This is a genomic window from Vibrio sp. Vb1018, assembly GCF_033338775.1.
Classification (GTDB): domain Bacteria; phylum Pseudomonadota; class Gammaproteobacteria; order Enterobacterales; family Vibrionaceae; genus Vibrio; species Vibrio alginolyticus.
Genome location: NZ_JAWOTI010000008.1, coordinates 1 through 57671 on the forward strand (window position 1 = coordinate 1; position 57671 = coordinate 57671).

At 43.2% G+C, this 57671-nt stretch carries 48 protein-coding genes (1 of these 48 running past the window's edge); 25 read left to right on the forward strand and 23 right to left on the reverse strand.

Annotation, left to right across the window (positions count from 1 at the left end; translation table 11 throughout):
- Nucleotides 1-2411 (reverse strand): tandem-95 repeat protein (locus tag R7Z10_RS10305; RefSeq protein ID WP_318104804.1); only part of this gene is annotated, 2411 nt, incomplete at its 3' end.
- Nucleotides 2412-2811: 400 nt separating this feature from the next.
- On the opposite strand from R7Z10_RS10305, the gene R7Z10_RS10310 reads away from it, so the two are divergent.
- The 6 genes from R7Z10_RS10310 to R7Z10_RS10335 all read left to right on the forward strand — a co-directional run bounded on the left by R7Z10_RS10310 (nucleotide 2812) and on the right by R7Z10_RS10335 (nucleotide 9010).
- Nucleotides 2812-4122, forward strand: a complete 1311-nt coding sequence (locus R7Z10_RS10310; protein ID WP_017635971.1) for a TolC family outer membrane protein — start codon at nucleotides 2812-2814, stop codon at nucleotides 4120-4122.
- A 2-nt stretch (nucleotides 4123-4124) separates the two neighbouring features.
- The gene (locus R7Z10_RS10315; protein WP_005377354.1) at nucleotides 4125-4739 is read left to right on the forward strand and encodes an OmpA family protein; all 615 of its coding nucleotides are present in this window, start codon (nucleotides 4125-4127) and stop codon (nucleotides 4737-4739) included.
- 175 nt (nucleotides 4740-4914) lie between these two features.
- Nucleotides 4915-5268 (forward strand): DUF2750 domain-containing protein, encoded by a 354-nt coding sequence (locus R7Z10_RS10320; protein WP_005377352.1) that lies wholly within the window; start codon nucleotides 4915-4917, stop codon nucleotides 5266-5268.
- A 186-nt stretch (nucleotides 5269-5454) separates the two neighbouring features.
- The gene (locus R7Z10_RS10325; RefSeq protein ID WP_318104805.1) at nucleotides 5455-7425 is read left to right on the forward strand and encodes a tetratricopeptide repeat-containing diguanylate cyclase; all 1971 of its coding nucleotides are present in this window, start codon (nucleotides 5455-5457) and stop codon (nucleotides 7423-7425) included.
- Nucleotides 7426-7512: 87 nt separating this feature from the next.
- Nucleotides 7513-8211 carry an IclR family transcriptional regulator gene (locus R7Z10_RS10330; protein ID WP_017635969.1) on the forward strand — a complete coding sequence of 233 codons (699 nt, stop codon included), beginning with the start codon at nucleotides 7513-7515 and terminating at the stop codon, nucleotides 8209-8211.
- A 106-nt stretch (nucleotides 8212-8317) separates the two neighbouring features.
- On the forward strand, nucleotides 8318-9010 hold the full coding sequence (locus tag R7Z10_RS10335) for an SDR family oxidoreductase (protein ID WP_047102672.1): 693 nt from the start codon (nucleotides 8318-8320) through the stop codon (nucleotides 9008-9010).
- A 198-nt stretch (nucleotides 9011-9208) separates the two neighbouring features.
- On the opposite strand, the gene dkgB is transcribed toward R7Z10_RS10335, so the two are convergent.
- A complete protein-coding gene (gene dkgB, locus R7Z10_RS10340; RefSeq protein ID WP_047102673.1) occupies nucleotides 9209-10009 on the reverse strand; it encodes a 2,5-didehydrogluconate reductase DkgB in 801 nt (266 codons plus the stop codon).
- Between the two features lie 112 nt (nucleotides 10010-10121).
- On the opposite strand from dkgB, the gene R7Z10_RS10345 reads away from it, so the two are divergent.
- Both R7Z10_RS10345 and R7Z10_RS10350 read left to right on the forward strand, forming a co-directional pair.
- Nucleotides 10122-11027 (forward strand): LysR family transcriptional regulator, encoded by a 906-nt coding sequence (locus R7Z10_RS10345; RefSeq protein ID WP_005377343.1) that lies wholly within the window; start codon nucleotides 10122-10124, stop codon nucleotides 11025-11027.
- Between the two features lie 132 nt (nucleotides 11028-11159).
- A complete protein-coding gene (locus R7Z10_RS10350) occupies nucleotides 11160-12065 on the forward strand; it encodes a TIGR03571 family LLM class oxidoreductase (RefSeq protein ID WP_047102674.1) in 906 nt (301 codons plus the stop codon).
- Nucleotides 12066-12180: 115 nt separating this feature from the next.
- Here the strand turns inward: R7Z10_RS10350 and R7Z10_RS10355 are convergent, their stop codons facing one another.
- Entirely contained in the window at nucleotides 12181-13065 is an 885-nt protein-coding gene (locus R7Z10_RS10355; RefSeq protein ID WP_005377338.1) for a LysR family transcriptional regulator, read from the reverse strand.
- Nucleotides 13066-13224: 159 nt separating this feature from the next.
- Here R7Z10_RS10355 and R7Z10_RS10360 point away from each other — a divergent pair, with 159 nt between their 5' ends.
- The 3 genes from R7Z10_RS10360 to R7Z10_RS10370 all read left to right on the forward strand — a co-directional run bounded on the left by R7Z10_RS10360 (nucleotide 13225) and on the right by R7Z10_RS10370 (nucleotide 16117).
- Nucleotides 13225-14406 (forward strand): MFS transporter, encoded by a 1182-nt coding sequence (locus tag R7Z10_RS10360; RefSeq protein ID WP_017635963.1) that lies wholly within the window; start codon nucleotides 13225-13227, stop codon nucleotides 14404-14406.
- Nucleotides 14407-14549: 143 nt separating this feature from the next.
- Entirely contained in the window at nucleotides 14550-15071 is a 522-nt protein-coding gene (locus tag R7Z10_RS10365; protein ID WP_115386009.1) for a TetR/AcrR family transcriptional regulator, read from the forward strand.
- The gene (locus R7Z10_RS10370) at nucleotides 15068-16117 is read left to right on the forward strand and encodes an alcohol dehydrogenase family protein (protein ID WP_054577007.1); all 1050 of its coding nucleotides are present in this window, start codon (nucleotides 15068-15070) and stop codon (nucleotides 16115-16117) included. The genes R7Z10_RS10365 and R7Z10_RS10370 overlap by 4 nt, the downstream gene beginning before the upstream one ends.
- A gap of 205 nt (nucleotides 16118-16322) precedes the next feature.
- Here R7Z10_RS10370 and R7Z10_RS10375 read toward each other — a convergent pair whose 3' ends face one another.
- The gene (locus R7Z10_RS10375) at nucleotides 16323-17234 is read right to left on the reverse strand and encodes a GlxA family transcriptional regulator (RefSeq protein WP_054577006.1); all 912 of its coding nucleotides are present in this window, start codon (nucleotides 17232-17234) and stop codon (nucleotides 16323-16325) included.
- Nucleotides 17235-17354: 120 nt separating this feature from the next.
- Here R7Z10_RS10375 and R7Z10_RS10380 point away from each other — a divergent pair, with 120 nt between their 5' ends.
- Together R7Z10_RS10380 and R7Z10_RS10385 are read left to right on the forward strand one after the other, a co-directional pair.
- Nucleotides 17355-17873, forward strand: coding sequence for a cysteine hydrolase family protein (locus tag R7Z10_RS10380; protein ID WP_318104808.1), 519 nt, complete (start codon nucleotides 17355-17357; stop codon nucleotides 17871-17873).
- Nucleotides 17874-17993: 120 nt separating this feature from the next.
- Nucleotides 17994-18755: a transporter substrate-binding domain-containing protein gene (locus R7Z10_RS10385; protein ID WP_005388903.1), complete on the forward strand. Its 762-nt coding sequence runs from the start codon at nucleotides 17994-17996 to the stop codon at nucleotides 18753-18755.
- Between the two features lie 98 nt (nucleotides 18756-18853).
- Here R7Z10_RS10385 and R7Z10_RS10390 read toward each other — a convergent pair whose 3' ends face one another.
- Nucleotides 18854-19948, reverse strand: a complete 1095-nt coding sequence (locus R7Z10_RS10390; RefSeq protein ID WP_213901680.1) for a permease — start codon at nucleotides 19946-19948, stop codon at nucleotides 18854-18856.
- Nucleotides 19949-20273: 325 nt separating this feature from the next.
- Between R7Z10_RS10390 and R7Z10_RS10395 the strand changes: the two genes are divergently transcribed.
- Nucleotides 20274-21266, forward strand: coding sequence for a zinc-binding dehydrogenase (locus tag R7Z10_RS10395; RefSeq protein WP_065274558.1), 993 nt, complete (start codon nucleotides 20274-20276; stop codon nucleotides 21264-21266).
- Between the two features lie 147 nt (nucleotides 21267-21413).
- On the opposite strand, the gene R7Z10_RS10400 is transcribed toward R7Z10_RS10395, so the two are convergent.
- The 4 genes from R7Z10_RS10400 to R7Z10_RS10415 form a co-directional block, all read right to left on the reverse strand.
- Nucleotides 21414-22316 (reverse strand): homocysteine S-methyltransferase family protein, encoded by a 903-nt coding sequence (locus R7Z10_RS10400; RefSeq protein ID WP_005377327.1) that lies wholly within the window; start codon nucleotides 22314-22316, stop codon nucleotides 21414-21416.
- A 276-nt stretch (nucleotides 22317-22592) separates the two neighbouring features.
- The gene (locus R7Z10_RS10405) at nucleotides 22593-23327 is read right to left on the reverse strand and encodes an amino acid ABC transporter ATP-binding protein (protein ID WP_170893395.1); all 735 of its coding nucleotides are present in this window, start codon (nucleotides 23325-23327) and stop codon (nucleotides 22593-22595) included.
- A 14-nt stretch (nucleotides 23328-23341) separates the two neighbouring features.
- Nucleotides 23342-24289, reverse strand: a complete 948-nt coding sequence (locus R7Z10_RS10410; protein WP_005377325.1) for an amino acid ABC transporter permease — start codon at nucleotides 24287-24289, stop codon at nucleotides 23342-23344.
- A 135-nt stretch (nucleotides 24290-24424) separates the two neighbouring features.
- Nucleotides 24425-25213 (reverse strand): transporter substrate-binding domain-containing protein, encoded by a 789-nt coding sequence (locus tag R7Z10_RS10415; RefSeq protein WP_005377324.1) that lies wholly within the window; start codon nucleotides 25211-25213, stop codon nucleotides 24425-24427.
- Between the two features lie 461 nt (nucleotides 25214-25674).
- On the opposite strand from R7Z10_RS10415, the gene R7Z10_RS10420 reads away from it, so the two are divergent.
- Complete coding sequence (locus R7Z10_RS10420) at nucleotides 25675-26019, forward strand: DUF3316 domain-containing protein (RefSeq protein WP_005377323.1); 345 nt, start codon at nucleotides 25675-25677, stop codon at nucleotides 26017-26019.
- Nucleotides 26020-26624: 605 nt separating this feature from the next.
- Here the strand turns inward: R7Z10_RS10420 and R7Z10_RS10425 are convergent.
- Nucleotides 26625-27599: a porin gene (locus R7Z10_RS10425; RefSeq protein ID WP_005377322.1), complete on the reverse strand. Its 975-nt coding sequence runs from the start codon at nucleotides 27597-27599 to the stop codon at nucleotides 26625-26627.
- 140 nt (nucleotides 27600-27739) lie between these two features.
- Nucleotides 27740-28663: a LysR family transcriptional regulator gene (locus R7Z10_RS10430; protein ID WP_005377321.1), complete on the reverse strand. Its 924-nt coding sequence runs from the start codon at nucleotides 28661-28663 to the stop codon at nucleotides 27740-27742.
- A gap of 378 nt (nucleotides 28664-29041) precedes the next feature.
- On the opposite strand from R7Z10_RS10430, the gene R7Z10_RS10435 reads away from it, so the two are divergent.
- From R7Z10_RS10435 to R7Z10_RS10445, 3 genes are all read left to right on the forward strand, one after another.
- A complete protein-coding gene (locus R7Z10_RS10435; RefSeq protein WP_318104811.1) occupies nucleotides 29042-30211 on the forward strand; it encodes an efflux RND transporter periplasmic adaptor subunit in 1170 nt (389 codons plus the stop codon).
- A gap of 12 nt (nucleotides 30212-30223) precedes the next feature.
- Nucleotides 30224-33364, forward strand: coding sequence for a multidrug efflux RND transporter permease subunit (locus R7Z10_RS10440; protein ID WP_318104814.1), 3141 nt, complete (start codon nucleotides 30224-30226; stop codon nucleotides 33362-33364).
- Nucleotides 33365-33509: 145 nt separating this feature from the next.
- Complete coding sequence (locus R7Z10_RS10445; protein WP_025768139.1) at nucleotides 33510-34439, forward strand: LysR family transcriptional regulator; 930 nt, start codon at nucleotides 33510-33512, stop codon at nucleotides 34437-34439.
- A gap of 1240 nt (nucleotides 34440-35679) precedes the next feature.
- Here the strand turns inward: R7Z10_RS10445 and R7Z10_RS10450 are convergent.
- Nucleotides 35680-36570 (reverse strand): LysR family transcriptional regulator, encoded by an 891-nt coding sequence (locus R7Z10_RS10450; protein ID WP_176310990.1) that lies wholly within the window; start codon nucleotides 36568-36570, stop codon nucleotides 35680-35682.
- Nucleotides 36571-36682: 112 nt separating this feature from the next.
- Between R7Z10_RS10450 and eamB the strand changes: the two genes are divergently transcribed.
- The 3 genes from eamB (at nucleotide 36683) to queC (ending at nucleotide 38641) form a co-directional block, all read left to right on the forward strand.
- Nucleotides 36683-37267: a cysteine/O-acetylserine transporter gene (gene eamB, locus R7Z10_RS10455; RefSeq protein ID WP_025768137.1), complete on the forward strand. Its 585-nt coding sequence runs from the start codon at nucleotides 36683-36685 to the stop codon at nucleotides 37265-37267.
- A 308-nt stretch (nucleotides 37268-37575) separates the two neighbouring features.
- Nucleotides 37576-37917: a helix-turn-helix domain-containing protein gene (locus R7Z10_RS10460; RefSeq protein WP_025768136.1), complete on the forward strand. Its 342-nt coding sequence runs from the start codon at nucleotides 37576-37578 to the stop codon at nucleotides 37915-37917.
- Nucleotides 37918-37984: 67 nt separating this feature from the next.
- Complete coding sequence (gene queC, locus R7Z10_RS10465) at nucleotides 37985-38641, forward strand: 7-cyano-7-deazaguanine synthase QueC (protein WP_005377298.1); 657 nt, start codon at nucleotides 37985-37987, stop codon at nucleotides 38639-38641.
- Nucleotides 38642-38952: 311 nt separating this feature from the next.
- Here queC and queE read toward each other — a convergent pair whose 3' ends face one another.
- On the reverse strand, nucleotides 38953-39603 hold the full coding sequence (gene queE, locus R7Z10_RS10470) for a 7-carboxy-7-deazaguanine synthase QueE (RefSeq protein WP_005377296.1): 651 nt from the start codon (nucleotides 39601-39603) through the stop codon (nucleotides 38953-38955).
- A gap of 216 nt (nucleotides 39604-39819) precedes the next feature.
- Between queE and R7Z10_RS10475 the strand changes: the two genes are divergently transcribed.
- Nucleotides 39820-40629, forward strand: a complete 810-nt coding sequence (locus R7Z10_RS10475) for a Cof-type HAD-IIB family hydrolase (protein ID WP_017821691.1) — start codon at nucleotides 39820-39822, stop codon at nucleotides 40627-40629.
- 160 nt (nucleotides 40630-40789) lie between these two features.
- Here R7Z10_RS10475 and R7Z10_RS10480 read toward each other — a convergent pair whose 3' ends face one another.
- From R7Z10_RS10480 to R7Z10_RS10525, 10 genes are all read right to left on the reverse strand, one after another.
- On the reverse strand, nucleotides 40790-42235 hold the full coding sequence (locus R7Z10_RS10480) for a bifunctional NUDIX hydrolase/phosphatase PAP2 family protein (protein WP_318104819.1): 1446 nt from the start codon (nucleotides 42233-42235) through the stop codon (nucleotides 40790-40792).
- Between the two features lie 385 nt (nucleotides 42236-42620).
- The gene (locus tag R7Z10_RS10485) at nucleotides 42621-43952 is read right to left on the reverse strand and encodes a trypsin-like serine protease (protein WP_213871870.1); all 1332 of its coding nucleotides are present in this window, start codon (nucleotides 43950-43952) and stop codon (nucleotides 42621-42623) included.
- Nucleotides 43953-44143: 191 nt separating this feature from the next.
- Complete coding sequence (locus R7Z10_RS10490) at nucleotides 44144-44623, reverse strand: GNAT family N-acetyltransferase (protein ID WP_005377290.1); 480 nt, start codon at nucleotides 44621-44623, stop codon at nucleotides 44144-44146.
- Between the two features lie 189 nt (nucleotides 44624-44812).
- Entirely contained in the window at nucleotides 44813-46690 is a 1878-nt protein-coding gene (locus R7Z10_RS10495) for a propionyl-CoA synthetase (RefSeq protein WP_318104821.1), read from the reverse strand.
- Between the two features lie 77 nt (nucleotides 46691-46767).
- On the reverse strand, nucleotides 46768-47964 hold the full coding sequence (gene prpF / locus R7Z10_RS10500) for a 2-methylaconitate cis-trans isomerase PrpF (protein WP_318104824.1): 1197 nt from the start codon (nucleotides 47962-47964) through the stop codon (nucleotides 46768-46770).
- Between the two features lie 9 nt (nucleotides 47965-47973).
- The gene (gene acnD, locus R7Z10_RS10505; RefSeq protein WP_017633775.1) at nucleotides 47974-50565 is read right to left on the reverse strand and encodes a Fe/S-dependent 2-methylisocitrate dehydratase AcnD; all 2592 of its coding nucleotides are present in this window, start codon (nucleotides 50563-50565) and stop codon (nucleotides 47974-47976) included.
- Nucleotides 50566-50721: 156 nt separating this feature from the next.
- Nucleotides 50722-51864 (reverse strand): 2-methylcitrate synthase, encoded by a 1143-nt coding sequence (prpC, locus tag R7Z10_RS10510; RefSeq protein ID WP_033906152.1) that lies wholly within the window; start codon nucleotides 51862-51864, stop codon nucleotides 50722-50724.
- 132 nt (nucleotides 51865-51996) lie between these two features.
- Nucleotides 51997-52893, reverse strand: coding sequence for a methylisocitrate lyase (gene prpB, locus R7Z10_RS10515; RefSeq protein WP_042523753.1), 897 nt, complete (start codon nucleotides 52891-52893; stop codon nucleotides 51997-51999).
- 12 nt (nucleotides 52894-52905) lie between these two features.
- Nucleotides 52906-53619 (reverse strand): GntR family transcriptional regulator, encoded by a 714-nt coding sequence (locus R7Z10_RS10520; protein WP_005377279.1) that lies wholly within the window; start codon nucleotides 53617-53619, stop codon nucleotides 52906-52908.
- 264 nt (nucleotides 53620-53883) lie between these two features.
- Nucleotides 53884-54282, reverse strand: a complete 399-nt coding sequence (locus R7Z10_RS10525; protein WP_206970885.1) for a GFA family protein — start codon at nucleotides 54280-54282, stop codon at nucleotides 53884-53886.
- Between the two features lie 266 nt (nucleotides 54283-54548).
- Between R7Z10_RS10525 and R7Z10_RS10530 the strand changes: the two genes are divergently transcribed.
- The 3 genes from R7Z10_RS10530 to R7Z10_RS10540 all read left to right on the forward strand — a co-directional run.
- Nucleotides 54549-55520 carry a tripartite tricarboxylate transporter substrate binding protein gene (locus R7Z10_RS10530; RefSeq protein ID WP_206970886.1) on the forward strand — a complete coding sequence of 324 codons (972 nt, stop codon included), beginning with the start codon at nucleotides 54549-54551 and terminating at the stop codon, nucleotides 55518-55520.
- Between the two features lie 238 nt (nucleotides 55521-55758).
- Entirely contained in the window at nucleotides 55759-56253 is a 495-nt protein-coding gene (locus R7Z10_RS10535; protein WP_005388179.1) for a tripartite tricarboxylate transporter TctB family protein, read from the forward strand.
- Between the two features lie 19 nt (nucleotides 56254-56272).
- Nucleotides 56273-57671, forward strand: the 5' portion of a protein-coding gene (locus tag R7Z10_RS10540) for a tripartite tricarboxylate transporter permease (protein ID WP_005388177.1). 128 nt of this gene lie beyond the right edge of the window; the window shows 1399 of its 1527 coding nt (coding positions 1-1399); its start codon is at nucleotides 56273-56275; the stop codon falls past the right edge of the window.

Consider the following 57671-nt stretch of genomic DNA (forward strand, 5'->3'; position numbering starts at 1 on the left):
GCCACTGTGAAGTTCACCGTTTGGCTAACGCTTTCACCGCTTGGATCGGTGGCGGTAAAGGTTAGGGTTTCTGAGCCATTCCAGTCTGCGGTTGGAGTGAACGTAGCAATCCCATTGACGATTGCCACTTGAATGTTGCTGTTGCCAGAAACACTGAAGCTCAGCTCGCCATCCATATTATCCACATCACTGAAAGCGGTATTTAGATCGATGCTGTATGGCGTAAAATCTTCCGCCAAGGTTTGGTCTGCAATGTTGCTTTCAACCACAGGCGTGTCGTTCACCGCATTCACGGTGACGTTGACCGTCGCTTGGTCGGTCAGTGCACCATCGGTCACGGTGTAAGTGATTTCGGCGTCACCATTGAAGTTCTCAGCCGGTGTGAACACCAGTTTGCCGTCAACAATCTCGACTGTCCCTTGCTCACTCGGCACAGATGCCGAGTCAATCGACAGCTTATCGCCATCGATGTCAGTATCGTTTGGCAGAACATCAATCGTCACTGGCGTGTCTTCGTCAGTGACAGCGGTATCATCTTTTGCCACTGGCGCGTCATTCACTGGCGTCACATCGACGTTCACCGTGGTGAATTCCGATACCCCACCGGAGGTAACGATATAAGTGAAGCTGTCTGTCCCGTGGAAGTTGTCGTTTGGTGTATAAGTGACGCTGCCGTCCGGGTTGACCGAGACCGTGCCGTTGGCTGGACCGTTATTGGTATCCAGCGACACCACTTTGTCGTCGCCTTCGAACGTGTCGTTATCTAAGACCTTGATGATGGTTGGCGTGTCTTCCACGACCGTCGCGTTGTCTGCCACGATGTCCGCCACAGGGACTACTGTGAAGTTCACCGTTTGGCTAACGCTCTCGCCGCTTGGATCGGTCGCCGTAAACGTTAGGATTTCTGAGCCGTTCCAGTCTGCGGTTGGAGTGAACGTAGCAATACCGTTGACGATCGCCACTTGAATGTTGCTGTTGCCAGAGACGCTAAACGTTAACTCGCCATCCACGTTATCCACATCACTGAAGGCCGTATTTAGATTGATGGTGTATGGCGTAAAGTCTTCCGCCAAGGTTTGGTCTGCAATGCTGCTTTCAACCACAGGCGCGTCGTTCACCGCATTCACCGTGACGTTAACCGTCGCTTGGTCGGTCAGTGCACCATCGGTCACGGTGTAAGTAATTTCAGCATCGCCATGGAAGTTCTCAGCCGGTGTGAAGACCAGTTTGCCATCAACAATCTCGACTGTGCCTTGCGCTTCAGGTACGGACGCCGATTCAATCGACAGCGTATCGCCATCAATATCGGTGTCGTTTGGCAGGACATCAATCGTTACTGAGCTATCTTCCTCTGTAATTGTTGTATCATTAGAGGCAATAGGCGCATCGTTAACTGAGTTTACTGTTACCGAAACTTGAGCTTCATCCTCTAACTCACCATCTGAGATGGTGTAGCTAATCGTTGCATTACCGTTGAAATTTTCAGCCGGAGTGAAAACAAGCTTACCATCGATAATCTCAACGATACCTTGCTCTTCTGGTACAGAAGCAGAGGTAATGATTAAATCATCACCTTCAATATCACTGTCGTTAGCGAGCACATCAATTACAACCTGGGAATCCTCGTCAGTTTGAATCGCATCATTAGTTGCTATTGGCGCGTCATTAACAGGCGTAATATCTAAGTTAGCAGTGCCATTAATAACACCGCCATCGTTATCAATAATGTCATAGGAGAATGACACTTCAGTGTCATCGTCAGCCTCTGGAATGTAAGTCCAAGATCCATCGCTGTTATCAATTAAGGTGCCATTCCCACTCTCAATAGTGACGTTTGTAATGACAAGAGTATCGGCATCATCAATATTGACATTAGATAGTAATTCTTCAGTAGTTATCGTGATTGGATCGCTATCTTCCTCAACAGCGCTTAATGTCACTGGAGAATTAGTAAGTGGCTTACTTGAGCCATCCCCACTTGTCTCGATACCTGTTGTGAAGAAGTCATTTAAGGTCAACGCTTGTGTTTCAGATAAGCCGAGGGATTCTAGGCCAATAGTTTCAAAGTTTGTTGAGGCTAGCACTTCAGTACCATCTCGTACAATCGTGGCACTATTTTGCAAACTGGAGCCACTATTTTCACCCGCTGCAGGTGCGAGTTCTTCATCAATAGCAGAAGGGTCTTGACCTTGCTCAATAGCACTAATAATCTGTGCTACATCGTCTGAAATATCTTTTAAACCTTGCTCTTGAGCAAGCTGAATTTTCAGGTCTTGAGGCGCAGCATCTGTCATTGCCACTATCACTTCACCTGGTAGAGGCTGCTGTCCTTCTGCAAGGACTCTCAGCTGCCCATCCAAACCTATTACGACGACTTGATTACCGAGTGGCACTAATGCTGTACGATCCATATAAACCTTAACCCTAAATAACTGTCAAGTTTTTGACTAACAATACTAATTTGCTATATATTGCCCGAATATATAGTGCAATAACAGCAATTTGATGCTCAATAAAGTAATTATGTGTCATACATCAATGAGAATCCAGATGCATAAGTGTTTTATTTTATTAAAATCTGGACACTCGTTTCTAGCCATTACCTCCATCTTTAATTTGAGACCTTAATTCAAGTTTTAGGCAGATTTAGTAGGTTGATTTATCAAAATTGAAACAAATGAACAGCGAATCAACAGGTTACTTCATCGCATATTAATGTTATTGTGCGCTAAATTATTGACGCCCTTATAAGTATTCCACTTATAAGCCCTATCACCTCGAGAATTTTTACCATTATCTAGGAGAATCACAGTGAAGTGGACTCGTGCCAACGCCTTTTGTATTGGTATGTTCACCGCTAGTCATGCTTTTGGGCAAACGCTAGAGCAAGCGGTTGAAAACACATTAAAAACCAATCCTGACATCAAAAGTGCGTTCAATGAATTCGTTAGCAAGCAGTATGTGAATGAAGCATCTGGTGGTGCTTACCTCCCATCCGTAGACTTAGATGCCGGTATCGGTTACGAAGGAATCAAACCTGCAGAGTCAGGGCGAGATTCAACCGATCTGACAAGAAAAGAAGCCACCGTGACACTAACCCAGCTAATATGGGATGGTTCAGCGACACTTAATGATATGGATCGAACAGCAGCTGATGCTGAATCGGTCCGTTATCAACTTCTAGCTGATGCCCAAGACACCGCTCTAGAGGTCGCGAAAGTTTATTTAGACTCAGTAAAAGCTTATGAAATTCTTACACTTTCCGAGAATAACTTGAAAGTGCATAAGAAGATCTATGAAGACATTAAAAAGCGAGTTAACTCAGGTATCGGTTCTACAGCAGACCTAACCCAGGTAGAGGCTCGTTTAGCAAAGGCTCACGGTAACTTGGTGGCAGCTCAGAACAACTTATATGACAGCCACACCACCTTTACACGCCTTGTCGGACAGTCACCACAAGGATTGATTTTCCCAAGAGCGGACCAAAACTTTATTCCCTACACCATCGATGAAGCGATTGACTTGGCATTCGAGTCACATCCAGTAATCAAAATTTCGGTAGCTGATGTGGACTCTGCAAAGTTCCAATACAAGCAATCTAAGGGAACTTACTACCCAACGATATCGGTAGAAGCTGCTCAAACATGGCGTGATGATGCAAGCGGTATCGAAGGAAGCAGCGAAGAGACAACAGCAATGTTACGTATGCGTTACAACCTCTTTAACGGTGGTAGTGACGTAGCCAACGCTGAAAGTTTTGCCTACCAACTAAATAAAGCAAAAGACCTAAGAGAACGTGCATACCGCCAAGTAGAAGAAGGTCTTCGTCTATCTTGGAGTGCGTTAGATTTAACACTTCAACAAAAAGAGTTCCTAGCGGATCACGTAGATTCGGCCTCTGAAACTGTCATCGCCTACGAAAAGCAGTATCGCATTGGAAAACGCACTCTGCTGGACTTGTTAAATACTGAAAACGAACTTTTCGAAGCGAGAAAGAACTACTTGGATGCTCGATACTCAGAGCAGTACGCCAAGTACCGCGTTATGAACGCGACTGGCCAATTGTTAAATGCCTTGCGTGTCGATGTACCTACAGAATGGAATGAAAAGGTGGAGTACTGATCATGAAACCAGTGAAGATTCTATTTGCATTGGGTATGCTCGCCATCACTCAACACGTTGTTGCTGAAGACGAATATGAGTATCGCCCTGTACCAAATGCAGAACAAATAGCAGATTTGCAAGATGACGATAACGATGGTGTCATCAATGCTCGAGATATGTGCCCAGGTACACCTGAAGGCTCAGAGGTCGACAACGACGGCTGTGGAGAATACATTAAAGCATCAGATAACATGCAAGTGCGGATACTTTTTGCTAACGACTCTGATGAGATCAATCCAGTCTTCAGAAGACAAGTCCGAGAGCTTTCCGACTTTTTAAAAGAGTACCCTACTACTTCGATAGAGCTGCACGGCTATGCTAGTAAAGTTGGTGGTTCAAAGCATAACCAAGATCTTTCTGAAAGACGAGCACGCAATGTCCGTGAAGCCCTACTAAGCTACGACATCGAACCGAGTAGAGTCCGCATTGTTGGTTTTGGTGACACTCACTTAGCACAACAAGGGACCGATGAAGTCAGCCATGCTTTAAATCGTCGAGTAACCGCATCAGTCGTTGGTTACAAAGGCGAGATAAAAAGAGAGTGGACAATATTCACAACTCTTCCAGAAAGGTAAAGTACCTGTTTTTGTTTGCTCTGTGAGCATAAAGCAAACAAAAACGAGTGAATACTTAACCTCAGAAAAGGAGCTTCGGCTCCTTTATTTTTACTCATTTCGACAACCGTATTATGCTTTAGGAATCGGCACTTTAGTGTTACTCTAGCCACGTCATAACAACGAGAGTTTTGAAATGAGCAAACTTACATCAGATATCCAAGCGAACCTTGACCTTTTTGTTGCAGAAACGAAAGAAAACCAATTGGTTTGGGGTTTACGCAATGAAGAAGGTTGGCTATCTTGCGATTCAACTGAATTCGAAAACAGCGAAGTCATGCCTTTCTGGTCTTCTAAAGAAGATGCAGAAGCACATAATGTTGAAGAATGGGCAGATTTTACTGTACTAGAAATCCCATTAGATATCTTTGTTGAAGATTGGCTTTTGACTCTTGCTGAAGATGGTGTTCTTGTTGGAACTAACTGGAACGATCAGTTAGAAGGCAAAGAAATGGAGCCTCAAGATCTAGCAAAGCTTTACATTGATTAAAGATTTCTGACCTCAACTTTATGTTGAGGTCTTTCTTTTTATGCCTCTTCTTTCAATATCTCGACCAAGTGCATAGTTTCACTACTCTTTTTCTTAGTACACCCAACTTAATCACAACGCTGATACGTTAAAAGCGCTATGATAACTCAACTTTAAAGGCACCTTAAATTAAAGGCTCGTTTAAACATGCGCGTGCTCTATCCCTTGCTTGCGTCACTTTTGCTCACTCCAGTATATGCAAGCGACACTCAAGATATTGAACCAAACCAAAATATCACACAGTGGCACTCTGTCTACCAAACCACACTACGAAGCAACCCTGAGTCGGCATTGAGCATGCTTCAAGATCGCTACCATACAGCGAAATCGGACAGCGAAAAGCTCTACGTAAGTGGATTGATTTATGAATATATGTCAAACATAAATCAGCCTTACTACGGCAGCAGTCAAGTCTTAGACAACCGTTTTTCTCAATTAGAATCAGAATATATTCTTGCCTTAAAGGAACGTAAGCATGGTAGTTACGAGGCCTCAGTAGATAGCTTTTCTTCTTTGCGACAGACAATGAAGAAAATATCCGATTCCGAAGGCAAGGCTCTGATGAACTATCAACTTTGTTATACGCTGAATCAACAAGGTCGTTATCACAAAGCAAACTTTTATTGCTCATCCTTAGAGAGCCACTTAAATCATAAGCATCAAGAAAACTTCCCTGTTGATCTTGCTTTGCGCGTAATAGCAAATAACTACAATTACCGCGGTGACTATGAAAAAGCCTTAAGTTTGTATCGACAGTTGATGGCCAACATGTCGACGCAAAGCGATCCTTCAGGGATTTACAATGACGTCGGCAATTTACTTGCAGAGCTGGGGCAATTTGAACAATCAGAGCAATATCTCATTCAAGCCCTACTGGTTCGCCAAGATGAAGGGACACCTCTTGAAGTTGCACAAGTCGAACATAGTCTAGGAGCGATGTACAGAAAATCCAAAGAACTCGATAAGTCCATCAGCCACTACAAAAATGCATTGACGATTCTCGAACAACTTCATTATCCATACGGGCAAGGGTTGACCTATTTAGGGTTATCTGCTGCTTTGGCCGATTCTGGGCAATTGGATACCGCGGTAGATTACATTGGAAGAGCATTAAACATTGCCCAAACTTATGAGAATACGCACCTTGAAACAGAGGGTCATTTGGCTGCTGGATTGGCATATTTAAAGAACCATACACCCGAAAAATCGATTGAACACAGTACAATAGCGTTAAGATTAGCGGTAAAAAACGCTAGGCCCTTATTGCAAGCGCAAGCCCAATTACTCCTCTCAAAAGCATACCAAGCTCAAAATGATTACAAAAAGGCACTGGAGCATCACAAGGCCTACTCGACGATTGAACTAACGAACCGAGACGCGAGTAATATCAAGGCGTTAGAGGCACTAGATCTCACTAAAAAAGAGTATGAATATGATCTACAAGTCGCGCAGTTGAACAACGAAACTCTTCTAAGTCAGTACCAGTTTGAAAAACTCACAGACCAACAACGCACTTATAATTTTGTTGTTTTCTGTTTATTGATTCTCCTCGCTCTGGCATTGATGGTTCAGCGACAAACACGCTTAAAAGCCAAAATAGACAGCTTAACGTGTGCATTAAACAGAGCGGCAATTATAGAGACGATTAAAAGCCAAACCTCCAAAGCGGAAGGAGACTTCCGCTACGTTCTAGCATTAATCGATCTAGATGACTTTAAGGCGATTAATGATCAGTATGGTCATCCGACTGGCGACATAGTACTACAACAGGTATGCAAAGCGCTTAAAGCTAAACTTAATAAGGGAGATTACTTGGGTCGTTTAGGTGGAGAAGAGTTTATCTTGCTATTGAAAAACGTCGATGAGATTGACGTTCCCTTTAGAATACAAAGTCTGCATAAAACAATTTCAGAAAAGAGTGTACATTCGCTTAATAACCATCAATTGAATATATCTGCGAGTCTGGCCTATCTATCAACCTCAATGCCACTCACCAACTTTGATGAGCTCTATTCGATATTAGACCAAGCGTTATACAATGCTAAGAAGCAAGGAAAAAACTCCCTTGTGGACGCATACAACGAGCCGATCAGTTTAAGTGCTGAGTATATTCTCTAATAAAACCAAACCACCAGCGTAGTGGTTTGTTATAGGTGGAAGCATCAGTAAGCCATTCAGATGCAACACCATCATCAAGGAGTCTTTGTGCCCAAGGCAAGAAAAAACATTCAGTCTCTAGAGCGAGGTTTTCTAATCCTCGAGTTGCTCTCGATGAGTGAGTCTCCCCTATCATTACAGACGATCAGTAATGCGATCCAGTTAAATAAGACGACTGTTCACGGGTTACTTGCGACTCTACACTCTCTTGGATATGTATCCAAACACAACCATAGCTACAGCCTAGGGTTTAGATGCTATGAACTGTCTAAGCCGATTGAACAAAAAAACGAAGCTATCCGACAACACTTTGTTCCATTGCTGAAAAAAATGGCCCAAATGACTAACAACACTGCTTACCTCGCTGTACAAAGTGGCGCTAAAGAGTACTTGTATATCGATGCTATAGAGCAGGATAACCCTCTTACTATCCGTAGCCCGAGAGGGAAACGAGAAGGACTCACAACATCTGCGATCGGCAAGGTTTTTCTTAGTTTTGATGATGAGCTTCGCCGAACATTGCGCCTTGAAAGCCAAATATCCCCCACGTTAGAAACTGAACTTAATCAGGTTGTATTATCAGGTTACGCACTCGATTTAGAAGAGGCAGAGCCAAACCTCAATTGCTTAGCGATCCCCCTTTACTTGGATGGTAAGGTCGTTGCTGTTGCAGGTGTCAGCGGTGCTGCCTCCGAACTGACGGTCACTAGGCTAAAACACTTTGCCAGCATCTTTCTCAAACTTTAAGATTTGACAATGTCGAATTCTAGGCCATTTTTATACTGTTTTGATTACATGCTTATACGTCGCCTCTAATATGGTCGTTGTTCAACTCAACAACGTAGGAGAAGCGATGTCTACTGTATTAATCACTGGCGCTAACCGTGGCTTAGGCTTGCAATTTGTCCGCCACTACCTTGGAAAAGGTTGGCAAGTTATCGCAACTTGTCGTTCACCAGAAAATGCTAAGCAGCTCAATGAACTAGTAACCCAACCCAATCAACTTCAACTGATGGCTCTAGACGTCACTAACCAACAAGATATCGATCAGTTAGCCACTCGATTAGCGGATCGTCCGCTCGATCATTTAATTCTGAATGCAGGTGTATTAGGCGAAGAGTGTGCAACGCTTGGCGAAATGACCCAGAAAAAATGGCTAGAAGTACTAAACATAAATACCGTCGCACCTGCCCTGCTAATTCAAGCACTACAAGACAACGTTGCGAAAAGTCAGCACAAAACCATCGTGGGAATCTCAACCCGAGTTGCGAGTTTAAGCGATAACAGTTCAGGTAACATGTACAGTTATCGAGCATCTAAAGCAGCGCTTAATCAGGTTCTAGTATCAGCAGCACGCAATCTCGAATCGCGAGGAGTAAAAACTGTCGCAGTTCATCCCGGCTGGGTAAAAACCGATATGGGCGGTGAGGACGCAACCTTTTCTGCCGAGGAAAGTGTTGCAGGCATTGTTTCGGTCGCAGAACAACTAACACTTGAGCTATCCGGAAGCTTCCGCGTATTTGATGGCTCTACAATCGAATGGTAACTGATCTCTAAATGACGTCTCCCGGCCAAATTGAAGGCCGGGAGAATACAGTAAACTAATAGGCCAAAAAGATAAAAGCTCGCACTATCGTCAGACAAGCGAGCCGTTATCGTCTATGGTGTTGTACTACCGTCAAACGCTGAGGAAGTCAGCGATTGCAGAGGTGTCATTTAGGCAATGATTTCCCGTGAAACTCACTCAATCATCCCACTCAGGCGCTAGCCCTTCAGGGTTTACTTCGCGGCCATTTCTTTCCAACGCATCTATCTTAGCAATCGCCTCTTCACTCAGATTAAGTTCAAGTGCTTTCAGGTTACTTGCCAAATTCTCTCGTTTAGTTGAAGACGGGATCACCGCGTAACCTTTTGACAGCGCCCAAGCAAGCGCGACTTGAGCTGGCGTGGCCTGATAGTCCTCAGCAATACCTGCAATAGTTGGGTCCCCAAGTACTTTCCCATATGCCAAGGTCATGTAAGACGTTACCTGAATATCGTTTTCCTGCATGAAGCTGACCAACTTACGATTTTGCAAATAAGGGCTAAGCTCGATTTGGTTAGTAACAATATTCTCTTTACCGACCACTTCTATCGCTTGTTGCAACAAGTCAATATTAAAGTTGGAGACGCCAATATTACGGGTTAACCCTTGCGATTTAGCTTCAAGTAATGAAGCCATGTATTCGCTCAAGTTATTGTTATTGCCAGGCCAGTGGATCAAGGTCAAATCCACATAATCTGTATTTAGCTTTTCTAAGCTCTCTTTTAGACTTGGAATGAGTTGTTCCGTGTTCATGTTATCAACCCAGATCTTGGTCGTAATGAATAGCTCATCACGTGCAATACCGGACTGTGTCAATACTTCACCGATTTCTGCCTCATTACCGTAAATCTGTGCAGTATCAATTACGCGGTAACCCACTTCTAACGCATTACGGACTGAATCCTTAACTACTTCACCCTCTAAACGAAACGTGCCGACGCCAAATGATGGTACTTTCATCTAAATCTCCTGAATTATCGATTTTATAGTTGATTCGAAGCAAAACTTTACGCCGCAAGAAACTTTCCGTAAAGTTAACAATGCTCAAATCTAATTTGAAATATATTCAACAATGAAAGCTACTCTAGATGAAATGCGCACCTTTATGGCCGTGGTCGATACGGGTTCAATCAGCTCTGCGGCTGAACTGTTATCGATGACCGTCTCGGCGGTGAGTCGATCGGTATCTCGGCTAGAAGCCAAACTCGAAACGACTTTGTTAAATCGCACAACCCGTAAGTTAGATGTTACTAATGAAGGAACGATATACCTCGATAAAGTCAGACATATTGTAGAAGCAGTAGAGAATGCCGAAGCACAACTGAAAAGCCAGAAATATAAGCCCTCTGGCCTCCTACGAATAAACGCAGCTACCCCCTTCTTACTGCACGTACTAACGCCGCACATTGCTAAATATCAGAGCTTGTATCCAGAAGTCGAAATCGATCTCAATTCCAATGAGGAAAATATTAGCCTTTTGGGAACAAAAACCGATATTGCTTTTCGTATCGGTGAGCTACAAAACTCAACCATGCGCGCGATATTTCTTGGTAAAAGTCGGATTCGAATCGTCGCGAGTCCAGAGTATTTAAGACAACATGGTACTCCAACCTCAATAGATCAGTTACTCAATCACAAGCTACTTGGATTCAACAAGCCGGAGTATCTTAAGGAATGGCCGATCATGGATGATAAGAACAAACTTCTGCGTATTATGAGTAGCCTAAGATCTGATAATGGCGAGACGCTAAGGTGTTTAGCCTTACATGGTGCGGGGATAGCTTGCCTGTCTGACTTTATGACCTACTCTGACCGACAAGCTGGTCGCTTAGTGGGCGTGCTTAGTGAACACACGCATAATGTCGAACAGCCCGTTCATGCGGTGTATTACAAAAATGCCAGTACCTCACGCCGGATCAGCTCTTTTATTGACTTCATCAAGCAAGAAATCAAGGTAGAGAACCACCAGTTCCTTTAAAGACCACCGCTGTTTGTGGCAAAACACTTTTGTCTTTTTGCCGCTTTTTCTCACAACAAAAATCTCATAGTGTCCTGAATATCAGGGAGGCACCTTGCCTCCTAGTACTCACAGTAATAGTCAGGCTTCATAATGCATAAAGATTTAAGTAACAGATTCACCATCGGGGTTGAGCTCCCCCTAGATAATGACTGGACCCAAGAAGGCCAGAAAAAACGCCTGCTCCAACGAAAACCGTTCGGCGTACCAGACATGAGTGCACATAAACAGCGTATTATGTTAGCCGATAAGTTAGGCTTTAACGTAGCGTGGGTGAGAGATGTCCCGTTGTACGACCCTAACTTTGGAGACGCGGCACAAATTTATGAACCGTTCAGTTATCTTGGCTATCTCTCTGCGTGCACCGACAACATTCTACTAGGGACAGCAGCGATAGTATTACCGTTAAGACAACCTTGGCTAGTGAAAAAAGCCGCTGCGACCATCAACGAGTTAAGTGGTGACCGCCTGATACTCGGTGTGGCTAGTGGAGACCGTCCTAGTGAATATCCCGTTTTTAACGCTAACTTTGACAGCCGTGGCTCGGCTTTTCGAGAAAGTGTAGAGATTTTGAAAGATACGCAAAATGATAAGCTGGGTAACGATCTACAGTTATTACCCGAGTTTGCTGATATTCCTATCTATGTCGCAGGGTTAGCGCAGCAAAGTCCACAATGGATAGGAGAAAACCTAGACGGCTGGCTCGCCTACCCAGGCACACCTGATGATCATGAACACCGCGTTGTACTTTGGCGCTCCGTAGCGGGAAACAAACCCTACGCCAGCTTTATTCATCTTGATTTAGTCGATAACCCAAATGCACCAGTCGTTCGGCATCACTTTGGTATCCGGGCCGGAGTCAATGGCTTGAGCGATGAGCTAGAAAAAATGCAAGAAGCAGGAGTCAATCACATCGGGTTGCATTTCCGTCGTAATAGCCAACCAATTGAGAAATCAATGGAACAGATCGCTCAGTACGTGTTGCCACGCTTTAACTAAGATCAAATAAAAATATGTGCCACCTTACTAAGGGGTGGCACGCTAGGCTTGGCACTTGGAAAAACAAAAGCTGCAATAACGACAAAAATCTTTTGTTAAAACAACAATAATAGAGTTATTTTAAAGTAAGTCTTGGTTGAATAAAGTCGATGAACGCGGAAATACGTTTAGAGACTGAAGAAGATTTGTAGAAGACAGCATTGACCTGTTCTCGTCCAGTATTTGTGATTTTTTCCGATTCAAACAATGCCACTAACCGTCCAGAATCAAGATCATCTTTCACCATAAAGCCAGATAAACATGCAATGCCGTTCCCTGCCAGCACTAACTGTCTAACCGTTTCACCACTGCTGGATAGGATATCAGGCTCTATCATCTCAAACCCTCGTAATGGCCACTGATTTAACACTTTAGCGCCAGAAAAACCGATCAAGTTATGACTGCGCAAATCGCTCACCGCTTCAGGGAAACCTCGTTTAGATAAATAACCAGGCGTGGCAACGATAAATAGTGGGCTTGTTCCTAAAGGTTTAGCATGCAGTGTTGAATCCGATAATCGTCCAATACGTATCGCCACATCGGTTCTTTTTTCCAATAGATCCACAAAACCCTCATTAGAGGTAAGATCGAGTTGAATATCAGGATAAGCCTCTTTAAATGGCTGAATTAACGGCACGAGTTGATGTAAAACAAATGGGCTAGCGGCATCAACTCTTAAGCGCCCCTTGGGTAATTCACCTCGTGTGATGATCTCTTCTTCAGCTTGCTGTATTTGTAGTAAACCTAAGCGAACCGCTTCAACAAACTGATGCCCTTCCTCAGTAACTTCCACTCTGCGCGTCGTGCGATTCAGCAAGGTTACCCCCAACTGTGATTCAACTTTACTAACCGCACGAGATACCCTAGCGACTTGAATACCTAGTGCATCAGCAGCGGAAGAAAATCCACCACTATCCACAACTGCCATAAGAATCTCTAATTCATCTGATCGGGTTAACATTTCATCCCCTTTCTTAACTGCGCACTTTCATCATTTATAACAAAAGTATTTTGTAATAAACACCATTTTTCGCAACGAATAACTCTTTAATAATACACGACATGGAAACGGGCTATTCGTTTATCCATTCATATTCAATGATTATAAGAGAGAGTTGTTATGCCTTTAGCTTTACTTGCATTGACGCTTAGCGCCTTTGCTATTGGAACCACGGAGTTTGTAATTGTCGGTCTGATACCGACTATGGCCTCCGACCTCAACGTATCATTACCTTCAGCGGGTCTTTTAGTTAGCCTGTACGCACTTGGTGTTGCGGTTGGTGCTCCCGTTTTAACAGCGCTGACTGGTAACTGGAAAAGAAAGTACGTTCTGCTTTCTGTTATGGCACTGTTTGTTCTTGGCAATCTGTTAGCCTGGCAAGCACCTGGATACAACACACTAGTTACAGCAAGGATACTGACCGGGCTTGCACACGGTGTGTTCTTTTCGATCGGCTCGACTATCGCCACTGGCCTAGTGTCAAAAGAAAAAGCCGCTAGCGCAATTGCTATTATGTTTACCGGTCTGACCGTAGCTCTAGTGACGGGCGTGCCACTTGGAACCTGGATTGGCCAGACATTTGGTTGGCAGGCAACCTTCCTAATCGTCGCGATCCTTGGAATCATCGCACTGATAGGAAGCGCTCTACTAGTGCCGAGTAATCTGAAACAACCACCAGCAACCAAGCTGTCATCGCAAGTAAAAGTCTTGACTCAGCCTCGTCTACTTTTGGTGTACGCAATCACCGCGCTCGGTTACGGTGGTACGTTCACAGCCTTCACTTACTTGGCTCCTATTTTGGAAGAAGTTTCGGGGTTTGGCTCTAGCGCTATCAGCCTAATTATGTTGGTTTATGGTGTATCGGTCGCATTCGGCAACATCTGGGGCGGAAAGATGGCCGACTCTATGGGGCCAATCAAAGCTCTGACAGCGATTTTCTCGGGCCTAATTGTGGTATTGCTCGTGTTTAGTGTCACAGCATTTAATCCAATTTCTGCAGTAGTGACCATTCTTGTCTGGGGTGCCTTTGCCTTTGGTAACGTTCCAGGACTTCAAGTTTATGTTGTCAAACTAGCAGAGAAATATTCACCTGATGCAGTCGACGTCGCTTCTGGTCTCAACATTGCTGCATTTAACGTAGGTATTGCACTGGGTTCTTGGGGCGGTGGCCTTATCGTGGCCAATGCTGGGCTGATGCACACACCTTGGATTGGCGCGATCGTAGTATTAGGTGCTCTACTACTAACCCGTTTCAGCGGAATGCTAGACAAGCGTGGAGAGCAGCACGCAACGGCACACTGATTCACGTTCCGAATCGATAAAAATCACTTAAGTTAGCCCGGCATTACGTCGGGCTTTCAATACAGAGTTTAAATACACCATTGACTGAGGTAGAAAGTTTATTCTACCCTTAGGTAAAACAAACGTTCTACCTGGTATGTCAAATAGTGAAAGAAAAAATCGCAGCAAGCCTAGAAAAAGCATTCAGTCAGTATGGCTTCGCCGAGCCGAGCGTACCTCAACTCAAAGACGCCTGCGAAGTCAGCCTGAGAACCCTGTACAAATACTACCCCTCCAAGGAAGCGATGATTGTTGCAGCTCTCGAGCATCGCCATCAAAGGTATTTGAGTTTTTTGCTCGAAGACGCCCCTGCCAATGGAACACCGGCTGTATTACACCTATTCACTCGCCTCGAGGATTGGATGAAGGAGTTTGCACCGAATGGCTGCATGTCCATCAATGCATTAGCAGCCTATCCAGAAAATCTATCTATTAATCAAGCAGTAAAACAACACAAATTGGCGGTTCGTCAGCTTATGGTCCAACTAAGTCAGCGAGAAGACCTCGCAACCACACTCTTCTTGTTACATGAAGGTCTATCCAACGCATGGCCGGTTCTCGGTCACGCTGCCTTTGCATCCGCTGAACACACTCTGCTAGAACTAATGAAGGAGAACAATCAATGACCACAATCCCGAAAGTCATGAAAGGCGTCCAACTTATCGGTCATGGTGGGCCAGATATGCTTCGTTACCGCGATGATCTACCTGTGCCAGTCCCCTCGCCTGATGATGTATTGATCCAAGTTGCCGCCGCCGGAGTCAATAACACCGACATCAATACCCGAACAGCATGGTATTCTAAAAACGACGCCAATAGCATGGATGCAAGTTGGTCAGGAGACGCGCTATCTCTCCCTCGAATCCAAGGTGCCGATGTATGCGGTACCATCGTCGCTGTTGGTGAGAATATCTGCCCATCACGAATCGGCCAGCGTGTGCTTATCGAACCATGTATTACGCGCTTCCACAGTCAAGCACTTAGCTCGCCTTGGTACTTCGGTTCAGAATGTGATGGTGGCTTTGCTCAGTTCACTGTTGTTGACAGTAAACATGCATATGCTGTGAATAGTAGTTTATCGGATATCGATTTGGCCTCCTTCCCTTGTTCTTATTCAACTGCCGAGAACATGCTTGTCCGCTCTAATGTCACAGCGAGCGATACCGTACTGATTTCAGGGGCATCCGGTGGTGTTGGCTCTGCCGCAATCCAACTGGCGAAGGCGCGTGGAGCATACGTCATTGCTATCGCCAGCCCAGAAAAGAAAGAACAGATCACGGCATTAGGAGCAAACCAAGTTATCCCTCGCGATGCAAATTTGACGGCGACTCTCGGAGAAAACAGCGTTGACGTAGTGATTGATCTGGTCGCAGGAGAGCAGTGGCCACAATTTCTTCAGGTACTAAAACCAGGATCAAGATACGCTGTTTCCGGCGCCATAGGCGGCCCAATTGTCGAGCTGGATGTAAGAACTCTTTACCTTAAAGACCTAGCGTTATTTGGTTGTACCGTTTTGGCACCAGAAGTATTCGGTAACTTGGTTCGCTATATCGAACAGAACGCAATTCGTCCCTTAGTCGCGGAGTCATTTCCCTTGAACCAGATAGGTCAAGCGCAAGAAGTATTTTCACGCAAGCAACATACTGGGAAACTGGTTTTGGAAATCACATAGCTTTTGTGATTAACAGCGGCCTATACAAGTCGTTGTAATTTGAGAAACCTTTAAGCATCCTAAAAAGTTCTCAATATTTAGAAGATCGCTACGGTTGGCTTAGCTTGTTATCCCTTTTCATCACGCTAAGCCAGCTTGTAAAAATATGCGGTGTTTGCTTCTGAGTTATAAATGTTTAATACCAACATTATCTTACTTCTGGCGTTCATGAACAGAACCGAGATCTGAACGACTTCGGTGTTAACCCTACGATTCTATTAAATATTTTCCTGAACGCGCTCACATCTTGGTAACCCACTCTAAATGATATTGCGTCAAATGTTAGGGTTGTCGACTCAAGTAAATCACAAGCTTTTTGTACTCTTAAGCTTTGTATGTATTGGTTAACATTGAAACCTGTCGCCTTTTTAAAGCGTCGCTGCAATGTCCTTTCTGTTAAACAACTCAACTCTGCAAGCTCTTTATTGCTCAGTTTTCCTTGATAATGATCGTTTATATAGTGCTGTAGTTGAACAATTACCTCATCACCATGTTGGAAGTTTGGGGTAAACTGTTGATAAAAGCGTTGCTCTCTCGGACCAGTATCAATAACCAACATTTTGCCTAACAGGCGCATTACTGCCGGTGACGCAAATAAGGAAACCAGCTCCAAACCTAAATCCACCCATGACATCATACCCCCAGCCGTAATGATCGTTCCTTCGTTAATAAGGATGGCTTCTTGTCTTACGTGGATATCGGGAAACTGACTCGCTAATGAAGGAGCCAAGCCCCAGTGTGTCGTACAAGACTTATTGGTCAACAACTGGGTTTGAGCAAGAATAAAAGTACCGGCGCAGGCGGAGGCTAAAATCGCACCTTTACTATATTGGATATTTAACCAGTCGAGTAGCTCTGGCTCTGGTTCTAAGTAATATTGACCAGTGCCGCTAGGCGGAATCATTACCGCTGTTTTCACATCGAAGTGCGTGTTTGACCAGTGAGCCAATATCTCTACTTCAAAGTGCACATCAACGCCCAATTTAGCCGCCGCACGGTTTGCCATCTCGAAGAGTTCGCTTAAACCATATACGGAGGCTTGCGAGCTATCTGGGTAATTAACGAGTGCTATTTTCATTTTCAATTATCTTCAAGTGTCGCTTTTTGACTCTTTTGTGTCATTTTAGACTCTAAAGAAGGTAGCTAAAAGTCTTTATATTATTCGTACCGCAATGATCCTGAATAAAAGGAAAAGAAAATGACTCAAAAAGCCCTACTTGTAATTGATTTGCAAAACGACTATTTCCCAGAAGGAAAGTTTCCTTTATGGAATACAGAATCAACTTTAGACAATGTTAAGAGAGCAATAACTAAAGCCAATGAGCAAAACATTCCTGTGATTCATATTCAGCATATTGCCGATCCTGCCATGGGCATTGCCCCATTCTTCAATGAAGGCAGCGACGGTGCCAATATTCACCCAGAAGTTCTTGCTTTAGCGCCGAATTCCGAAATCGTGGTAAAGCACTTCGCAGATAGCTTTGAAGGAACACGTTTAAAAGAAGTATTGGCAAGCAAAAATGTAACGGAGTTACTTGTATGCGGAATGATGACACAAAACTGCGTCACACATACTGCTATCTCAAAATCTGCGGACAAGTATGATGTTTCGGTCTTAATGGATAGCTGTACCACGGTCGATGAAATGATTCACAACATTGCACTTCACGCTGTCTCAACGAGAGTTCCCCTCGTAACTATTGAAGATAAGCTGTAATACACGCAAAACCTTTCGCTCACACAATGCGGGCGAAAGGTCACACATATATGCACTTTCATTGATATTTGCTTACTTTGTGTTAAACATTGGTTTCCAAACAGTTACAAGGAAACGTTTATGAAATGGATAGTCGTATTGTTTATTAGCTTATTTTCAGTTTTCAGCCATGCGAAAGAGTGGAAACAAATTCGCTTCACTGTTGAAGGGGCTTACCCCCCATTTAGCTGGACGACAAAAGAGGGAAAGCTAGAAGGGTTTGAAGTCGACCTCGCTAACGCGTTATGCAAAGAGTTAGAAGTAAAGTGCGTTATCTCAAAAATGGATTGGGATGGCATCATCCCTTCTCTCCTTAGTCGCAAGAACGATGCGATTATTGCTGCAATGACAATCACAGAAGAACGAGAAAAGAAAGTCGATTTCACCGTCCCTTATGCAAAAGTACCGACTCGTTTTGTAATGAAAAATGATAGAGAAATCAACATGGATGACGGCAGCCTAAATCGTTTATCTATTGGAGTTCAAAGAGCCACAATTGGTGATAAGTACCTTTCTGCCTTGTATCCAGATATTGATATTCGTCGTTATGGTACGTTCGATGAGGCATTTACCGATCTACTCAATGGACGGTTAGATGCTGTATTTGGCGGCTCAATCGGTTTAAGTGCTGGTTTTCTTGAAACTGCACAAGGTGAAGGCTATCACTTTACTGGACCAGCGTTTACAGAGGAAAAGTGGTTCGGCCGTGGCATTGGCGTAGCAGTGAGAAAACAAGACAAAGAATTAAAAGCATTACTCGATAGCGGAATACAAAAATTGATCCAGAGCGGTAAGCATAAAACCATCGCCAGCAAGTATTTCTCCTATAGTATTTACGAGTAACCTCTTTATCTTTTTATTGCCTGCGCGGTATAGGAAACTTCCCTTTCCCTATATGGCGACAAAAACAGAGCCCTCGAGCAATCGCCCGAGGGTTATTTTTATAAAAAAGCCCACGTATATAAGTAACCCGCTCCCATGGCCATCGTTAAGATAACGATTAGGAAGGCAGCGATCATTTGGTTCTTAAAAATTGATTTCAACAAAATCACTTCTGTAAGACTTGCGCCAGCACTACCAATAATAAGCGCCATAACAGATCCAAGAGCCATACCTTTTTGTACTAGTGCCGCGCTAAGTGGAATGACCGCCTCTGCACGGATGTACAATGGAATACCAATGATTGCTGCGACCGGAATCGCGTACCACTTCGCTTCACCAGCGAACTCCGCAATGAACTCCGTCGGGATGAAGCCATAGATAAATGAACCAATCGCAATGCCCATCATGAGATAAGGGAACACTTGCTTAAAGTCTTTCCAAGTTGATTGCCAAATACGTGCCCAGCGGCTAGGTTCTTTCTCTTCCAAGACTGTCGCTGTTGCACTACCGTCTGATGAACAGCAAGACACTTCCACTTTAGGTTCAGGTTTTGGTGCATCACCACAGCAAGATGTTTTCGCCGCAACTGGCGTAGGTTCATTGCAGGCGCTGGTACCACAGATTGATGCTGGTCTCGCTTCTTCTTTTTTCTTGCTTGAATCGCCACAAGAAGTACCGCACGAAGAAGAACCTACCGCTTGATATGCTTCTGGTTTGACGTAACGTTCAAACCCTAGTTTTTCAAGTACATAGCCTGCTACCACTGATACTGACATCGCAATAGCAAAGTAAAATACCGCAACTTTCCAACCAAAAGTCACCACAAACAAGCCAATAATCACTGGGTTAAGCAACGGGCTTGCAAATAGGAACACCATCATAGGTCCAAAACCTGCTCTTGCACGCAACAAGCCTTTTAAGAAAGGAATGGTCGAACACGAACAGAAAGGCGTAATCGAACCTAGCAACGCAGCAATGAAGTAACCTTTACCCTTTTTCGAGCTGAGAATAGATTGAATTTTTTCTGGCGTTAGAAAATCTTGCAACACACCGACAATGTAGCTAATTGCCAGAAATAAGATGATAAGTTCGGTTGCTAGAAACGCAAACATATCCAGCGCTTCTTTAGCCATAGTTATAATTTCTGTATTCACATTTACTCTCCTCGTCATTTTTCGCTAACAAGCTTACCTGATAGACAAGCCTTTATTTCGATATTTCTGGAATTATAGAATCACAAAACAAAAGATCAACAAAATATTTCCATAAAAATGGAATAATAAAACTAGTCATTACTTATCATAAAATTACATGTCATTAGCTATGCAGACTGGTTGTCGATGATAATTTCAGAGCATCTCGAATCCTTTTTATCAAACATAACCTAAAATTATCAAAATAAGAAAAAACCATAATTATTACAGTACTACCCTCTGAGTTAGTATGACTTTCGACCATTCTTAATAATGAGGAAAACCTATGAGAGCGATAACTTACCAACGAGATAACGATACTTTCTCTTTATCCGAATTACCTACACCAAAACTAGAAACCCAATTTGATGTATTGGTTAAAGTTAACGCTGTTGGTTTGAACCCTGTCGATGCAAAAATTCATTATTGGTCAGACATGGTCACTAACATGGGTAACAATTTTGTTGGCGGGTTAGACGTATCAGGAGAAATAGTCTCTGTAGGCGATGCGGTCGTTGATTGGAAGGTTGGCGATAAAGTGTTGTATCACGGAAACATGAGACGCCATCACGGTGGATTCGCTGAATTTGCTATCCATGATTCAAGAACGCTCATAAAGCACCCTCAGGTTCCGGTTGAAGTGGCAGCATCTACACCTTGCGCAGCCTGGACCGCATATCGCGCTTTGGTAGACAAGCTCGATATTTCAAATCGAAGCAGCATTTTTATCGCCGGAGGTGCTGGCGGCGTTGGAAGCTTTGCTATTCAGTTAGCAAAGACATTTGGTGTTGAACAGATCATTGCTACTAGTTCAGAAGCTAATCACGCATATTTGTCCTCGTTAGGAGCAACCCATACGATTGATTATCATCATGAAGATGTAGTTCAACGAGTAATGGACATTACCGGAAATCATGGCGTTGAGGTTGCACTCGATTGTGTAGGCGGTGATAACGACCGAATTGCAGCCTCGGTGTTAACCTTTGAGGGAGAAATGGTGGAGCTCGTCAAGACTGTCGACCCTTCTCAATATCCAGATGCCTTCTTAAAAGGCTTGGGCTTCCACCAAATAAGTTTGGGCTCTGGTCACGTCTTTGGCGAGAGAGGGTTTGCAAGTATCGTTACTGCCGGAAAAGAAGTGTCTGAGCTATTAGAAAATGGAGAATTGGAAGTGCCGAAACTGAAGATCATCGGCTTAGAGGATGTAGGTAACGCACTCTTGGACATGCGAAATCAGAGAACCGTTGGAAAGATTGTCGTTAATCTGAACCAAAAATAATTAATAAAGATCTCGAGGCAAACTGGCAAAGTAATGAGCAAGTTAAAGCATCTTGTTACTTTGCCAGATATGAAAGACCTTTATTTTGTCTATAACGATGAATGAAAAACAAAACCTCTTGCAATACTTCCCTGCGCTTCACCAAAATTAGGCGTTTTCGAGAGTGTCTCTCCAAGTCGCTAGCAATTTAATATGACGTGGTTCAATCCCACAGCAACCACCAATAATGCTTGCTCCCTGCGCATGCCACTTTTTAGCATACTCAAGATATTCAGTCGGAGAGAAATGACGAACTTCCTGAATGGTCTCGTTGGCTTGGTGCGCTTGCTTTATCGGAGCAAAGCTATTTGCGAAAACACCTATCGTCAATTCTCTACCTGACTCACTCAATACTGCTTGTGTATCTATGATCGCTTGCTCGACAACTTCAGGAATAGAGCAATTGAAAAAGATACCTGAAACATTTGTTTTCAACAGCGTATTAACCGCGACTTTAAGAGATTCCCCTGAGCGAAGGCGAGGCAAAGAGTTAGGCTCATCCATTAAGGTGAAAGCAAGATAATTGGGCTTATCTGTTTTGGCTAAAATTATTGATAGAACTTCAACTTCAGCGAGGCTAGACACGGTCTCAGCTAACCAAATATCAACATATTGATCTTGAGCTTCAAATAACTCAGAAGCCACTTCCAGTGCCCTTTTCGGCTCGAATAATTCAGGCCTGTAAGACCCCATTACAGGAGGAAGAGAACCCGCAACGAGCACTCTATCGTTAGAGCTGGTGACTACATCTCTGGCAATTTTGGCTGCAGATTTTGCTAACTCAGTCCCCCGTTTTGCATAGAGTTCCTCGCCTAAGTGAAATGGAACACATGCATAACTGTTGACAGTGATAATCTCTGCGCCAGCGTCTATGAAATTCTCATGCGCCATTTTTACATATTGTGGTGATTCAATTAGCGCTTGTGCACTCCAAAGCGGCTGAGAAAAAGGGGCGCCAATACGTTTTAACTCTCGCCCCATGCCACCATCTAAAATTGTTACTTTCTTCATTTAGACATCCATACCGCCAAACATCCATAAGCTCTATTCAAACACAATTTTTATCAATTCAAAATGAAATTGTTATGTTTAAAGTGAACAAAGACTTAATGGCTGATTAAACACTCTAGTATTTACCAGACCTTTCATTCGGACCAAGCTAATGTTATCGCCATTAACTTCGAGTAAAAAGCCCATTATCTATGTCTCTCGGCGAGGCGAACGTTACGAGCCACAATAGTGCATGAAGTGATTGAGGGACTCGCCCTCAATCAAATTTTCTTTTTATTATAATACTTTAGATAAAAACTTCTGCAATCTAGGGTTGGTGGGGTTATCAAAAAATCGCTCAGGAGAGTCAGAAACCAAAAGCTCACCATCTTCCATAAACAACACCCTATCAGCGACCTCTTTTGCGAAACCCATTTCATGAGTAACCACTACCATCGTCATTCCGTCCTTGGCCAAATCTTTCATCACATCAAGAACTTCTCCAACCATTTCAGGGTCTAGTGCTGATGTGGGTTCATCAAACAACATAATGTTGGGCTTCATTGCTAACGCACGAGCGATTGCGACGCGCTGCTGCTGTCCGCCTGATAAATGATTAGGATAATTATCCATTCTCTCCGACAGACCAACTTTATAAAGCAAATCTTTTGCTTCTTTCTTCACCGATTCAGGGTCACGTTTAGAAACCTTTAAAGGTGCTAACATGACGTTCTCTATCGCCGTTTTATGCGGAAAAAGGTTGAAGCCTTGAAATACCATGCCCACATCAGCGCGTAGTTTATTGATATCCGTAGATTTGTGGTACATATCGATACCATCTACGATAATAGACCCACTATTTATTGTCTCTAATTGATTGATCGTCCGTAAGAATGTTGACTTACCAGAACCTGACGGTCCTACGATGACAATCACTTCCCCTTTTTCTACATTTACCGATACGTCCTTGAGTGCATGGCAGCCATTAGGGTAAATTTTATTAATTGTTTTTGCTGAAATAATGTATTCCATTAATGACTCCACCATTAATCACTTGCTGCCAATTTCTTTTCTAACGTTTGTATTGCCCAAGATAAGGTACTAGTTAGAAGCAAATAAAGGGCCGCAACGGTAAACCAAACTTCAAATGGGGCAAAACTACCACTTACGACTTCCCTGCCCGCTTTTGTCAGATCAGTAATCGAAATCACGGAGACAAGTGAGGAATCTTTTATCAGGTTGATAAACTGCCCGGCTAAGGGAGGTAATGTCTGCTTAAACGCTTGAGGTAAAATGACATAAATCATCGCTTTGGGATAATTCATTCCTAGTGAACGCGCCGCTTCCATTTGTCCTCTTGGGATTGACTGGATTCCTGACCGCACAATTTCTGCGACATAAGCAGCGGTAAACACGGAGAGCGCTATCACTCCCGCAGTAAAACGCTCAAGGTCAAGCACAGTACCAATAAAGAAGTAAACGATAAAAATCTGTACTAAAAGAGGCGTTCCACGAATGACCTCGACATACACAAGCGCCAGCTTTTTTAATGCCGGATTGCTGGATATACGCATTAGTCCGACAACTAAGCCCAACGCTAGAGCAATGATAAGTGACCAGAGTGAGATTTTAATGGTCGTCACAACACCATCTAAAATTGGGCCAGAGCGCCACTCTTTTATAGTTGCTAAGGTATCTCCTTCAAAAATAAGATCACCTTCATAGACGTCCACAGACTTATATTGGCTTAGTTCAAGAACAATATCACCATGAATACTCTCCAGAGCCAGTTGGTTATTCTCGTCGAGAATGATGTTCCCATCGACAGGCGCGGTAATGGATGAAGCAGCGTTAGTGGCAATATAAGGAAGGACACGCTCCCAATTCCAGCTGTAATCGATTCGCTTACCTGACAGATAGACAAGACCGCAAATTGATAGCAAAACAAGAACAAAAACAGCGTTCCACAATAGGGATTTAAAGTTATTTTGCATGTGATTCCGAGAATGACTTTGATTAAAGTTGGTTGGGTATTTGAATAAAGAAAAGCGTTAGCTTCACAGCGCGAACCGTTTGGTTGGCGATGAACCGAGCCAGAAGCTAGCCGCTCCTCTACAATAACAAAATGATTACTTAACTTGCTTTAACCATTTATCGTCGTTAAACCACTTATCGTAAATGCGATCGTAAGTTCCATCGCCCTTAATTTGACGTAAATAGTTGTTTAAGAAGTTAAGCGTATCTGGATTTCCTTGCGGCACAGCCCAACCCAAAGGCTCGTAAGTAAACGGTTTAGCCAAGTGCATTAACTGCCCTTTGTTTTCCGCCACATAAATAGAGTTGTAAGGAAAGTCATAAACAAACGCATCTACCTTTCCGTTGGCAACCTCAAGTACCGCTTCAGACTGAGTTTCGTATAGATTTATCTTAGCTTTCGGAAGGTATCGTTTTACCGCTTGCTCACCCGTTGTCCCAAGCTTAGTTGCAACAACATATTCTGGACTATTGAGATCTCGGTAACTAGACACTTTACCTTCATGTTTGAGATCTACGAGAATGGATTGACCAATAACCACATAGGGATCAGCGAAATTCACCTGAGTATTTCGCATAGGTGTGATAGTCATCCCGCCCATAATCATGTGACACTTACCAGTCAACAGTGTTGGGATAATGCCATCCCATGAAGTGTTTACCGGAACAAACTTAACATCCATGGCACGCGCCATTTGCTTACCCAAATCGATATCAAACCCGATGTACTGCCCATTTTTTGCTGTCATTTCAAAAGGCATATACCCAGAATCAAAGCAGACTTTTAGCTCCCCTGTACTTTTGATGTCGTCTAAAATTGGGTCTGCATTAACCGTCGTCGAAACAGCTAACCCCAGTGCAGCAAAACACAATAACTTTTTCATGGATATTCCTTTATCATTTGTTGTAAAGTTTTTTTATACACGACAATAGAATAAAAAACCACAAACAATGACTTTTTAATCACTAGAATTTGTAGGATCGTTACTAAGCTGGAAGATCTGAATGAAAATCTATACCAAGCCATTGCAATTGAATTGCATGCATTAAGTGATTAAGTTGTAGGCAGGTCACTATAACGACAAGAAACATACGCTTTGACTGAATAGTCAGCGTTTCCGAGAGTGGTTTAATTATTAACGAAACCATACAGATATTCGCTTTTTCACATTGACCGTAGTGTCAAAAGTGCTTGAGTTTTATTGTTGACAATTCTTCCATAGTTAATGGTCACAAATGTGATGTACAGCACATTTCTATAATGGCACTATCACCTTTGTCGAGAGATATTAACAAGGATTCGTTGGACATCTTGACTTTGTAATACAAATAAAAAGGTGACTATATGAAAAAACTAATGACGCTCTCATCACTATTATTATTCAGTTTATCTGCTACTGCTGGTATTCATGTCGAACACTCTACAAACAAAGTTGTTCTCAATGACTTTACGACAAAAGATGCCGCTTATAGCTCTGCGTTTGATCTTGTCGATGAATACCAAACGCTATCAAAACATGAACTTAGAAATCGTCTAAACATCATTGGAAGCGGTTTCCCTCGTGATATTGCAATCGATGATAGTAAAGTGAGAGTTGAAGAATACGCACTTAACCGTGATGAAGTTAAATATCGTGCAATCATAAACTTCGATTATCACTTCAGAACAAGTGACGGCGGTAAAAACTAAAAAATCATCTGCACCTTTACTTTCTTAGAGCCCTTCCTATTTTAAGAAAGTAAAGGTGTCTAATCATATTGAAACGACTGCTTCTCATAAATCGCTCTCTCCTTACATAAACAGTATCAATCCCTACCTCTATCGTTTACATAAAAATAATTTTTCCAATCTTCATTGAGATACATTTCGTCGTTTGGCGCTTTATCATTCACTTGGTTCGCCATATGGATTCCACATCACTTAAATGAAAAAGACCCTTGAAATTGAGTTCACTTTTTTATGAAGATTAACTCAACCTAAGATTGACAATTTTCGTTATATTTTTCTCGTTTATAGCAATATATAAAAAACTCTTTTTGTTTTAATTAACCATAAGACGTAAAAAAAAGGCAACAAGATACTTCTTGTTGCCAAAGAAAAAAATCATCATTCAAAAAATATGAAAATGAAAACTAGCAGTGGACTAGCTAACAAAACAATTATATCCAAAACACTTTAACAAGTAACGATCAATATAATCCATTATATATGGATGAAAATCAGCACTTATAAAATTACACCGATAAATAAAAAAGCCTGAAAATAGTTTCAGGCTTTTTATATTTATTAATTTTTTAGAATGAATATCTCGCAGCTATTGCAAGAATATCGTCTTCATTGTCTACATCTGTAATTCTGTATTCTGCTAGTGCTTTAAAATTAGAAGTCAAATCGTACTCTGCACCTAGTGAGTAGTAATCGACGACATCTTCATCATCACGCTCTAGATTGTTATAGCCAACTAGTGCCCAAAGCTTATCTGTTACTTCATAAGTGGCAACTGCTTCAATACCGGTGTAATCAATATTACTTTCAGAACCATCTTTAGCCCAGTTTTCACCATCACTGTATAAAACAGAGGCATAAAACTTGTCGTATTCAAATGCAATAGCACCCGTTAGCAGCTCTGCATCTTCTGCACCCGATTGCCCTTCACCTTCGTTGTAACCAAGCGCAACTTTGAAGCCATATGGCAACTTGTAGTCCGCCGCCGCACCATAAGAGGCTGCATCTGTTGACACTTCATCGTTTTCAGCCTGATAGCTAACATGAATATTCAAACCTTCATAGCTTGTCGTTAGCTTAAATACTGAATCGGAGCGACCGGTACCATATAGATCCGCACTTACGCCAGCAGCTTCATTACCAAACTCCGGGAAAATATCCGTGTAATCAGATACTAAAGTGACCGCACCGTATTGACGTCCATAACTTACTGTTCCGTAATCTGCACCAACTCCTACATAGCCTTTTCGGATATCAAATTCATCATCTTCAATCCCATCAGCATCTCTGCGATTAGACTTAAATTCCAACTCATATAAGCCGAAGGCATAAAGATCTTCATTTATTTTAGACTCACCTGAAAGTCCTACACGAATGTAGCTATTATCTCCGTCAGCATTTTTATCATCAGAGAAATAATACATCCCTTGCGCTCGGCCATGAATATTTAACACTGATTCTTGATCTTCATAAACTACGGCTGAATTTGCAGCACTTGCAGAGAAAAGTGCTGCGATTGCGATCGACGTTCTTGTCATTTTCATTTAATTACCACTACTTGTGTTGTTTGAATCGAGTGAAATTATGAACAGTGGCAATTATTTTTAAAGTGCAAATTCAACCATATTCTATGGATAAATATAAACAAGCCCTCAATCTAAAACATTATGTCCTAGTACTCATATTAGTTGAGATAATCCATCCAAACAGGAGGCGTTCCTATTATTTTTTGAACAGTATCAATGAACAGTTTGGCTAATGGTTGTTGATTTCGGTGAGTATACATTGCATATATTTCCCCTATTGCGGGAAGATTATAATCAGGAAGCAACTGTACAAGATCTTGTTTACTCAAACTCTCCTGAAGAAAGAACTGCCCTATTAAAGCATACCCTAGATCAGATTTTACGGCATCGAGCATTAGCTCAGTTTCATTCACGAAGTACTGCCCGTTGATATTATACGTTCTAACGTCGCTTGATGACTGGCTTGGAGCTATACGTAGCTTATCCGCCTTAAAGTTAGCATTAGAGTATATTACTGCTGGCATTTTTATAAGCTCTTCTGGAGAGCTCGGGGTTCCATACTTATCAATAAAACTCTTCGATGCAACCAGTGCCATATTATTGCTTGCCAACTTACGTACTATCATGTTGGACTCTCGGATTGGTCCGATACGAAACACAACATCAAAACCTTCGTGGATAACATCGACTCGATTATCATCGAGCAGCAGCTCTACAGTAATGTTTGGGTACTGTTTTATAAACTCTTTAACTGCCTGATTTAAGTATGCTCTGCCAAAGAAAGTGGAGCTTGATATTTTCAGATTACCCTTCGGCTCATCCTGAAATGTAGCAGCAATACTACGAGTTTCAGTTAGAACCTCTCTTACTTTCTTAGCTTGCGCCACCATCTCAACACCTGCATTGGTCAGGGATAGCGAACGCGTGGAACGGTTTAACAGCCGTAAGCCCAATTCATCCTCTAGCTTTTTGATCTGTTTTGACAAAGCTGAACGATCTATATGATTTCTGTCAGCAGCCTTAGCAAAAGTTCCGTATTCAGAGACATCCAGTAGTAATTCAAGTTGGCTTGCGAGATCCACTGCACAATTCCTTATTTAGTTTTTATTCTTTATGTGATGGGAAATGGATTTTACAAAATTAATTTCAATTTTTTATGGTTCAAATTGCATCAGTGAATTGCAAATAATGCACGAATTAAAAACGCTTTAATTTTCGTCGCTATCTTTAGCTTCTGTTTAGTTATTCCTATCTATTATGGCTTATTACATTTAACAATACTCCACGTCTTTAAAACCCTAAACTGACCTTTTTCAAACCAAAAAGTGAGCATTTTGACCAATATTTAATCGTGCATTTTTATCACTACTCTATGTTCGCTGAGGGCCTATTTACCCATAGGTACAATGAATACAATGCCGTTCCTTTTAGTATGAACAGAATCATTTAGGGCGCGACAAATGTTAAAGAAAGTTTTCGGCATTGGCCTTTTATCCGTTTTAGCTGCTTGTGCAGACGAAGAGATAACCAAACAACCTAATACTCCCTTACCTACGATAGACGTCTCCAAAGTCATCTATGAGCCCGTTCAATCGTGGTTCACCTTTACAACAAGGCTTCAAGCCCCAGAGAAAGTTTCTTTAATGCCACGCGTTTCCGGAGTTATTGAAACGGTAGAATTCAAAGACGGACAGAGTGTCAACAAAGGTGACTTACTCGTCACTCTTGATGATCGAACCTTCAAAGCTCAGGTCTCACGACTTGAAGCGCAAGTTAAGAGTGCTCGAGCTGCGCTAGAGCAAGCAGCAAACGAACAAAAGAGAGCCGCCCAACTGGTTAAGCGAAAAGCCATCTCAGCGGAACAAGCAGAGGCCCGAGATACCGCAGTAAAGCAACGCTCTGCAGAACTAATGGCCTTGCGTGCTCAGTTAGAATCCGCAAAGTTAGATCTTGAGTTTACGAAGATATATGCCCCTATTAGCGGCACTATTTCAAGAGCATTCATTACTAAAGGAAACAATGTAAACGCAAATCAAAGCGTTATATCAAACATTGTCTCTAACGATCAGGTATATGCATACTTTGATGTCGATGAGCGAACTTGGAACCGTTACTTCTCGACAATCAATGCCGACTCTAACTTACCTACTCGTCTTGAACTATCTGGACAAAATGGGCAGGTGTTTTTTGGACGCGTTGACTTTGTCGACAACTCCATCAACGAAAACACCGGTACTTTGCAGGTTCGAGCGGTATTCGATGCAACAAAATCAAACTTAAAAGTGGGATCGTTTGGCCGAGTTCAGATATCAACAACCAAACCAGTTGAACGAGTTCTCGTTCCAGAGCGTTCTATTGGCACAGATCTAGAAAACCGCTTTGTATTAACACTCAATGAAGAGAATACGTTGCAATACAGCATCGTAACCTTAGGCGAACGTTACGGAACATTTCGTGCTATCGAGAATGGCTTGAACGCCGACTCAGTTATTGCGGTAAATGGCCCAGCAAAAGTTGGCCCAAATAGCAAAGTCACACCAAAAAATGTCACGCTAGATATTAGCAATACTTCATTGATTATGGCTTCAAACTCAACATCGTTGCCAAACAAACGTTTAGCTCAAGACTAAGAAGACAACCGAATGAAATTTGCACACTTTTTTATTCAAAGACCCATATTTGCCTCTATGTTATCGCTATTGATATTAATAGTAGGCGCAATTTCACTTTTGCAGTTGCCTGTGAGTGAATATCCAGAGGTTGTCCCTCCTACAGTAGTAGTTACAGCAAACTATCCTGGTGCGAACCCAAAAGTAATCGCAGAAACAGTTGCTACGCCTCTGGAGCAAGAAATTAATGGTACAGAAAACATGTTATATATGTTTTCACAGGCAACCAGTGACGGCAGAATGACATTGACCGTAACCTTTGCTTTAGGTACGGACTTGGACAAAGCTCAGGTTCAAATTCAAAATCGCGTCACTACAGCTTTGCCCCGGTTACCAGAAGCCGTCCAACGGTTAGGAGTTGTTGCCGAAAAAGCCTCTCCTGATCTCACCATGGTTGTGCATATATATTCTCCAGATTCTAGCCGTGAAGTCAGTTATTTAGCTAACTACGCTAATTTAAACTTGAAAGATGAGATAGCTCGGCTCGGAGGCGTTGGTGATGTGCGCCTTTTCGGTGGTGACGAGTACTCAATGCGCTTGTGGTTAAATCCAGATGAGCTCGCTTCTAGAAATCTAACCGTAATGGACGTTGTCTCCGCCGTCCGATCTCAAAACCAACAGGTGGCAGCAGGCTCATTAGGTGCGCAACCAGCCGCTAATGAAAACCAATTCCAAGTTTTGTTGAACGTAAAAGGCCGCTTGGAGAATATTGATGAATTCAACGACATTGTAGTAAAAGTTGACGAAACAGGGGCTTTGACACGTCTTAAAGAAGTTGCACGCGTAGAGCTAGGTCAAAACTCTTATGCACTGCGCGCCTTGTTAAATGGTAAACCAGCGGTGGCGATGCCCGTATTCCAGCGCCCTGGTGCTAATGCTATTGAGCTATCTAATCAGGTTCGTTCAACCATGGACCGTTTACAAACAGCCTTTCCAGCTGGAGTTTCATATGAAATAGCCTACGACCCGACCGTCTTTGTTCGTGGTTCGATAGACGCGGTGGTTCATACTCTGCTAGAGGCAATTGTACTTGTTGTTGTCGTAGTCATTTTGTTTTTGCAAACATGGCGCGCGTCTATCATCCCTATCATTGCGGTGCCTGTTTCATTAATCGGTACGTTCGCTGTAATGCAAATGCTCGGAGTATCGATTAACACACTTTCGTTGTTTGGGCTTGTTCTCGCCATAGGCATCGTCGTCGATGACGCCATTGTCGTCGTCGAAAACGTGGAACGGAACATCCATAATGGCCTTGCACCACTAGAAGCAACGAAACAAGCAATGACCGAAGTTACCGGGCCAATTATTGCAATTGCTTTAGTGTTATGTGCGGTGTTCATCCCGACGACCTTTATTACAGGGTTATCCGGTCAGTTTTATAAGCAGTTCGCACTAACAATTACGATCTCGACGATTATTTCAGCAATTAACTCGTTGACGTTATCGCCTGCTTTATCAGCACTGCTATTACAAGATAAGAACGCAAAACCCGATCGGCTAACCAAGCTATTGGATGCGGTTTTTGGTAAGTATGTTTTTGCGCCATTCAATAGAATTTTTGAGTACAGCTCGAACCAATATCAAGCTCTGGTCAAGAAGCTGATTCGCTTTAGCCTTGTTGTTGTGGTGGTATACATTGCGTTACTCGGGGGAACGGCTTCTCTATTCAAAGCAGTTCCTGGAGGATTCATTCCTCAACAAGATAAGCAGTATTTAGTTGCGATCGCCCAACTTCCAGATGCAGCAAGTTTAGATAGAACAGAGTCCGTTATTAAAGAAATGGAAAACCTCGCGCTGGCAACACCTGGCGTAGCACAAACCATTTCTTTCCCAGGCTTATCGGTCAATGGTTTTACTAACAGTCCGAATAGTGGCATCGTTTTTGTTACGCTTGAGGACTTCGATAAACGAAATGATCCAACTCTCGGAGCAAATGCGATTGTTGCATCTTTGAATAAGAGCTTTTCAATCATTGATGAAGCCTTCGTTGCGATTTTTCCACCACCACCAATCCAAGGACTTGGCTCTACTGGCGGCTTTAAACTTCAAATCGAAGACCGTGCGAACAAGGGGTTTGATGAGCTCTTCAAGCAATTGAACTTGGTAATAAGTGAGGCATCAACAAGACCCGAGCTGATGGGATTATATTCCACATTTCGTATACAAGTGCCGCAGATGGACATCCAAATAGATCGTGAACAAGCGATGCTGCAAGGTGTTCCTCTAGAGCAGGTTTTTGATGCGCTTCAAGTTTATTTAGGATCATTATACGTCAATGACTTCAATATGTTTGGTAGAACATACAAAGTGAATGCCCAGGCAGACATGAACTATCGTCTCGAACCTGACCAAATACTTAACTACAAAGTAAGAAATGCTGCCGGACAAATGGTTCCTCTCGGCGCTGTACTGGAGATCATACCCACGATTGGGCCTGACCGCGTGATGCACTATAACGGCTACCCTAGTGCAGAACTAAACGGCAGTCCTGCTTTTGGTTACAGTTCTGACCAAGCCCAAACGGCTATTGAGGAAGTACTGGATCAAAACCTAGCAGAGGGAATGGTTTATGAATGGACTGATGTAACCTACCAGCAGATTTTGGCTGGTAACACGATGGTGTATATATTCCCACTTGTTGTTTTGTTAGTTTTCATGGTGCTAGCTTCGCAGTACGAGAGTTTAAAACTGCCATTCGCTATCATTTTGATCGTTCCTATGACCATTTTTTCTGCACTAGCAGGTGTTTGGTTCATTGGTGGTGACAACAATATATTCACACAAATTGCTTTGATTGTCCTTGTGGCTCTAGCGTGTAAAAATGCCATCTTGATGGTGGAGTTCGCTAAAGAACTTAAAGACAATGGCCAAGATACCTTATCAGCGATTTTGGAAGCATGTCGTTTACGTCTTCGACCGATTCTAATGACATCAATTGCATTTACCGCTGGTGTTATTCCATTAATGATTGGTACAGGGGCCGGAGCGGAAATGCGACAAGCAATGGGTATTGCTGTATTCTCGGGTATGGTAGGCGTAACGGTATTTGGATTACTACTCACACCTGTTTTTTACATGTTAGTGAGTCGAAACAAAAAACGTCAAACACTATAACCATAATATAAATACTCATTTAAATTCATACTAAAGGGAGCTATTGCTCCCTTTTCTTTTGGTTATTAAGTATATTAATAATTTCTAGACAGAGCAGAAGTTATACATGAAACTAATACGCTAATATCTAACGTGGATAAACATTGTGGATTTAGCAAATAAACTACACCTGCTTTTAGAAGTCTCTAAAGCTGGATCTTTTGCAAAAGCAGCAGATGGGATGAATATCGACCGCTCTGTTTTGTCTAAACACATCAAGCAGTTAGAAGAGCACTTAGGCGTTAGGCTATTAAACAGAACGACTCGCTCTCTTTCATTAACACAAGTCGGCAAGCAAATAGTAGAAAAAGCAGACCAAATATCTCAACTCCTTGATGATACTCAACAAATAGCGGAGAACTTTCAGACTGAGCCTTCAGGGAAAGTACGAATTTCAAGCTCAACATTATTTGGAAAACTCTATCTACAACCTTCGATAGAGAAGTTTTTACATAAGTACCCAAAAGCAAGTGTTGAACTAATGCTAGATGATCTTCATGTAGACGTGATTAGAAGTAATTTTGATATTGCTTTTCGAATCGGACCTATGAGGGATTCATCAATGGTAGCAAGAAAATTAGCAAAAAATACGACTGCAATCATTGCTTCTCGAAATTTAATTGAAAAACATGGTAACCCAGAAACGCCTGATGAGTTAGTTAAGCTACCTTTTATTATTTATTCAAATGGTAATTTTATTGTCGATAAACTTAAATTCTACGACAAAGCAAAATCAGATGGTTTAGATACATACCCAATATCAGGGTCATACATGGTAAATGAAGCTGAGCTAATAATTGAAAGCGTAAAGTCAGGTCTGGGCGCAGCACTTATAGGTCAATTTATGCTCCCTAACAACCTAGAGTCTTCTAATTTAGTTCAACTTTTACCAGAATATGAAACTCAAGATTTTGGTGATATTTATGCCATGTACTCACACCGTCAGCAATCACCATTGGTTAGGGCATTCATTGATATCGTTCAAGAAGAAATTGGCATACCACCAATATGGGAAAAGCATTTCAATAAAAGCTAGGTAATTCTATTTAACCAAAATTAACAGTAAATAAAAATCAAATAAAATCAATAATTTAAAACAGGAACATTTAAAATTCATAGAAGTTTAATGTTAAGTGAATTAAGTTCCATTCTAAATGGCGCTTAATTCACTAAATATAAAACATTCTTGATTTATAATACTAACAAATCCATCACCTATACAAGTTACGATGTATATTAAAGAAAAACACACCTCGGTCACTATTTTGTTAGTATATAAAATATCTTATCTTATTTTTTTGGTTATTTATACGTTAGCAACGATTTATTTTAGCGTACAAATGGACAAAAGCACATCGGAGAACTCTCTTATAGAAATGACTCAAATAGCATTTGTGCTTTTTTCATCGTTAATGTGTTTGTATAAATCTAAGGAATATCTTGAACTCAAACACATATTAGTAATAATGTCTTCATTTTTTATGGTTATATTCGTTAGAGAAATGGACTACCACATAGAGCAGTATTTTCCTCACGGTTCATGGAAGTACCCTGCTTGGATTATAATAGTCTCGGTCTGTTATTTTTGTTTTAATAACATAGTTAACATAAAAAATGAGGTAAAATTTTTCATTTCTCATTCTAGCTTCACGACATTAACAATTGGATTTTTCATTGTTTTCTTATTCTCACGCTTTGCAGGGTATGGTGATTTTTGGGTCGAGTTCATGGGGAACTCATACAATAGAGATGTGAAAAACTTGGTTGAAGAAAGCTTAGAGTTACTAGGTTACGCGATACTTTTAAACGGTGTTTTACTTATTAAAGTAGAAAATCACTAAGTATAAATAAGAGTTCAGAGCTTGTAGTTCAAGCTTTGAACTTTTTGGTTAAAAAAAAGCAGCAAATTATATTTGCTGCAAATGATGAAAAAAACAATATGCGTAAGTTAACTTCCTAGCAATGGATGCGTTAACGAGTTAATAATAACGAACCGTAACAATTAAGTCTCGTTGAAAATAATCCATAAAGAATGGCATTTATTACACTGTTAATTATGTAACCTTATCTAATCTAGTTATCACACGCCGTCGTTTTTATATCTTATCTCTTTCCGTCAATAAATAGCTCTTCACCTCAGATCCCATTTATCATCCCACAACAGTCGGATTCACAACAAAGCAATAAAAATCAATAAATTATAAGTAGCCACTTAAAAAGTAAAAAGGAGTAAAAACGAAACTATGTCAGATAGAACATATTAAAGATCACCGACTCTAAGTAGAAAACCGTTCATACTCGTTACGCATACAATCAATAAAGACTTCCATCGCCGGCGTCACACACTTCCCAGCATGATAAGCACAGAGTGGCTTGATCATCTGTGAAAACTCGGTGAATTCAAGCTCTTGTAAACTGCCCTCTTGCAACTCTTTTTCAACCGTAAAACGAGGTAAGTAAGAGATACCAATATTACTCTCAACGCAATTTTTGATCGTATTAATACTGCTAAGTTCGATCATGTTGTCGATGCTAATATCACGCTCCTGAATAATGCTCTCAAACATCCGTCGAAAAAGGCACTTAGGGCCATTGCTTATAAACCCTAAATCAATATGTTGCTCTCTCTTCTTTAAATCTAGCCCTTTTAAAAGCGGTGAAGCAATCAATACCAGTGGCTCCTGCTCAAACTCGTGGACCTTGAGCGTATCGTCATTACCTACTCGATAAAACACACCTAAATCAGCTTTATCCGCTATCAACTCATCTCGAATCTGATAGCAATTTTGTGATTGCAGAGAGAGTCGGACATTGGGCGCCCTGATCCTGAACTCTTTTAAAACATTAGCCATCTTATAAGCAAGTTGAGTCTCAGCAACCAGCACTTTCAATTCACCGGTCGGCTCCGAGTTTTCTTGCTGTGCTGTTCCCTCAATATTTTCCATCACTCGCGCCAGTTCATAGACGTAAGGCAGTATCTTTTCTCCTGCTTGAGTCAAAACCATCTTACGCCCTATTTTTTCGAACAGCTGCAAAGACAGATCTTGTTCCAACTGCTTGATTTGAAAGGTGACGGTTGATTGCGTGCAATAAAGCTTCTGTGACGCTTTTAGAAACGATCCTTCTTCAACAATAGCTTTAAAAGTAAGAAAGCGTTTTAGATTCATGACTAGACTCCACAACCAACAGTTCAATAAATTAAAAGTCTAAGTTTTAATTTATTCAATTTTTTAATCAATTGTAGCGAAGTATAGTGCAGTAAAAACAGGAGAGATAGAGATGACCGCCATCTACACCGCATTTTTTACTTACGTAATCATTACTTCAATTACACCAGGGCCAAACAACATTTTATCGCTCAGCATCGCGACGCAATATGGACTAAAACGCTCTACAAAAGTGATTTCGGGGATGTTTTGTGGCTATGTTGTTTTGATGCTACTTTGTGGCGCTTTCACGTATAACATGATCAGCCTCTTGCCCGTGATTACACCTTGGCTAACATGGATTGGAGCAGCTTACATTGTTTGGTTGGCTTGGGGGCTTGCTACGAGTGAGATCAAAACTTCATCGGATAATTCTAAAGGTATCAGTTTCTTAACAGGTTTAGGTTTGCAGTTCGTTAATGTGAAAATCATTCTTTATGGAATTACCTCTATTTCTACGTTCGTACTGCCCCACACTCAGAATATCTACTGGATCTTAGCGACTAGCCTCATTCTTGCTTTGATCGCACTTCTTAGCAACGTAGTTTGGGCCGTTGCAGGAAAGCTACTTCAATCGCAATTCCAGAGATATGGCAAAGTCATCAATATGAGCTTAGCAGCAGCTCTGATCTATTGTGCGACACAGTTATTTACTTAAGTATATAGTTGATCATCAAGAACAATATTGCTCTTCAACTTAGACGACTACGTTTATGTGAAGAGCAAATTCTGCTCTACAAATCGCTGCGGTTTCTCGTGCCCTTACTCGCTCCTCCCGCGCCTCCATACGGCAGTTTTTGAAGAAGTAGATTCAACGTCACTTAATCAACCTAAAGATACGAAATCTTGTTTAGCTATACATACACGGCCTTGGCGACCTCGGCAATAACTAAGCATTACTTAGTATACACAAATCAGAAAAACTAAGATAATCTTAGTCATCCAAGTCCTTCGTATGAACTTTAAGTGTTGTTTAATAACCCACTCCCAGCCCGCCTTAAGCATGCGCGTAAACAAGCGAATCTGTCCCAAAAAGCACTGGGCATCCGTATCGGCATGGATGATAGTTCTGCAAGTGCAAGGATGAACCAATACGAAAGGGAGCGCCATACTCCCGACGTAAAAACGCTCAAACTTATCGCAGATGAGCTAAACGTACCTCTAAACTATTTTTTTTGTGAAGATGAAATCACCGCTGAACTTGCTGTGAATCTCCACAAGCTGTCAAATGATGACAAGCAAAGAGTGCTTGAGAGCACAGCCCAGTTGATTGCGGACGCAATCGCTACGAACAAGTCGAGTACGTAATTGGGATTAAACGCCTAAGAATACGTATCAATACCAAAGAATCAAAGAGCATAACTAAGGGTTCAACATGGCTACAACAAAAGCACTTGTGGTTTTTTCCGGTGGGCAGGACTCTACGACCTGCTTAATCGATGCATTAAATACATATGATGAGGTTCATGCTATAACGTTTGATTATGGCCAGCGTCATTCAGATGAAATAGATATCGCTATCGAATTAGGTAAGCAACTTAACATCAAAAGCCACAAAGTCCTGGATGTAAAATCAATTAATGAGTTAGCGATAAGCTCGCTGACAAGAGACAACATTCCGGTATCTAATGACTTAAGCGACGCTAACGTACCCAATACATTCGTTCCAGGGAGAAACATCCTCTTTCTTACTTACGCATGTATCCATGCTTACCAGCTTGGTATTCAAGACATCATTACGGGAGTTTGCGAAACAGACTTTAGTGGTTACCCTGACTGCCGAGACAACTTTATTCGCTCTCTAAATCTCTCTTGCAATTTAGGTATGGATAAAGCCTTCAATATTAAGACTCCTTTAATGTGGCTTACTAAAGCAGAGACCTGGGCTCTAGCTGATAAGCACAATATGTTGGAGTTTGTCCAAAACAATACGTTAACATGTTACAACGGAATCGTTGGTAAAGGCTGTGGTGAATGCCCAGCGTGCCTACTGCGACAAAGCGGCTTAGAAGAATACTTAGCGAGCAAATAGTCTTTGTTAGCGGTAATAGCGCTGGGATAAAACCTTTTGCGTTAGCTTCTAAACGTTTTATCTCAGCGTGAAACTCCAGCCAACAGAGCTTTATTTTGATGCCGCCAGATTGGTGGCATCAATTAAATGCGAAACGATTGTCGAACCAAAGATAGCACTACACCACAACAGCCAACACTGCTTAGCTTTTACAACGCTATAAATTGCTTAGATATATCGACAATGTTTCGATAGCAAAGCTACCAACGGCATTACTCCGCGAAACCGGGATTAGATAGAAAAGCTACCTCGAATGATGACGAGTCTCTCGTCTAAGCAATACTCAAATATTTATGAGTTTGAACAGACAAACGCCAATTGCGGGCAATACACGTATCAATACACAATTGCGTAGCACGAGGCTTCTGGCTAATTGGTTGTAGTGCAATGATAGTCTCAGCCGCTACGTTCGCATTTGCTAAAAGATCATCAAGGTGGTCGATGTCTTTCTGGGTACCGACTGGATGCTTAATCTCATTTGCCCGCTCTAACGCGCTATTAAGCACTGGTAATTTACCTTTCATTGCTACTTTTGGTGACACTGTCACCCACGTATTTTCTGAAGTAATCACTTCTGATGTGCCACTGGTTTCAATTTGGCATTGGCACCCCATATCTTCAAACGCCTTTGTTAAAGGGCGCAGATCATAAATACAAGGCTCTCCACCAGTAATCACGATATGCTTAGCATTAAAGCCTTGCTGTTGATATTGCTCTACGATGTTCTCGGCAGATGCAACACACCACGTCGGAGAGTCTTCCGTTTTCACCAGAATATCGCCTATTTGACGTTGATCATTCTCATCTGCATACCACGTTTGTTTGGTATCGCACCATGAGCAACCAACCGGACACTCTTGAAGCCGAACAAAAACAGCAGGGACTCCAGTGAAAACCCCTTCCCCTTGGATGGTTTCAAACATCTCATTTAGCTTATACAACGCAGAACTCACTCAACTCATAACATTTCGAGGCGAAGACCATAATGGACACGCGTGTCTAGGTCAATTTAAACCAAAAATTAATTGTTAAAATAGACCATTTTGTAGTTTCATAGCGTAATGAATATAGGTTTCTGGTTAACGTTAAACCAAGCCTTATTCACTGACAGCTCCCAAAAAACTTTAAGGTAAGAAATGATGTATAAACTGATCGCACTAGATATGGATGGCACGCTACTCAATAGTGATAAAGCCATTTCTGAAGAAAACAAACAAGCGATCGCAAAAGCTCGAGAAGCAGGCGTTACTGTCGTTCTCGCTTCTGGTCGCCCATTAGAAGGAATGCAAGACAAGCTCGACGAACTGAATATCCATTCCGATCGAGATTTTGTTCTTTACTACAACGGTTCGATGGTCAAGAACGTAGGCACAAACGACATCATCCACCAGCAAATCATAGATGGTAAAGCTGCAAAATTGGTGGCGCGAAAAGCCGAAGAGCTAGGTGCGTACGTCCATGCTTTTAGTCAAGTTCATGGTTTAATCACCAACGAACACAACCCTTACACCGATATTGAAGCAAAGATAAATGGCTTAAATGTCACCGAGATGAACTTCGAATCACTAGAAGACGATCATCCAATCATCAAAGCTATGATGGTTGCAGAGCCAAGCAAACTAACAGAAGTTATAGCAGCACTGCCAGCTGAAATGCGCGAAGCGTTTACGGTTGTTCAAAGCGCTCCGTTTTTCCTTGAGTTTCTTAACCCTGCGAGCAACAAAGGTATTGGTGTTGCCGCAATTGCCGAGTATCTGGGAATTAAACCGGAAGAAGTTATCTGTATGGGTGACGCAGAAAATGACCACCACATGCTGAAATACGCTGGCCTTGGTATCGCGATGGCAAATGCAATGGAAGAAACCAAGCAAATCGCTGACTACATTACGGCAAGTAATGATGAGCACGGTGTCGCTAAAGCTATAGAAAAGTTCGTGCTCAATGCATAGCCCTTTCCGCCATGTCTGTTGCGTTAAGCTTCTTACGTTTAACATCCCTAGCCGTCCAAGATAGGCAAGCGGCGTTGTTCGTGGACTAAACGTGTAAAAGCCTTGCTGTAATGCAAGGCTTTGTTTTTACTTAAATACTAATAGATAACAAATACAGCCATCAATCTAGCAACGTTTTGCTCGGTTGGTTTTCACAAGTCAGCTTCCTTGCAAGCAGCATAAATAACAACATTAATAATGGATAATGTAACGTCGACAAGACTAATGACCACAAACCGCTAAACGATACGATATTAGCCGAGTACAAATAGAGTTGATCAACAAGCAACAATGCCAGCGTCACAAAGATCATCTGCCGAGTATCTAAATGTGCTTTCGACTCTTTAAATGTCATGACCAACGCTGATGCAGTGATTAAAATTGCTAGCCAGCGACCAAACACAGGTAATGGCCAGATGACGGAGATGACCGCTGTTGCCACAGTCATAATGAACCAGACGCCTTTTGAGCTTAGAACTTGATCAACGTTCACATCTTGATTTGTCTCCAGTCGAAGAACATGCCAAGCCACCAAGCTGCCTAACAGCGCGCCAAATAACGTATCTAAAATAAAGGCACTGCCGAGGAAAAACTTACCTAACACCACTGTAAGAGTGATGAACACGAAGACTGCCGTTGTTCCATTCAAACCGAAATACTGGGTTCTATGAAACAAGAACGTCAGAACACAAAACCACACAGCGATAGGCAAGCTAGGAAAACTAAAGCCAAAGCTGTGCGTTAACTCCATCATTGGTATATAGACATGTGGGCGCGGTAACGAAAAGCCTTGTTGAGCGACAAGCACCATAAGCGACGTTGCACTAATTGCAAAAAAGAGTCGGTACACAAACCGGCTACCAAAGCGCATCATGGCAAAAGGAAATAGAAAGAGTAGTACCGTCGGTTCTGTCAGGTCTACAACCAGTTTCGAGATCTGACTAGCTACCTCGTAACTCGTTTCTGACAACGCCCCTACCCAACTCTGTAAATCTATCAGCCACGCCAATTCAACCTGACGAAATGAAGGCGCGGATTCGATCAACTGAGTCACATAAGATACTGATTGCTTGGTAGCTTGATCAAAAAACTGAGTGGCTTGTGGCCATTGCTCAGGATAACGATATAAAGATGATGGTAATTCAGATGGGCTAAGCAACATCGCTGACGCAACTTCTACTCCATAATGAGGGGCAAACCAAATAGGCAGTTCATTTCCACCTAAAGAATTATTCATAGAAAAAGCGATAATGTCAGAGTCTGATATACAGTCGTAAAAAACCGCAGTGTCCGTTCTGCCAAGCTCCTCTCCAACCGTAACCACTATACCGGTTTCTTCCCACGTTTCTCGTTGAGCAGCAACTTGTGGAGACTCACCATCAATGATGGTTCCGCCAGGTAGAGAAATCTTATCCGTTAATACTTCATGAACTAGCACTAACTTGTCATCAGCGCGAACAATACAGAGCGCTCCTTTAACTTCGCTCGCAGTGGCTTTAGCCGTAGAGATCGGTGAAACAGGTAACAAAATAAAACAAAGGATGAGTAATAATAGCTGTCTCAACACAAAATATGACCTTAAATAAACATAATGATAACCAATGAATCATGGCAGTTAATCTTATCTTTTTCGACAAAAATTAAGTAACGAGTTATGCCAAACTGAGTTGATCGCGTAAAACCCGATCTCAACGCTCACTGGAGAATAATTTAATGCAAACCTGACAAAGATCAGACAAAACATAAAATGTTGATCGCAATTCTGCCAGTTATATAAAGATAACGTCAGGAAAAAGTCATACACATTTTGTGGGTTCTCATAGTTGACACAATAAAAAAGGGCTTATTATTCGCAAACAATAAACCCCAGTTATGATAACTATGTACTGATCGTTGAAACCAAGAATGAATCTTATCTCATGGTCAACGAATCAAATTCACTGGCCCGATAGTTAGTTAGACGTGCAATTCGCATCACCTACTTTTTGCCAAACACCCCAAGGCCCTGAGTCTGCTGGATTATCACCTTGAGTCCACCACTGCGCTTGCCAAACTTTACCATTCCAAGTGACCGTATCTCCTTTGAGATACACTAAGCTGGCTTGCCATACAGTTGTACAGCTATCTGTGGGAGGCGTTGTCACCGTTTTCGCTTGAGCGGATACTAACGCTTGGTATTGTGTGCTGGTCTTATCAATGTTGAAGTTCAAAACCACTCTTGCTTCTCCGCTCTGAGTAGCACCAAATTCAACATCAACACGACAACTTGCATTCATTGCTAACGTCGCCTGAGAGCACTGATCATTGGCAATAACAGCTGCATCAGTAACACCCGAAGCAAACGCGCGAACATTTTCCACAGTAAACGTGGTGCTCCCTGAATTCTGGATAACAAAGCTATGTTGCTGTAACTCCCCAACATTAAATGATGCCAGTGTCTGTTCGGTGGTGTATCCAACAGAAACATTTTCTTTTGGTGGTGTTGCTGTTCCGATAACACCATCGACAAAATTGCGCATAGCAGCGATATCGCTATAAACCCCATACATACCAGGACGAGCACAACCTATTCCCCAACTGACCACACCAAGTTGAGTAATTACACCACTGCGATTAATGACGATTGGACCACCACTATCTCCCTGACAAGAATCTATCCCACCTTGAGGAATACCCGCACAGAATGACACTTCTCCAACCGTTGTGTAGTTGCCACCGGCTTGACGGCAAGTCATATCCGACACAAGTGGGACGTCAACCTCTTGCAATCGAGACGGAGAGCTTCCTCCTTCAGAAGTTCGCCCTAAGCCAGCAACACTAAGCCAATCTCCGATGCTCGCGTATTGCGTTAGACTGCCATTCGCAATCTCAACTGAAGAAACACCTTGAGGCACAGAGTCGAGCTTCAATACCGCGAGGTCATGAGAAAGCGTCGCGCGGCGATATGCCGGGTGCATATGGATCTCACTGACGTTTGCACGAACACCATCACTACCGTTATAAACAACGCCACCGATTTTAACCGCAATCTGACTCGGAGAATCACCCTCAACACAATGTGCAGCAGTCAGGACGTAACCATTCCCGATATAACTGGCCCCACAATATGATCGGTTACCATAACGACTAACAATTTGGGTGTAGAATTTCCAGTCACGTGGGTCGGCAGTTACTCCGCCTACGATCTGGGGTTGGATAGTATGATTTTGCGTCTGTGACAAATCATCAGCACTTGCGAACATTGGCAAAACGGCTAAAGCAAGTAACGATTTTGTTAGTTTCAAAATATTGTCCTCTTGTTTTTGTAAGCACGATCCTCGTGCTACTAATAAACAAGCAGACAAAAACGCCGATACCAATGTAGGTGCATATCAATTTGTTAACATTGCGAGCAACTTATAGAGAAAAGTCTATTGACGAACTGAATGATTTCAATTCGATAGAACCTAAATCACAATATTAAAGTTAAATACGATTATTCGTTCAGCGGTTTTCTTAAATAGTGGATATGATGTGCAAATCCTTGTTTTTCATACAAAGATATTGCGCCCTGGTTAAAATGCCATACTTCAACAAACATCTGTTTTGCACCGTAATCAGAGAACGTTGACTCAATTTTATTAATCAATGCCTGCGCCGTACCTTGTTTTCGATATTCAGGCAGCACATAGAGCTCATCCACACTTCCCATCATAACTGGCTGGCTGACGGTAGAAATAAGTTCACAGAAGTGACCAGAGATAAAGCCAATAATTTCATCTCCTTGTTTTGCTACGTAAACAAGGCACTCAGGGTCATCAATATATCGAGCAATGCTTTTTTCTTGTTCTATCTCCTCTGCCGTTTTGAAAAGCTCAGGAGATTGAAGATGATGCTCATCATGAAGCTCGAACATAAGATCGTTGAGCAACTCTAGGTCGCTAAAACACGCAGGTTTAATCGCAAACGTGGTCATACAAAGGGTCACTAAAAATGGAATGGCTGTAGTTTGTGAGGAAAACGTCGTATTGGCAAGTCACAAATGCTTTCACGATACGTTTGTACTGTTTGAACAACAAAAAGGCCCCTGCACTTAATAAACGTACAGAGGCAGAACCAACCAACAGAGTTCGAGGATCAGGGGTTAGTTAGAATTGAGTTTTTCTCAGCGTCGTAGCACTCGCTCAATTTCGTTCAAGCTACTTGGGTCATCAATCGTTGACGGAACGGTGTATTTTTCACCATCAGCTATTTGACGTATAGTTCGACGCAAAATTTTACCTGAACGTGTTTTCGGTAAACGGTCTACAACCAACGCATGCTTGAAGCAAGCAACTGCACCTATCTCACTACGCACTTTGCCCACAAGCTCACCTTCAAGGTCTAGCTCATCCACTTTTACACCGTCTTTTAGTACCACAAAGCCAAGTGGAAGCTGACCTTTTAGATCATCGTGGATACCAACCACCGCACATTCTGCAATCGCTGGGTGGCCTCCTACTATTTCTTCCATTTCACCTGTCGACAATCGGTGTCCCGCGACATTAATCACGTCATCAATACGTCCCATAATAAACAGGTAACCGTCTTCATCCAGATAGCCACCATCACCTGACACGTAGTAGCCTGGGAATTGGCTAAGATAACCAGTTTCAAAACGGTCATGATTACGCCAAACCGTTGGCAGACAACTTGGTGGTAGCGGACGTTTTAATGCGACAAAGCCTTGTTGGTTAGGCCCGATAGCCTCTCCAAGTTCATTCAGAATCTCGACCTGATAACCCGGAATGGGCTTCGTCGAAGAACCAGCTTTAACTGGCATCATTTCGACACCTGTCGGGTTGCCCGCGATGGCCCAGCCCGTCTCGGTTTGCCACCAGTGGTCAATAACGGGCTTGTCCGCTTTGCTCTGAACCCACTCCAGTGTCGGAGGGTCAAGGCGTTCTCCCGCCATAAAGATGGTTTTCAGATTCGACAAGTCGTACTGTTTTAAGTGCTCGCCTTCCGGGTCCTCTTTCTTAATCGCACGAAACGCCGTTGGTGCAGAGAACAACGCATCTACTTTATATTCATCACACACTCGCCAAAATGCGCCAGGATCCGGTGTTCGAACAGGCTTGCCTTCGAATAGGATAGTAGTGCAACCGTGAATCAGTGGAGCGTAAACAATGTAAGAGTGCCCTACTACCCAGCCCACATCAGATGCCGCCCAAAAGACGCCATCTTGAGGAATGTTATAGATTGCGCTCATGGAGTACTTCATCGCGACAGCATGGCCACCGTTATCACGCACAACGCCTTTCGGCTTACCTGTCGTACCCGATGTATAAAGTATGTAGAGCGGATCGGTTGCTAACACCGGAACACAACCATGTGGCAGCGCTTGGTTGTACTCTCGCTGCCAATCTAAGTCCCTATCTTGGTTCAGCTCAGCGTCGCACTCCGGACGTTGGAAAACAAACACTTTCTCAGGCTTCCAACGGCTGTCCATAATGGCTTTGTCTACCATTGGTTTGTATGGAATGACTTTGTTGATCTCAATCCCGCACGACGCCGTCATGATCACTTTCGGCTCTGCATCTTCAATTCGTACAGCAAGCTCATTAGGTGCAAAACCACCGAATACTACGGAATGAATCGCCCCCAAACGCGCGCAGGCAAGCATCGCCATTGCGGCTTCTGGGATCATCGGCATATAAATAACGACTCGGTCGCCTTTTTCAACACCTTGAGCAGACAGCATGCCAGCAATTTTTGCTACTTGGTCACGTAGGTCGCTATAGGTGTACGTGGCTTTACGACCTGTCACTGGCGAGTCATAAATGAGTGCAGTATTATCACCGCGTCCTTGCTCGCAATGGTAATCTAATGCTAACCAGCACGTATTCATTACACCATCTGGAAACCAACGTTCTATGCCGTTTTCATCAGATTTCAAGATAGTTTTAGGAGATTCAAACCAATCGATATTCTCCGCTTGAGCGCGCCAAAAACTCTCCGGTTCATTCTTCGCCCATAAGTATTCTTTTTCGTATGAAGACATATTGCTTCCTCCAGTATGTCCTGACATTGCTCTCGTTCTACTCAAAGATCGCTCTTTTAATCCAAAGATCGTCTCTTTTAATCGAAGACATAGAAGGGTACACGCACAAATCCCTCCATCAGTATTCTCGCACTTCGGCTCATAATGGCTTTTTGCACCACCCAGCCCTGCTCAGTTTGCTTCGCTTGTGCCCCAACTTTTAACGTTCCTGACGGGTGACCAAAAGTCACGGACTCTTTTTCACCGCCACCAGCGGCTAAATTCACTAACGTTCCGGGCACACACGCGGCAGAAGCAATAGCAACGGCTGCTGTTCCCATCATTGCATGATGTAGCTTGCCCATCGACAGCGCGCGAACGAGCACATCAATATCCGACTCATTAACGGCTTTACCACTTGAAGACAGGTAACTTTTCGGTTTAGAAACAAACGCTATTTTCGGCGTATGTTGGCGTGTTTGAGCTTCTTCTAAATCAGAAATCAGGCCCATTTTTAACGCGCCATATGCGCGGATGGATTCGAACATCGCTAATGCTGTGTCATCGTTGTTGATATCGTCTTGCAGCTCGGTGCCCTGATATCCTATCGATTCAGCATCAATAAAAATGGTTGGTATGCCCGCGTTAATAAAGGTCGCGTTGAACGTACCCACATCCGGCACCACCAAATCATCAACTAAGTTACCCGTTGGGAACATACTTCCTTCGCCATCGGAAGGGTCAACAAAATCCACTTGAATCTCTGCAGCTGGAAACGTGACACCATCGAGTTCAAACTCTCCAGTTTCCTGGACAAAACCATTGACGATTGGCACATGAATCAAGATGGTTTTGCTGATGTTCACCTGCCAAACACGCACCGTCACAGTGCCATTTTCTGGAATGCGATCTTGTGGGATCAGACCAGCATGAATGGCGAAAGGACCGACAGCGGCAGACAAGTTGCCGCAGTTACCGCTCCAATCGACGAATGGTTTGTCGATCGACACTTGGCCAAATAAGTAGTCAACATCGTGATCGGCTCTGCTGCTGCGCGAAACAATCACTGTTTTACTGGTGCTTGACGTCGCGCCCCCCATGCCATCAATTTGCTTCGCGTAAGGATCAGGGCTGCCAATAACGCGTAGCAACAGTTTGTCACGTGCGGCTCCAGCCACTTGCGCTTCTTGAGGTAAATCCTCTAGGTTGAAAAAGACACCTTTACTCGTGCCGCCACGCATGTACGTCGCGGGCACTTTTATTTGGCTTGTTTGATTCGGAGTATTATTTGACATACGCACTCCTTATTGTGCCAAGAAATCTTGCGCGAAACGCTGCAGAACACCGCCCGCGTTGTACACGTGAACTTCGTCAGCGGTATCTAAGCGACAAGTAACCGGAACATCGACTTTATCGCCGTTGCTGCGTGTGATAACCAGCGCTAAATCAGCGCCCGGCTTGATTTCTCCAACCACGTCGTAAAGTTCCGTACCATCCAGCTCTAGCGTATTGCGGTTAACGCCCGACTTAAATTGCAGTGGTAGTACGCCCATGCCAACCAAGTTAGTACGGTGAATACGCTCAAAGCCTTCAGCAACAATGGCTTCTACGCCCGCCAGTCGAACGCCTTTTGCTGCCCAGTCACGGGATGACCCCTGACCGTAATCCGCGCCAGCCACCACGATCAATGGTTGTTTACGATTCATGTAGGTTTCAATCGCTTCCCACATACGAACCACCTGTCCTTCTGGCTCTACACGCGCCAGAGATCCCTGCACGACTTCGCCGTTTTCCTTTACCATTTCATTGAACAGCTTTGGGTTAGCGAAGGTCGCGCGTTGCGCCGTTAAGTGGTCACCACGGTGAGTCGCGTAAGAGTTGAAATCTTCTTCTGGCACACCCATTTTCGCTAAGTATTCACCTGCTGCGCTGCTTGCGAGAATCGCGTTGGATGGTGATAAGTGATCAGTGGTGATGTTGTCGCCCAGAATCGCCAATGGACGCATACCAGACAATGTTCTTTCTCCCGCTAGCGCACCTTCCCAGTACGGTGGTCGGCGGATATAGGTACTCATCGGACGCCAGTCGTACAGCGGGTTGGGATTTTGCTCTTGATCATTCAGCTTAAACATCTGAATGTAAACTTGCTTAAACTGCTCAGGTTTAACATGAGTACCGACAACTGCATCGATCTCTTCATCGCTTGGCCACAAATCATTGAGATAAATTGGTTTGCCGTTTTGGTCCGTGCCCAATGCATCGCGCTCGATATCAAAACGAATCGTACCCGCTAGCGCATAAGCGACAACCAATGGTGGTGAAGCCAAAAAAGCTTGTTTGGCGTACGGATGGATTCGACCATCAAAGTTACGGTTACCAGAAAGCACCGCTGTCGCATATAAATCACGGTCGATGATCTCTTGTTGGATTTTTGGATCCAGCGCACCACTCATACCGTTACAAGTTGTACATGCGTAACCAACAATGCCAAAGCCAAGCTTCTCTAGCTCTGGTAATAAGCCCGCTTCTTCCAGATACAAGCGTGCAACTTTAGAACCCGGAGCAAAAGACGATTTCACCCAAGGTTTACGTACAAGACCAAGTTCGTTGGCTTTCTTCGCCACAAGGCCAGCAGCAACCACGTTTCTTGGGTTACTAGTATTCGTACATGAGGTAATAGCAGCAATGATCACTGCACCATCTGGCAACTCGCCTTCTTTCTCTTCCCACGCTCCAGAAATGCCGCGCTGTGCCAACTCAGAAGTTGGTAAACGACGATGAGGGTTTGACGGACCAGCCAAGTTACGGCTAACTGATGATAAATCGAACTCAAGTACGCGCTCGTAAACGGCGCTATCAAGATCGTCTGCCCAAAGACCGGTTTGTTTTGCGTAATTTTCTACTAGAGCAACTTGTTCTTCATCTCGACCAGTTAGTTTCAAGTAATTGATGGTCTGCTCATCAATATAAAACATGCCAGCTGTTGCGCCGTATTCTGGTGTCATGTTTGAAATCGTTGCGCGGTCTCCGATCGTTAGATCACGTGCGCCTTCTCCGAAGAATTCAAGATATGAAGATACCACACGCTCATTACGCAGAAACTCAGTAATCGCGAGGACAATATCCGTTGCGGTAATGCCCGGTTGACGTTTACCCGTCAGTTTGACACCGACAATATCTGGTAGACGCATCATTGATGGTCGGCCAAGCATGACGGTTTCTGCTTCCAGACCACCGACACCTATCGCAATAACACCAAGAGCGTCTACGTGAGGCGTGTGACTGTCCGTACCCACACAGGTGTCAGGGTAGGCAATGCCCTGCTTTGCTTGTACCACAGGAGACATTTTTTCCAAGTTGATTTGGTGCATGATGCCATTCCCAGCTGGAATCACGCTGACGTTTTCAAACGCTGTTTTACACCACTCGATAAAGTGAAATCGGTCTTCATTACGGCGCTCTTCAATCGCGCGGTTTTTGTCGAAGGCATCAGGGTCAAAGCCCGCATGTTCAACCGCTAAAGAGTGGTCAACGATCAATTGTGTCTCAACCACTGGGTTCACTTTTGCAGGATCGCCGCCCTGATCTGAAATGGCATCGCGTAGACCCGCTAAATCGACTAGAGCGGTCTGACCAAGAATGTCATGACAAACAACGCGTGCTGGATACCAAGGAAAATCAAGATCGCGTTTGCGTTCAATTAACTGTTTCAGGCTATCTGTCAATGTGTTCGGGTCACAGCGACGGACCAGTTGCTCAGCTAGCACGCGAGAGGTATAAGGGAGTGTTTCATAGGCTCCAGGAGAAATGGCATTGACGGCTTCGCGTGCATCAAAATAATCCAGTTGAGTTCCCGGAAGCGGCTTACGATATTGAGTATTAATATTTGTGTTCATGGTTTGCTTCCATTCAGTCTTTACATCTTGCCTTCATCAAGGTTTTCCATTGCTCCAGAAACACAGTGATGAGAGGATCTCCTTCCTCTGTTAGAGAGAATGACAAAGGAAGGAGGTGGTCAACCAAAGCATATAATGCCCTCGTTGACCTTCGCGCTAGCGATTCTCGATAGGCACCCATTCTTGATGATCTGGGCCCGTGTAATCAGCACTTGGGCGAATAATACGGTTATTGGCACGCTGTTCATAAACGTGTGCAGCCCAGCCCGTTAAACGACTCATCACAAAGATTGGGGTAAATAGTTTGGTTGGAATGTCCATGAAGTGGTAAGCCGATGCATGGAAGAAGTCCGCATTACAGAACAGACCTTTCTCTCGCTTCATCACTGATTCAACACGCTCAGAAACCGCATATAGATGTGTATCACCAACTTGCTTCGATAACTCTTTGGACCAGCGTTTTATTAAGGCGTTGCGAGGGTCACTTTCACGATAAATCGCATGACCAAAGCCCATGATCTTGTCTTTATTGGCTAGCATTTTCATGATGTTCGCTTCCGCCTCGTCGGGCGTTTGCCAATCTTCAATCATTTCCATCGCCGCTTCGTTCGCACCTCCGTGAAGTGGTCCACGAAGCGTACCGATTGCTGCCGTGATACAAGAATGGATGTCTGACAACGTTGATGCACAAACGCGTGCTGCGAATGTAGAAGCATTAAACTCATGTTCAGCATAAAGAATAAGCGAGCAATGCATCACTTGTTTGTGCAGCGCAGATGGCGCTTTGTCTGTAAGTAATCGCAAAAAGTAACCACCGATGCAATCTTCAGTCTGATCCTCGGTGTTGATACGCACGCCATCATGACTAAAGCGGTACCAGTAACAGATGATGGCAGGGAACAAGGCTAGCATACGTTCGGTTGCTTTCAGTTGCTCCTCGAAGCTCATTTCCTGCTCTAGGTTACCCAATACAGAACAACCCGTGCGCATTACGTCCATTGGGTGTGCGCTTGCAGGAATCAACTCTAAAGCTTGTTTTAGCTCGGCTGGCAAACCTCTAAAGCTGAGTAGGTGTGTCTTGTACGCATCAAGTTCTTGTTGATTCGGCAAGTGACCGCGTAACAGAAGGTGAGCCACTTCTTCAAACTGTGCGTTGTTCGCAAGATCAGTAATATCGTATCCACGATAAGTTAAACCAGTTCCCGTTTTTCCGACAGTACATAAAGCTGTGCTTCCTGCGCTTTGACCACGAAGGCCTGCGCCACCTAATTCTGCTTTCTTTTCTGCAGTTTGAGACATTGTTTGAACTCCTTTTCTGTCTGACTTTTCCCTCTCTGGGGTGTTTTTAGCCAAACGAATTTCACGTTATTAGATGAGATAAATTCCGATTATCTTTTTCTTGGGCTTCCGTCTATTTTTGCTTTTCCCCCGCTATTTCCCTTCAGAGAATAACTGGTCAAGTTTGTCTTCGTAGTCGTGGTAATTCAGGTGCTGATACAACTCTTTACGTGTTTGCATCGAATCAACCAGTGCTTCCTGATTACCCACTTCTAGCAAATGTTTGTAGACCGTTTCAGCAGCTTTGTTCATGGCACGGAACGCACTTAATGGGTAAAGCACCATATCGACTTTCGCTTTTGCAAGCTCATCGCAGCCGTACAGTGGCGTTGCGCCGAACTCGGTAATGTTGGCCAGAATAGGAACGTGCTTTCCAGTTGCTTGCTCAAGTGCGTTTGAGAACTGAAGGTACTGATCCAGCTTGGTCATCGCTTCTGGGAAGATCATGTCTGCGCCAGCTTCCACACACGCAATCGCACGCTCGATTGCGCTGTCCATGCCTTCAACAGCTAGCGCGTCTGTACGAGCCATAACCACGAAACTTTCATCATTGCGTGCGTCAACCGCGGCTTTTACGCGATCAACCATCTCTTGCTGGCTGACTATTGCTTTGTTCGGACGATGACCACAACGTTTCTGTGCGACTTGGTCTTCCATGTGCACCGCTGCCGCGCCTGCTTTTTCCATCGCTTTGATCGTGCGAGCAATGTTAAATGCACCGCCAAAGCCCGTGTCGATATCAACCAAAAGAGGCAAATCACATGCGTTAGTAATACGGTCAACATCAACCAAAACGTCGTTTAATGTTGTGATACCGAGATCCGGCAATCCGTATGACGCATTTGCGATACCGCCACCAGACAAGTAGATCGCTTGGTGACCCAAGTTTTTTGCCATCATGGCGCAATACGGGTTTATAGTGCCGACAATTTGTAGTGGATTATTTTGTTCAATGGCGAGTCTGAATTTCGCTCCCGGTGTTAAGCTCATGACGAATTCCTTCTAGTCTTTGTCTAAACTTTCTGTATGTATAATTTGAGATTGGATGAGCTTTCGACTTCCTGATATGTGTCTTCTCATCAACATTTCTGCAAGCTCTTCATCGCGATTGCGAATGGCTTCCAAAATGAATTTGTGTTCGGTGAGCGCCTCATTCGGGCGAGATTGCGCACGTGGCGACTGGTAACGATACATCCGTAATAAGTGATAGAGTTCATCACACAGCAGAGATATTAACTTACTGTTTCTGCTCGCTTGGATGATGCGATAGTGAAAATCAAAGTCACCATGTTGATGGAAGTAAGACGCGCCTTCCATTTGGTCTATATGCTTGGAATGTGTCGACAATAGCATTTCCAAGCTTAAGAGCTCTTCTTGCGTAATGTGTCGCGCAGCTAACCTTGCTGCCATGCCTTCCAATGCTTCTCGAACGGCATAAAGTTCTATCAGCTTTTCCGGAGAAAAAGTGGTCACTCTAGCCCCAACATGAGGAATTCGCTCGATGAGCCCTAGCCCCTCTAAGCGCATCAATGCTTCACGCAAAGGCCCACGACTGACTTGATATTTCTTTGCTAGCTCAGGCTCTGATATCTTATGGCCAGGCTTCACGTCGCCATTAACAATGACTTCAATGAGTGTTTCGGTCAGCGTTTCGGATTTGGTGTGTTCTTTCTCAGAACCCAGCACTTTATAACGAGCTTTCAACTCAGAGTTCATATTCAGATACTCTTGTTACCGACATCGAAATGTCTACAATTTCTTAACCTGAATATAAAGTAGTCGATCAAAGTGTCGACAATCAAGTAAATTGTCGACAATTTAGACTAAGGTCGTAATTTAAACTGGCCTAAAATGCCTATTAAGTGCTGTTTTTAGCAGAAATAAAGAATGGGGAACTTATATTGTCGACAACTTGTAAACCTTTAAGCTTATGATCTAAAAACTAAAAGCTCAGCTGTCGAACAATAATCGGATAAAAAACTATTCTTTAGGTACAAATTGATCAAAGACTTGTTGCGAAGTCATCTTTTGTGAAGCGGAATTGAGGTCATAATAAGCTGGCTTTTCATCGGTAAAAATCTCTAAAGTGAGTTTGAAATCTGGGTTATCGAACAAACCAGCGGAAAGAATGTACTCACCTGTCGGCAACAAATGGTAGAAAAGGTTTGTGCCACACTCACCGCAAAACCCCCTCACTCCCCAGTCTGACGACTGATAACGTTTAGGTTCGCCACCTTTAAACGTCACGTTAGGACCACAATGCACAGCATGGAGTGCTCCACTCGACCATTTTCGACACATCGAGCAGTGGCATAGACTCACTTCATTCTTAGCATCTGCGATCACTTCAATAGCGCCGCACAAACACGTCCCTTTCATTCTCTTTTCCTCGTTCATTTTCCGTCATTTTATTATGGCCTACCAAAACGTAAAGCCGCGTGACCTAACACCAACTTCTCACCGTGAACTTTATGAACAAAATAACCGAAATGCTCAATATTCTCTTTATATCTCTTTTACAGACAGATATTTAACACTTAATTAACCTTTACACCAAGTTCAGCTTTAACGCTTACAAGGCATGACAACTGAGCAAAAACAATAAGGCTCAACTAAATAGAGTCGCTAACATAAGGAACGTGAACATGTTAAAGGTACTCAAACCAACGCTCGCCGCTTCAATCATCGCAGCTTCATTTTCATTCAACGCTCTTGCTGCAGATATTGAAAAAATGCACTTTCTTATCCCTGGAGGTGCCGGTGGCGGTTGGGACATGACCGCCCGAGGTACTGGTGATGTATTAATAAAGTTAGACATCGTCGAAACCGTATCATTTCAAAACCTATCTGGTGGTGGCGGTGGCAAAGCAATCGCACATTTGATTGAAACGGCTGATCGTCAAGAAGATACACTCATGGTGAACTCAACACCGATCGTCGTTCGCTCGCTCAGTGGGATCTTCCCACAATCTTTCCGCGACTTGACTCCTGTTGCCGCAACGGTTGCCGATTATGGCGCCATTGTTACATCAGCCGATTCTCCTTATAGCTCTTGGGAAGATGTCGTTAAAGCTTTTAAAGAAAACCCACGTAAGGTGAAGGTTGCTGGTGGCTCTGCTCGTGGTTCTATGGATCATTTGGTTATAGCAGCAGCTTTCAAAGGTGAAGGTTTTGATGCGCGTAAAGTTCGTTACATTGCCTATGATGCAGGTGGAAAAGCCATGGCTGCCCTACTTTCAGGCGAAACACAACTGCTCTCTACAGGGTTAGGTGAAGTACTCGAAATGTCTAAGTCTGGGCAAGTGAAAGTGTTAGCGATTACAGCACCAAAACGTTTAGAAGCTGCGCCTAACATTCCAACTCTCACCGAATATGGTAATGAAACTGTCTTTGCTAACTGGCGTGGATTCTTTGCAGCACCAGGCACAAGCCAAGAAAAGCTAGATGAATGGAATGCCGCATTTACTAAAATGTATAACACCGACGAATGGCAAGTCGTTCGAGACCGCAATGGTTGGATCGACAACTATAAAGCGGATAAAGCATTCTTCGCGTTTCTTGAAGATCAAGAGCAGCAGATGGGTGACTTAATGCGCGAGTTAGGCTTCCTGAAGTAACAATCGAATTGGGGTCCCTCAGATACCAACCTCAATGAATAACGTAGGTTGGTATTTCCCCATTGTATTTGCACTCTAAGTTTCACCGCATATGGACATTGTCGACAATCGGCATGCACACTCCTTTGTTTATATACCCAAAGCGGCTCGACTAGCAGCGAAATGCTTAATTGTTAATGGTTTAGTTTATTCATTGACGTCCATATGCGGTCTTTTTTACTTTTGTTAGGAGTTGAATATGCCTCGTTCAACCAACTTTTTCACCAAAGAGTATTTACTCTGTCGTGACCGCGTCGGCGCAATGATCTTTCTACTTTTCTGTCTTTGCTACGGTTATCAAACCTCACAAATTCCATTGTTTCCAGGTGATGAGTATGAACCATTCACCGCACGTACTCTGCCAACCATCCTGACTTACGTTGGTGTCGGCCTTTCTTTGCTATTGCTGGTGACAGGACAACCAGATAAACAAAGTGGCGCAGTGCTGACCTTCAATTGGAAGTTACTGATTGCCTTTTTAATTTTAATGGCGCTCTACGGCGTGGGCCTGACTTACTTAGGTTTTGTGATAGCTACTGGCTTCTTTTTATTGGCTGGCTTTTATCTGCTCGGGGAAAGACGTAAACCCGTTCTGTTTGGCGCGTCGTTTCCATTCGTGATCGCGTTCTACTTATTACTCACTCAAGGTTTGGACATCTATCTCGAACCGGGTTTGATTTTCACCATCTGGTAGTCAAAGAAAGGACTGAATTATGTTAGATGGAATTCTACAAGGTTTATCCACCGCAGTAATGCCAATGAACATTATGATGGTGATCGTTGGTTGCTTCGTCGGTACATTTATCGGCATGTTACCTGGACTTGGGCCGATCTCAGCCATTGCTTTGATGATCCCAATTACTTATGGCCTAGAGCCCTCCTCTGGCCTTATTTTAATGGCGGGTGTTTATTACGGTGCGGTATTTGGTGGCTCTACATCGTCGATTTTAATTAACGCGCCGGGTTGTTCTTCAACCGTGGTCACAGCATTTGACGGCTACCCAATGGCCCAAAAAGGCCAAGCAGGTAAAGCATTAGCTTTGGCAGCTTATTCGTCTTTCACTGGCGGTACGCTATCTGCCATTATGTTGCTTGTTGCCGCACCAGCATTGGCTAGCGTCTCCCTTAGCTTCCAATCGTCGGACTATTTTGCGTTGATGCTACTTGGGTTATCAGCTGTCGCGGCTTTTGCGGGGAAAGGTCAGGTAATCAAAGCGTGGATGATGACCATTCTTGGTTTGATGCTATCTACAGTTGGAATCGATAAAGGCGTAGGCGTTGAACGCTTTACCTTCGGTTTAACGGATTTAATGGATGGCTTTAGCTTCTTGTTGCTTGCAATGGCGACATTCGCACTGGGTGAGACACTAATGGGCATCCTTAAACCATCAAAAGACACCAGCGATGAAGAACAAGAAAAGCTGAGCAACATTGGCTCAATGAAAGTGACCAAGGAAGAAATCAAAGATGTTGCGCCTGTTTCAATTCGCTCTTCAATATTAGGTTTCTTCACTGGCGTTCTTCCTGGCGCAGGGGCAACCATTGCTGCTTTTTTAAGCTATGGTATGGAGCGCAACCTCGCACCTAAAGAGAAAAAGGATGAGTTCGGTAAAGGCAGTATACGTGGTTTGGTTGCGCCAGAGTCTGCGAACAATGCAGCATCTAGTGGTTCATTTGTACCGCTATTAACGCTTGGTATTCCGGGCTCTGGTACAACAGCAATAATGCTCGGTGCGCTGATCGCTTATGGTATTCAACCTGGCCCTCGCCTGTTTGTTGAACACCCAGATGTGTTCTGGTCAGTGATCATTTCCATGTACTTCGGCAACATCGTACTTGTGATCCTGAACTTACCGTTGATTCCGTACATTTCAAAGCTTTTGGCGGTTCCAAGAACGGTGCTTCTACCGATGATTTTATTCTTCTCAATCACCGGCGTTTATTTGGTCTCTTTTAATACTATGGATGTGTTCGTGATGCTGATTGTGGCTATGGCTGCCATTGCACTTCGGCTCGCTAACTTCCCACTCGCACCTTTATTGCTGGGCTTCATCCTTGGAGGATTAATGGAAGAGAACTTACGCCGCGCATTAATGATTTCAGATGGAGAAC

Excerpts from the sequence above, each read along its gene's own strand:
- R7Z10_RS10450 (WP_176310990.1), bottom strand. The coding sequence starts at position 36,570 with ATGAATCTAAAACGCTTTCTTACTTTTAAAGCTATTGTTGAAGAAGGA.
- R7Z10_RS10375 (WP_054577006.1), bottom strand. The coding sequence starts at position 17,234 with ATGAAAATAGCACTCGTTAATTACCCAGATAGCTCGCAAGCCTCCGTA.
- prpC (WP_033906152.1), bottom strand. The coding sequence starts at position 51,864 with ATGTCTCAAACTGCAGAAAAGAAAGCAGAATTAGGTGGCGCAGGCCTT.
- R7Z10_RS10435 (WP_318104811.1), top strand. The coding sequence starts at position 29,042 with ATGTTAAAGAAAGTTTTCGGCATTGGCCTTTTATCCGTTTTAGCTGCT.
- R7Z10_RS10315 (WP_005377354.1), top strand. The coding sequence starts at position 4,125 with ATGAAACCAGTGAAGATTCTATTTGCATTGGGTATGCTCGCCATCACT.
- R7Z10_RS10520 (WP_005377279.1), bottom strand. The coding sequence starts at position 53,619 with ATGAACTCTGAGTTGAAAGCTCGTTATAAAGTGCTGGGTTCTGAGAAA.
- queC (WP_005377298.1), top strand. The coding sequence starts at position 37,985 with ATGGCTACAACAAAAGCACTTGTGGTTTTTTCCGGTGGGCAGGACTCT.
- R7Z10_RS10475 (WP_017821691.1), top strand. The coding sequence starts at position 39,820 with ATGTATAAACTGATCGCACTAGATATGGATGGCACGCTACTCAATAGT.
- R7Z10_RS10405 (WP_170893395.1), bottom strand. The coding sequence starts at position 23,327 with ATGGAATACATTATTTCAGCAAAAACAATTAATAAAATTTACCCTAAT.
- R7Z10_RS10440 (WP_318104814.1), top strand. The coding sequence starts at position 30,224 with ATGAAATTTGCACACTTTTTTATTCAAAGACCCATATTTGCCTCTATG.
- R7Z10_RS10415 (WP_005377324.1), bottom strand. The coding sequence starts at position 25,213 with ATGAAAAAGTTATTGTGTTTTGCTGCACTGGGGTTAGCTGTTTCGACG.
- R7Z10_RS10380 (WP_318104808.1), top strand. The coding sequence starts at position 17,355 with ATGACTCAAAAAGCCCTACTTGTAATTGATTTGCAAAACGACTATTTC.
- R7Z10_RS10325 (WP_318104805.1), top strand. The coding sequence starts at position 5,455 with ATGCGCGTGCTCTATCCCTTGCTTGCGTCACTTTTGCTCACTCCAGTA.
- prpF (WP_318104824.1), bottom strand. The coding sequence starts at position 47,964 with ATGTCAAATAATACTCCGAATCAAACAAGCCAAATAAAAGTGCCCGCG.
- R7Z10_RS10370 (WP_054577007.1), top strand. The coding sequence starts at position 15,068 with ATGACCACAATCCCGAAAGTCATGAAAGGCGTCCAACTTATCGGTCAT.
- R7Z10_RS10395 (WP_065274558.1), top strand. The coding sequence starts at position 20,274 with ATGAGAGCGATAACTTACCAACGAGATAACGATACTTTCTCTTTATCC.
- eamB (WP_025768137.1), top strand. The coding sequence starts at position 36,683 with ATGACCGCCATCTACACCGCATTTTTTACTTACGTAATCATTACTTCA.
- R7Z10_RS10400 (WP_005377327.1), bottom strand. The coding sequence starts at position 22,316 with ATGAAGAAAGTAACAATTTTAGATGGTGGCATGGGGCGAGAGTTAAAA.
- R7Z10_RS10345 (WP_005377343.1), top strand. The coding sequence starts at position 10,122 with ATGAAAGCTACTCTAGATGAAATGCGCACCTTTATGGCCGTGGTCGAT.
- R7Z10_RS10425 (WP_005377322.1), bottom strand. The coding sequence starts at position 27,599 with ATGAAAATGACAAGAACGTCGATCGCAATCGCAGCACTTTTCTCTGCA.
- R7Z10_RS10495 (WP_318104821.1), bottom strand. The coding sequence starts at position 46,690 with ATGTCTTCATACGAAAAAGAATACTTATGGGCGAAGAATGAACCGGAG.
- R7Z10_RS10335 (WP_047102672.1), top strand. The coding sequence starts at position 8,318 with ATGTCTACTGTATTAATCACTGGCGCTAACCGTGGCTTAGGCTTGCAA.
- acnD (WP_017633775.1), bottom strand. The coding sequence starts at position 50,565 with ATGAACACAAATATTAATACTCAATATCGTAAGCCGCTTCCGGGAACT.
- prpB (WP_042523753.1), bottom strand. The coding sequence starts at position 52,893 with ATGAGCTTAACACCGGGAGCGAAATTCAGACTCGCCATTGAACAAAAT.
- R7Z10_RS10420 (WP_005377323.1), top strand. The coding sequence starts at position 25,675 with ATGAAAAAACTAATGACGCTCTCATCACTATTATTATTCAGTTTATCT.
- dkgB (WP_047102673.1), bottom strand. The coding sequence starts at position 10,009 with ATGAAAGTACCATCATTTGGCGTCGGCACGTTTCGTTTAGAGGGTGAA.
- R7Z10_RS10320 (WP_005377352.1), top strand. The coding sequence starts at position 4,915 with ATGAGCAAACTTACATCAGATATCCAAGCGAACCTTGACCTTTTTGTT.
- R7Z10_RS10530 (WP_206970886.1), top strand. The coding sequence starts at position 54,549 with ATGTTAAAGGTACTCAAACCAACGCTCGCCGCTTCAATCATCGCAGCT.
- R7Z10_RS10525 (WP_206970885.1), bottom strand. The coding sequence starts at position 54,282 with ATGAAAGGGACGTGTTTGTGCGGCGCTATTGAAGTGATCGCAGATGCT.
- R7Z10_RS10410 (WP_005377325.1), bottom strand. The coding sequence starts at position 24,289 with ATGCAAAATAACTTTAAATCCCTATTGTGGAACGCTGTTTTTGTTCTT.
- R7Z10_RS10535 (WP_005388179.1), top strand. The coding sequence starts at position 55,759 with ATGCCTCGTTCAACCAACTTTTTCACCAAAGAGTATTTACTCTGTCGT.
- R7Z10_RS10355 (WP_005377338.1), bottom strand. The coding sequence starts at position 13,065 with ATGTTAACCCGATCAGATGAATTAGAGATTCTTATGGCAGTTGTGGAT.
- queE (WP_005377296.1), bottom strand. The coding sequence starts at position 39,603 with ATGTTTGAAACCATCCAAGGGGAAGGGGTTTTCACTGGAGTCCCTGCT.
- R7Z10_RS10385 (WP_005388903.1), top strand. The coding sequence starts at position 17,994 with ATGAAATGGATAGTCGTATTGTTTATTAGCTTATTTTCAGTTTTCAGC.
- R7Z10_RS10360 (WP_017635963.1), top strand. The coding sequence starts at position 13,225 with ATGCCTTTAGCTTTACTTGCATTGACGCTTAGCGCCTTTGCTATTGGA.
- R7Z10_RS10490 (WP_005377290.1), bottom strand. The coding sequence starts at position 44,623 with ATGACCACGTTTGCGATTAAACCTGCGTGTTTTAGCGACCTAGAGTTG.
- R7Z10_RS10350 (WP_047102674.1), top strand. The coding sequence starts at position 11,160 with ATGCATAAAGATTTAAGTAACAGATTCACCATCGGGGTTGAGCTCCCC.